This window comes from Streptomyces sp. NPDC007264 (assembly GCF_042869095.1).
Lineage (GTDB): Bacteria > Actinomycetota > Actinomycetes > Streptomycetales > Streptomycetaceae > Streptomyces.
Window position 1 is genome coordinate 115,344 of the sequence record NZ_JBIAFD010000017.1, and the last position, 56,563, is coordinate 171,906.

Annotated in this window: 50 protein-coding genes and 1 pseudogene (1 of these 51 running past the window's edge); 32 read left to right on the forward strand and 19 right to left on the reverse strand. The window is 72.0% G+C overall.

Annotated elements, in window-relative coordinates; genetic code table 11:
- The 7 genes from ACFYMU_RS26300 to ACFYMU_RS26330 all read left to right on the forward strand — a co-directional run.
- Positions 1 to 2,069, forward strand: partial view of a S41 family peptidase gene (locus tag ACFYMU_RS26300; RefSeq protein WP_388377847.1) — the 3' portion only. 1,138 nt of this gene lie to the left of the window's left edge; only the last 2,069 of its 3,207 coding nucleotides appear in the window; its start codon lies beyond the left edge, outside the window; the stop codon is at positions 2,067 to 2,069.
- Positions 2,070 to 2,247: 178 nt separating this feature from the next.
- Complete coding sequence (locus ACFYMU_RS26305) at positions 2,248 to 2,601, forward strand: histidine triad nucleotide-binding protein (RefSeq protein WP_388377850.1); 354 nt, start codon at positions 2,248 to 2,250, stop codon at positions 2,599 to 2,601.
- Between the two features lie 6 nt (positions 2,602 to 2,607).
- On the forward strand, positions 2,608 to 3,513 hold the full coding sequence (locus ACFYMU_RS26310) for a ribonuclease Z (RefSeq protein WP_388377853.1): 906 nt from the start codon (positions 2,608 to 2,610) through the stop codon (positions 3,511 to 3,513).
- A gap of 20 nt (positions 3,514 to 3,533) precedes the next feature.
- Positions 3,534 to 4,526 (forward strand): adenosine deaminase, encoded by a 993-nt coding sequence (locus tag ACFYMU_RS26315; RefSeq protein WP_388377856.1) that lies wholly within the window; start codon positions 3,534 to 3,536, stop codon positions 4,524 to 4,526.
- 95 nt (positions 4,527 to 4,621) lie between these two features.
- A complete protein-coding gene (locus ACFYMU_RS26320) occupies positions 4,622 to 5,974 on the forward strand; it encodes a glucarate dehydratase family protein (RefSeq protein ID WP_388377859.1) in 1,353 nt (450 codons plus the stop codon).
- Between the two features lie 85 nt (positions 5,975 to 6,059).
- Positions 6,060 to 7,172: a carbohydrate kinase family protein gene (locus ACFYMU_RS26325; RefSeq protein WP_388377862.1), complete on the forward strand. Its 1,113-nt coding sequence runs from the start codon at positions 6,060 to 6,062 to the stop codon at positions 7,170 to 7,172.
- A gap of 151 nt (positions 7,173 to 7,323) precedes the next feature.
- Entirely contained in the window at positions 7,324 to 9,435 is a 2,112-nt protein-coding gene (locus ACFYMU_RS26330; protein ID WP_388377864.1) for a glycoside hydrolase family 31 protein, read from the forward strand.
- A gap of 7 nt (positions 9,436 to 9,442) precedes the next feature.
- On the opposite strand, the gene era is transcribed toward ACFYMU_RS26330, so the two are convergent.
- The gene (gene era / locus ACFYMU_RS26335) at positions 9,443 to 10,402 is read right to left on the reverse strand and encodes a GTPase Era (RefSeq protein ID WP_388377867.1); all 960 of its coding nucleotides are present in this window, start codon (positions 10,400 to 10,402) and stop codon (positions 9,443 to 9,445) included.
- Positions 10,403 to 10,569: 167 nt separating this feature from the next.
- Between era and ACFYMU_RS26340 the strand changes: the two genes are divergently transcribed.
- Both ACFYMU_RS26340 and ACFYMU_RS26345 read left to right on the forward strand, forming a co-directional pair.
- A complete protein-coding gene (locus ACFYMU_RS26340) occupies positions 10,570 to 11,898 on the forward strand; it encodes an ammonium transporter (RefSeq protein ID WP_388377870.1) in 1,329 nt (442 codons plus the stop codon).
- Positions 11,895 to 12,233, forward strand: coding sequence for a P-II family nitrogen regulator (locus tag ACFYMU_RS26345; RefSeq protein WP_388377872.1), 339 nt, complete (start codon positions 11,895 to 11,897; stop codon positions 12,231 to 12,233). Before ACFYMU_RS26340 ends, ACFYMU_RS26345 begins: the two co-directional genes overlap by 4 nt.
- Here the strand turns inward: ACFYMU_RS26345 and ACFYMU_RS26350 are convergent.
- From ACFYMU_RS26350 to ACFYMU_RS26360, 3 genes and pseudogenes are all read right to left on the reverse strand, one after another.
- Positions 12,130 to 13,143: pseudogene (locus ACFYMU_RS26350) on the reverse strand (DUF916 domain-containing protein); the annotation flags it as partial. The gene ACFYMU_RS26345 and the pseudogene ACFYMU_RS26350 sit on opposite strands and share 104 nt — an antisense overlap.
- A gap of 91 nt (positions 13,144 to 13,234) precedes the next feature.
- Positions 13,235 to 14,554: a beta-xylosidase gene (locus ACFYMU_RS26355; protein ID WP_388377874.1), complete on the reverse strand. Its 1,320-nt coding sequence runs from the start codon at positions 14,552 to 14,554 to the stop codon at positions 13,235 to 13,237.
- 115 nt (positions 14,555 to 14,669) lie between these two features.
- Positions 14,670 to 15,041: a YybH family protein gene (locus tag ACFYMU_RS26360; protein WP_388377877.1), complete on the reverse strand. Its 372-nt coding sequence runs from the start codon at positions 15,039 to 15,041 to the stop codon at positions 14,670 to 14,672.
- A gap of 98 nt (positions 15,042 to 15,139) precedes the next feature.
- Between ACFYMU_RS26360 and ACFYMU_RS26365 the strand changes: the two genes are divergently transcribed.
- On the forward strand, positions 15,140 to 16,030 hold the full coding sequence (locus ACFYMU_RS26365; protein ID WP_388377880.1) for a LysR family transcriptional regulator: 891 nt from the start codon (positions 15,140 to 15,142) through the stop codon (positions 16,028 to 16,030).
- An 82-nt stretch (positions 16,031 to 16,112) separates the two neighbouring features.
- Here the strand turns inward: ACFYMU_RS26365 and ACFYMU_RS26370 are convergent, their stop codons facing one another.
- The 3 genes from ACFYMU_RS26370 to ACFYMU_RS26380 form a co-directional block, all read right to left on the reverse strand.
- Positions 16,113 to 16,583 (reverse strand): hypothetical protein, encoded by a 471-nt coding sequence (locus ACFYMU_RS26370; RefSeq protein WP_388377883.1) that lies wholly within the window; start codon positions 16,581 to 16,583, stop codon positions 16,113 to 16,115.
- Between the two features lie 279 nt (positions 16,584 to 16,862).
- Positions 16,863 to 17,216, reverse strand: a complete 354-nt coding sequence (locus ACFYMU_RS26375; RefSeq protein ID WP_388377885.1) for a cytidine deaminase — start codon at positions 17,214 to 17,216, stop codon at positions 16,863 to 16,865.
- Positions 17,217 to 17,254: 38 nt separating this feature from the next.
- On the reverse strand, positions 17,255 to 18,070 hold the full coding sequence (locus ACFYMU_RS26380; protein WP_388378014.1) for a helix-turn-helix transcriptional regulator: 816 nt from the start codon (positions 18,068 to 18,070) through the stop codon (positions 17,255 to 17,257).
- A gap of 145 nt (positions 18,071 to 18,215) precedes the next feature.
- Between ACFYMU_RS26380 and ACFYMU_RS26385 the strand changes: the two genes are divergently transcribed.
- Positions 18,216 to 19,667 carry an MFS transporter gene (locus ACFYMU_RS26385; protein ID WP_388377888.1) on the forward strand — a complete coding sequence of 484 codons (1,452 nt, stop codon included), beginning with the start codon at positions 18,216 to 18,218 and terminating at the stop codon, positions 19,665 to 19,667.
- Here the strand turns inward: ACFYMU_RS26385 and ACFYMU_RS26390 are convergent.
- The 8 genes from ACFYMU_RS26390 to ACFYMU_RS26425 all read right to left on the reverse strand — a co-directional run bounded on the left by ACFYMU_RS26390 (position 19,629) and on the right by ACFYMU_RS26425 (position 27,286).
- Positions 19,629 to 19,988 (reverse strand): MmcQ/YjbR family DNA-binding protein, encoded by a 360-nt coding sequence (locus ACFYMU_RS26390; RefSeq protein WP_388377891.1) that lies wholly within the window; start codon positions 19,986 to 19,988, stop codon positions 19,629 to 19,631. The genes ACFYMU_RS26385 and ACFYMU_RS26390 overlap by 39 nt on opposite strands.
- Entirely contained in the window at positions 19,985 to 21,289 is a 1,305-nt protein-coding gene (locus tag ACFYMU_RS26395; RefSeq protein ID WP_388377894.1) for a hemolysin family protein, read from the reverse strand. The genes ACFYMU_RS26390 and ACFYMU_RS26395 overlap by 4 nt, the downstream gene beginning before the upstream one ends.
- Positions 21,286 to 21,783, reverse strand: a complete 498-nt coding sequence (ybeY, locus tag ACFYMU_RS26400) for an rRNA maturation RNase YbeY (protein WP_388377897.1) — start codon at positions 21,781 to 21,783, stop codon at positions 21,286 to 21,288. Before ybeY ends, ACFYMU_RS26395 begins: the two co-directional genes overlap by 4 nt.
- Positions 21,784 to 21,795: 12 nt before the next feature.
- Positions 21,796 to 22,860 (reverse strand): PhoH family protein, encoded by a 1,065-nt coding sequence (locus ACFYMU_RS26405; RefSeq protein WP_388377900.1) that lies wholly within the window; start codon positions 22,858 to 22,860, stop codon positions 21,796 to 21,798.
- Positions 22,861 to 23,275: 415 nt separating this feature from the next.
- Positions 23,276 to 24,532 carry an MFS transporter gene (locus ACFYMU_RS26410; protein WP_388377903.1) on the reverse strand — a complete coding sequence of 419 codons (1,257 nt, stop codon included), beginning with the start codon at positions 24,530 to 24,532 and terminating at the stop codon, positions 23,276 to 23,278.
- A complete protein-coding gene (locus ACFYMU_RS26415; RefSeq protein ID WP_388377906.1) occupies positions 24,529 to 25,845 on the reverse strand; it encodes a GH1 family beta-glucosidase in 1,317 nt (438 codons plus the stop codon). The genes ACFYMU_RS26410 and ACFYMU_RS26415 overlap by 4 nt, the downstream gene beginning before the upstream one ends.
- A 74-nt stretch (positions 25,846 to 25,919) precedes the next feature.
- A complete protein-coding gene (locus ACFYMU_RS26420) occupies positions 25,920 to 26,186 on the reverse strand; it encodes a protealysin inhibitor emfourin (RefSeq protein ID WP_388377908.1) in 267 nt (88 codons plus the stop codon).
- 32 nt (positions 26,187 to 26,218) lie between these two features.
- The gene (locus tag ACFYMU_RS26425) at positions 26,219 to 27,286 is read right to left on the reverse strand and encodes a M4 family metallopeptidase (RefSeq protein ID WP_388377910.1); all 1,068 of its coding nucleotides are present in this window, start codon (positions 27,284 to 27,286) and stop codon (positions 26,219 to 26,221) included.
- A 348-nt stretch (positions 27,287 to 27,634) separates the two neighbouring features.
- Between ACFYMU_RS26425 and leuA the strand changes: the two genes are divergently transcribed.
- The 5 genes from leuA to ACFYMU_RS26450 all read left to right on the forward strand — a co-directional run bounded on the left by leuA (position 27,635) and on the right by ACFYMU_RS26450 (position 34,510).
- Positions 27,635 to 29,356 (forward strand): 2-isopropylmalate synthase, encoded by a 1,722-nt coding sequence (gene leuA, locus ACFYMU_RS26430; protein WP_388377912.1) that lies wholly within the window; start codon positions 27,635 to 27,637, stop codon positions 29,354 to 29,356.
- Positions 29,357 to 29,565: 209 nt separating this feature from the next.
- Complete coding sequence (locus ACFYMU_RS26435) at positions 29,566 to 30,270, forward strand: TerB family tellurite resistance protein (RefSeq protein WP_388377915.1); 705 nt, start codon at positions 29,566 to 29,568, stop codon at positions 30,268 to 30,270.
- Positions 30,271 to 30,447: 177 nt separating this feature from the next.
- Positions 30,448 to 32,529 (forward strand): MMPL family transporter, encoded by a 2,082-nt coding sequence (locus ACFYMU_RS26440; RefSeq protein ID WP_388377918.1) that lies wholly within the window; start codon positions 30,448 to 30,450, stop codon positions 32,527 to 32,529.
- Positions 32,530 to 32,576: 47 nt separating this feature from the next.
- The gene (locus ACFYMU_RS26445) at positions 32,577 to 33,839 is read left to right on the forward strand and encodes a sensor histidine kinase (protein WP_388377921.1); all 1,263 of its coding nucleotides are present in this window, start codon (positions 32,577 to 32,579) and stop codon (positions 33,837 to 33,839) included.
- Positions 33,839 to 34,510: a response regulator gene (locus ACFYMU_RS26450; protein WP_388377924.1), complete on the forward strand. Its 672-nt coding sequence runs from the start codon at positions 33,839 to 33,841 to the stop codon at positions 34,508 to 34,510. Before ACFYMU_RS26445 ends, ACFYMU_RS26450 begins: the two co-directional genes overlap by 1 nt.
- A gap of 363 nt (positions 34,511 to 34,873) precedes the next feature.
- Here ACFYMU_RS26450 and ACFYMU_RS26455 read toward each other — a convergent pair whose 3' ends face one another.
- Positions 34,874 to 35,809, reverse strand: a complete 936-nt coding sequence (locus tag ACFYMU_RS26455; protein ID WP_388377927.1) for a dihydrodipicolinate synthase family protein — start codon at positions 35,807 to 35,809, stop codon at positions 34,874 to 34,876.
- Positions 35,810 to 36,376: 567 nt separating this feature from the next.
- Here ACFYMU_RS26455 and ACFYMU_RS26460 point away from each other — a divergent pair.
- Positions 36,377 to 36,772 carry a protein phosphatase gene (locus ACFYMU_RS26460; RefSeq protein ID WP_388378017.1) on the forward strand — a complete coding sequence of 132 codons (396 nt, stop codon included), beginning with the start codon at positions 36,377 to 36,379 and terminating at the stop codon, positions 36,770 to 36,772.
- Between the two features lie 44 nt (positions 36,773 to 36,816).
- On the opposite strand, the gene ACFYMU_RS26465 is transcribed toward ACFYMU_RS26460, so the two are convergent.
- Positions 36,817 to 37,350: a GNAT family N-acetyltransferase gene (locus tag ACFYMU_RS26465; RefSeq protein WP_388377930.1), complete on the reverse strand. Its 534-nt coding sequence runs from the start codon at positions 37,348 to 37,350 to the stop codon at positions 36,817 to 36,819.
- Between the two features lie 264 nt (positions 37,351 to 37,614).
- Between ACFYMU_RS26465 and ACFYMU_RS26470 the strand changes: the two genes are divergently transcribed.
- The 11 genes from ACFYMU_RS26470 to ACFYMU_RS26520 all read left to right on the forward strand — a co-directional run bounded on the left by ACFYMU_RS26470 (position 37,615) and on the right by ACFYMU_RS26520 (position 49,175).
- Positions 37,615 to 38,403, forward strand: coding sequence for an SCO2525 family SAM-dependent methyltransferase (locus ACFYMU_RS26470; RefSeq protein WP_388377933.1), 789 nt, complete (start codon positions 37,615 to 37,617; stop codon positions 38,401 to 38,403).
- 73 nt (positions 38,404 to 38,476) lie between these two features.
- Complete coding sequence (locus ACFYMU_RS26475) at positions 38,477 to 40,318, forward strand: SCO2524 family protein (RefSeq protein ID WP_388377936.1); 1,842 nt, start codon at positions 38,477 to 38,479, stop codon at positions 40,316 to 40,318.
- 2 nt (positions 40,319 to 40,320) lie between these two features.
- Complete coding sequence (locus ACFYMU_RS26480) at positions 40,321 to 41,238, forward strand: SCO2523 family variant P-loop protein (RefSeq protein ID WP_388377938.1); 918 nt, start codon at positions 40,321 to 40,323, stop codon at positions 41,236 to 41,238.
- Positions 41,235 to 42,215 carry an SCO2522 family protein gene (locus ACFYMU_RS26485; protein ID WP_388377941.1) on the forward strand — a complete coding sequence of 327 codons (981 nt, stop codon included), beginning with the start codon at positions 41,235 to 41,237 and terminating at the stop codon, positions 42,213 to 42,215. Before ACFYMU_RS26480 ends, ACFYMU_RS26485 begins: the two co-directional genes overlap by 4 nt.
- Position 42,216: 1 nt before the next feature.
- Positions 42,217 to 43,185, forward strand: coding sequence for an SCO2521 family protein (locus ACFYMU_RS26490; RefSeq protein ID WP_388377944.1), 969 nt, complete (start codon positions 42,217 to 42,219; stop codon positions 43,183 to 43,185).
- 37 nt (positions 43,186 to 43,222) lie between these two features.
- Complete coding sequence (locus ACFYMU_RS26495; RefSeq protein WP_388377947.1) at positions 43,223 to 44,251, forward strand: DUF6879 family protein; 1,029 nt, start codon at positions 43,223 to 43,225, stop codon at positions 44,249 to 44,251.
- 109 nt (positions 44,252 to 44,360) lie between these two features.
- Positions 44,361 to 44,582, forward strand: a complete 222-nt coding sequence (locus tag ACFYMU_RS26500; protein ID WP_388377950.1) for a hypothetical protein — start codon at positions 44,361 to 44,363, stop codon at positions 44,580 to 44,582.
- 47 nt (positions 44,583 to 44,629) lie between these two features.
- Positions 44,630 to 45,166 (forward strand): GTP cyclohydrolase I, encoded by a 537-nt coding sequence (gene folE, locus ACFYMU_RS26505; RefSeq protein WP_388377952.1) that lies wholly within the window; start codon positions 44,630 to 44,632, stop codon positions 45,164 to 45,166.
- Between the two features lie 114 nt (positions 45,167 to 45,280).
- Positions 45,281 to 45,916 (forward strand): NUDIX hydrolase, encoded by a 636-nt coding sequence (locus tag ACFYMU_RS26510; RefSeq protein WP_388377955.1) that lies wholly within the window; start codon positions 45,281 to 45,283, stop codon positions 45,914 to 45,916.
- Positions 45,917 to 45,921: 5 nt separating this feature from the next.
- Positions 45,922 to 47,520: an MFS transporter gene (locus ACFYMU_RS26515; protein ID WP_388377958.1), complete on the forward strand. Its 1,599-nt coding sequence runs from the start codon at positions 45,922 to 45,924 to the stop codon at positions 47,518 to 47,520.
- Between the two features lie 227 nt (positions 47,521 to 47,747).
- The gene (locus tag ACFYMU_RS26520; protein ID WP_388377961.1) at positions 47,748 to 49,175 is read left to right on the forward strand and encodes a selenium-binding protein SBP56-related protein; all 1,428 of its coding nucleotides are present in this window, start codon (positions 47,748 to 47,750) and stop codon (positions 49,173 to 49,175) included.
- Positions 49,176 to 49,292: 117 nt separating this feature from the next.
- On the opposite strand, the gene ACFYMU_RS26525 is transcribed toward ACFYMU_RS26520, so the two are convergent.
- Positions 49,293 to 50,210, reverse strand: a complete 918-nt coding sequence (locus ACFYMU_RS26525; RefSeq protein WP_388377964.1) for a recombinase family protein — start codon at positions 50,208 to 50,210, stop codon at positions 49,293 to 49,295.
- 384 nt (positions 50,211 to 50,594) lie between these two features.
- Between ACFYMU_RS26525 and ACFYMU_RS26530 the strand changes: the two genes are divergently transcribed.
- The 3 genes from ACFYMU_RS26530 to ACFYMU_RS26540 are packed head-to-tail and all read left to right on the forward strand — an operon-like array spanning position 50,595 to position 51,602.
- Positions 50,595 to 50,921 carry a PadR family transcriptional regulator gene (locus ACFYMU_RS26530; protein ID WP_388377967.1) on the forward strand — a complete coding sequence of 109 codons (327 nt, stop codon included), beginning with the start codon at positions 50,595 to 50,597 and terminating at the stop codon, positions 50,919 to 50,921.
- Entirely contained in the window at positions 50,918 to 51,274 is a 357-nt protein-coding gene (locus ACFYMU_RS26535; protein ID WP_388377969.1) for a DUF1048 domain-containing protein, read from the forward strand. Before ACFYMU_RS26530 ends, ACFYMU_RS26535 begins: the two co-directional genes overlap by 4 nt.
- Before the next feature lies 1 nt (position 51,275).
- Positions 51,276 to 51,602 carry a DUF1048 domain-containing protein gene (locus ACFYMU_RS26540; protein WP_388377972.1) on the forward strand — a complete coding sequence of 109 codons (327 nt, stop codon included), beginning with the start codon at positions 51,276 to 51,278 and terminating at the stop codon, positions 51,600 to 51,602.
- A gap of 66 nt (positions 51,603 to 51,668) precedes the next feature.
- Here the strand turns inward: ACFYMU_RS26540 and ACFYMU_RS26545 are convergent, their stop codons facing one another.
- Positions 51,669 to 54,800 (reverse strand): Tn3 family transposase, encoded by a 3,132-nt coding sequence (locus ACFYMU_RS26545; RefSeq protein ID WP_388377974.1) that lies wholly within the window; start codon positions 54,798 to 54,800, stop codon positions 51,669 to 51,671.
- Positions 54,801 to 55,062: 262 nt separating this feature from the next.
- On the opposite strand from ACFYMU_RS26545, the gene ACFYMU_RS26550 reads away from it, so the two are divergent.
- A complete protein-coding gene (locus ACFYMU_RS26550) occupies positions 55,063 to 56,556 on the forward strand; it encodes an alpha/beta hydrolase (RefSeq protein WP_388377977.1) in 1,494 nt (497 codons plus the stop codon).
- The last annotated feature ends 7 nt before the right edge of the window (positions 56,557 to 56,563 follow it).

Here is a 56,563-nt window from a genome sequence, read left to right on the forward strand (position 1 = left end):
GCCGTGTGCTCGGACTCGCGGTGGCTCCCGACGGCAGCCGGGTCGCGGTCGCCGCGCACGACGGGCGGGTACTGCTCGTCGAGCGGGACAGCGGTGAGGTGCGCGAGGTCGACCGCAGCGAGGACGGCGAGGTCAGCGGGCTGGTGTTCGCGCCGGACTCGGCGTGGCTGGCCTGGTCGCACCCCGGCCCGCGCCCGCTGCGGCAGCTCAAGCTCGCCAACACGGCCGACCTGTCGGTGACGGAGGCGACACCGCTCCGCTTCCGCGACTACGCGCCCGCCTTCACGCTGGACGGCAAGCACCTGGCGTTCCTCTCGGCGCGCTCGTTCGACCCCGTCTACGACGAGCACGTCTTCGACCTGGCCTTCGTGGGCGGCTCGCGTCCGCACCTGATCACGCTCGCCGCGGCCACCCCCTCCCCCTTCGGCCCGCAGCGGCACGGCCGCCCCTTCGAGGCGCCCGACAAGGACGAGACGCCCGGCAGCGAGGGCGCGCCCGCCACCCGGATCGACCTGGAGGGCCTCGCCGACCGGATCGTGCCGTTCCCGGTCGAGGCCGCGCGCTACTCCGGGCTCCAGGCGGCCAAGGACGGGGTGCTGTGGCTGCGGCATCCGGTGCGCGGCGTGCTGGGCGCCTCGCGCGCCACGCCCGACGATCCCGATCCCCGGACCGAGCTGGAACGCTACGACCTCGTCCAGCAGCGCCTCGAGCACCTCAGCGCGGACGCCGAGCGCTTCTCGGTCACCGGCGACGGCAAACGGGTGCTGCTGTGGACCGACGGCAAGCTCAAGGTCGTACCGAGCGACCGGCGCGCCCCCAACGACGACGACAGCGACGCCAACATCACCGTGGACCTGTCGCGCGTACGGCAGACCGTCGACCCGGCGGCCGAGTGGCGGCAGATGTACGAGGAGACCGGCCGCCTCATGCGCGACAACTTCTGGCGGCCCGACCTGGGCGGGGTCGACTGGGACGGCGTACTGGACCGCTACCGGCCCGTGCTCGGGCGCGTCGCCACGCACGACGACCTCGTCGACCTCCTGTGGGAGGTGCAGGGCGAACTGGGCACCTCGCACGCCTATGTGACGCCCGCGGGCGGGAGCTGGGCCGGCGACCGGCAGCAGGGGCTGCTCGGGGCCGACCTGTCCCGGCACGCGGACGGGAGCTGGCGCATCGACCGCGTGCTGCCCTCGGAGACCTCCGACCCCGACGCGCAGGCACCGCTGGCGGCGCCCGGCGTGGCCGTACGGGCGGGAGACGCGATCGTCGCGGTCGGCGGCCGGCCGGTGGACCCGGTGACCGGGCCGGGGCCGCTGCTGGTCGGGACGGCCGGCAAGCCGGTGGAGCTGACGATCTCGCCGGCGGGCGGGGGCGAGCCGCGGCACGCCGTCGTCGTCCCGATCGCGGACGAGGAGCCGTTGCGGTACCACGCGTGGGTGGCCGACCGGCGCGCCTACGTGCGCGAGAGGTCCGGCGGCCGGCTCGGCTATCTGCACGTGCCGGACATGGTGGGCTCCGGGTGGGCCCAGCTCCACCGCGACCTGCGGATCGAGGTGGCCCGCGAGGGCCTGATCGTGGACGTGCGGGAGAACCGGGGCGGGCACACCTCCCAGCTGGTCGTGGAGAAGCTGGCCCGGCGGATCGTGGGCTGGGACCTGCCGCGCGGGATGCGGCCCTACAGCTATCCCGAGGACGCGCCCCGGGGGCCCGTCGTCGCGGTCGCCGACGAGTTCTCGGGGTCGGACGGGGACATCGTGAACGCGGCCGTCAAGGCGCTCGGGATCGGGCCGGTGGTGGGCACCCGGACGTGGGGCGGGGTCATCGGGATCGACAGCCGCTACCGGCTGGTCGACGGGACGCTGGTGACGCAGCCCAAGTACTCGTTCTGGCTGGAGGGTTACGGGTGGGGCGTGGAGAACCACGGGGTCGACCCGGACGTCGAGGTGGTCCAGGCGCCGCAGGACCACGCGGCGGGGCGTGACGTCCAGTTGGACGAGGCGGTGCGCATCGCGCTGGCCGCGCTGGAGGAGCGCCCGGCGAAGCAGCCCCCGGAGCTGCCGTCGCCGTGATCCCCCCGGCCCCGGGGCGGACAGCGCCTCCGTCCGGAGGCGGACGGTGCCCCCGCCCGGAGGCGGGTGGTGTCTCCCGCCCCGGGGGGACGGTGCCCGCCCGCCCTTCGAGACGGGCGGGCGGGGAAGGCCGATACGATGCCGTCGTCGTGATCAGTCTGTGTCAGGAGGCACGCACATGGCGGGAGAGCCGCAGGACGACTGCCTGTTCTGCAAGATCGCCGCAGGGCACATCCCGGCGACGGTCGTCCGGGAGACCGACACCACCGTCGCCTTCCGGGACATCAACCCCCAGGCGCCGACCCATGTGCTGGTCATCCCCCGGCTCCACTACCCGCACGCCGCCTCGCTCGCCGCCGCCGCGCCGGCCGTGGTCGCCGACGTGCTGCGGGAGGCCGGCGAGGTCGCCGCGGACGAGAAGCTCGACTCCTACCGCATCGTCTTCAACACCGGCACCGGGGCGGGCCAGACCGTCTTCCACGCGCACGCCCACCTCCTGGGCGGCCGCGGCCTGCAGTGGCCCCCCGGATAGGCCGCCGTGTCCGCACGCGAACTGGTGGTCCTGGGGACCGCCAGCCAGGTGCCCACCCGGCAGCGCAACCACAACGGCTACGTGCTGCGGTGGGACGGGGACGGCATCCTCTTCGACCCCGGTGAGGGCACCCAGCGGCAGATGCTCCGTGCCGGGGTCGCCGCGCACGACCTGCACCGGATCTGCGTCACGCACTTCCACGGCGACCACTCCCTCGGACTCGCCGGGGTGATCCAGCGCATCAACCTCGACCAGGTGCGCCACCGGATCACCGCCCACTACCCGGAGTCGGGGCAGCGGTTCTTCGAGCGGCTGCGGTACGCGACGGCGTACCGCGAGACGGTACGGGTGACCGAGGCACCCGTCGCCGCCGACGGTCCGCTCGCGGTCACCCCCGCCTACACGCTGGAGGCCCGCCGGCTGTCCCACCCCGTGGAGTCCTACGGCTACCGGCTGGTCGAGCCCGACGGGCGCCGCATGCTGCCCGAGCGGCTCGCCGCGCACGGCATCCAGGGGCCCGACGTCGGACGGATCCAGCGGGAGGGCTCCCTCGGCGGTGTCCCGCTCGACGAGGTCAGCGAGGTGCGGCGGGGGCAGCGGTTCGCCTTCGTGATGGACACACGGCTGTGCGCCGCCGTGCCCGCCCTCGCGGAGGGTTGCGACCTGCTGGTCATCGAGTCCACGTTCCTCGACGCGGACGCGCATCTGGCGGAGGACCACGGCCATCTGACCGCGGGTCAGGCCGGGCGGGTCGCCGCGGAGGCCGGGGTGCGCCACCTCGTCCTCACCCACTTCAGCCAGCGTTACACGGAACCCGAGGCCTTCGAGCGGGAGGCACGGGCCGCCGGGTTCGACGGCGAACTGACGGTGGCACACGATCTGATGACGGTGCCGGTTCCGAAACGTCGGTGAAACAGCCATAGGATGCTGCGATGCCCCTCCCGAAAGCGGAACTGCACCTGCACATCGAAGGCACCCTGGAGCCCGAGCTGGCGTTCGAGCTGGCCGCACGCAACGGAGTGAGTCTGCCCTACGCCGACGCGGACGATCTCCGCGCGGCCTACCGGTTCGAGGACCTCCAGTCCTTCCTGGACCTGTACTACGAACTGATGGCCGTCCTGCGGACGGAGCGGGACTTCGAGGACCTCGCGAACGCCTATCTCGCCCGGGCCGCCGCGCAGGGGGTGCGGCACGCCGAGATCTTCTTCGATCCGCAGGCCCACGCGGCCCGCGGCATCGGCATGGGCACGGTCGTCGAGGGGCTGTGGCGGGCGCTCGCCGGCAGCCAGGACAAGCACGGCGTCTCCACCCGGCTGATCATGTGCTTCCTGCGCGACGAGTCCGCCGAGTCGGCCATGGAGACCCTTCAGGCGGCGCGGCCGTACCTCGGCCGGATCGCCGGCATCGGCCTCGACTCGGCCGAGACCGGGAACCCTCCGGGGAGGTTCCGCGAGGTGTACGAGGCGGCCGCCGCCCTGGGCCTGCGGCGGGTGGCGCACGCCGGTGAGGAGGGGCCGCCGGAGTACATCACCGAGGCCCTCGACGTGCTCGGCGTGGAGCGCGTCGACCACGGGCTGCGCTGCATGGAGGATCCGGCGCTCGTCGAGCGGCTCGCGCGGGAGCGGATCCCGCTGACCCTGTGCCCCCTGTCGAACGTGCGCCTGCGCGCCGTCGACGCCCTGGCGGACCATCCGCTCCCGGCCATGCTGGACGCCGGGCTGCTGTGCACCGTCAACTCCGACGACCCCGCGTACTTCGGCGGGTACGTGGGGGACACCTTCGACGCCGTGCGCAGGGCCCTCGGGCTGAGCGAGGAGCGGCTGCGCGAACTGGCCCGCAATTCCTTCGTGGCCTCCTTCCTGGAGCACGACGAGGAGCGGCGGGCGCGTTGCCTCGCCGAGGTGGACGCGTACGAGTTCCCGTAGGGGCCGGGGACGGTCCGCCGGCGCCGGTTTGCGGGGCGGGCGGCCGGGTAGGCATGGGCTGCCCCATCTCGTTCGCATACGTGGATGACATCCATATGGGGAAACGAAAGGGGAGCCGCCCTGTGACCGCCGAGACCTCCCTCGACCTGTCCGTCGCCGAGGTGCGTCTGACCCCGGTGCTGGTCGCCGACCCACCGCTGCTGAACACGCAGGGCGTCCACCAGCCGTACACGCCCCGGCTGATCGTGGAGGTGGTGACGGCCGACGGGATCACGGGGCTCGGCGAGACGTACGGCGACACCGAGTACCTGGAGCTGGCCCGGCCCTTGGCGGACGGACTGACGGGCCGCCGGGTGACGGAGCTGAACGGCCTGTCGGCCCTCGCCGGAGAGGTCGCCGTCGACCGCTCCCGGGCCGGTGACGGGGTCGACGTCAGTGACCGGGTCGACGTCGGCGGGCTGCGCGGCGTCCGGACCGCCGACAAGCTGTGCCTGTCCGTGCTGTCCGCCTTCGAGGTCGCCTGCCTCGACGCCCTCGGCCAGGCGCTCGGCCTGCCCGTGCACGCACTGCTCGGCGGCAGGGTGCGGGACGCGGTGGAGTACAGCGGCTACCTCTTCTACCGGTGGGCCGGTCACCCCGAGGGCGTGGCGGGCGAGAAGGACGACTGGGGTGCCGCCCTCGATCCGGCCGGAGTCGTCGCGCAGGCCCGGATGTTCCAGGAGCGGTACGGCTTCCGGTCCTTCAAGCTCAAGGGCGGGGTCTTCCCGCCGGACGAGGAGATCGCCGCGGTCCGCGCCCTCGCCGAGGCGTTCCCCGGGCACCCCCTGCGCCTGGACCCGAACGGCGCCTGGTCCGTGGGGACGTCGCTGAGGGTGGCCCGGGAACTGGCCGGCGTCCTCGAGTACCTGGAGGACCCCGCCCTCGGCACGCCCGCCATGGCCGAGGTCGCGGCGGGCACCGAGGTGCCGCTGGCCACCAACATGTGCGTCACCACGTTCGCCGAGATCGAGGAGGCGTTCACACGCGGTGCCGTCCAGGTGCTGCTCTCCGACCACCACTACTGGGGCGGGCTGCGCGCCACCCGCGAACTCGCCGCCGTCTGCCGTGCGTTCGGAGTGGGGATGTCCATGCACTCCAACACGCACCTCGGCATCTCCCTCGCCGCGATGACCCATGTCGCCTCGACCGTGCCGGACCTCCGCCACGCCTGCGACACCCACTACCCGTGGCAGTCCGAGGACGTCCTCACCGAGCGCCTCGCCTTCCGGGACGGCACGATCGCCGTGCCGGACGCGCCCGGCCTCGGCGTCACGCTGGACCGCGACAGGCTGGCCGCCCTGCACCGGCGCTGGCTCACCGACGACGGCACCCTGCGCGACCGCGACGACGAGGCGGCGATGCGCGCCGCGGACCCCGACTGGCGTCCCCCGGCCACACCTCGCTGGTAGCGCCCGCCTCTCCCGGGTGACCCGCTCCCCCGGAGGGGGGCTTGGTGCACACTGGCTGGGTCCGCATCACGTCAGGGAGCGCACCGTGACCGCGTCCATCGGAGAGGGGCCGCAACGCCAGGCCCACGTCGACCCCCTTGCCGCCCTGCGCCTGCCCGACGACCCGCTGTGGGACGTCTACCTCACGGGCACGGTCTTCCTCGACATCATCTTCACCGGGCTGGACTCCGCCCCGGTCCGCGGCACCGAGAGCTGGGCGCGCGGCATGGGTTCGAGCCCCGGCGGCGTCGCCAACATGGCCACCGCGCTGGCCCGGCTGGGCCTGAGGACCTGTCTGGCGGCGGCCTTCGGCGACGACCACTACGGCGACTACTGCTGGGACGCCCTGGAGCGGGGCGAGGGCATCGACCTGTCGCCCTCCCGGACGGTTCCCGGCTGGCACTCGCCGGTCACCGTCTCCATGGCGTACGAGGGCGAACGGACCATGGTCTCCCACGGCCACGAGCCGCCGCCGCAGGAGCCAGCGCCCGACCGCCCGCCCCGTGCCCGCGCCGCCGTCGCCTCCCTGACCCCCGGCCGGCGCGCCCCCTGGATCGCCACGGCCGCACGGCAGGGCACCCGTGTCTTCGCCGACGTCGGCTGGGACGAGACCGGCGCCTGGAACCTGGGGGGTCTGGCCGACCTCGAACTGTGCGAGGCGTTCCTGCCGAACGCGGAGGAGGCCATGCGGTACACGGGCACGGACTGCCCGCGTGCCGCCGCGCACGCGCTCACCGAGTACGTGCCGCTGGCCGTCGTCACCCTCGGCGCGGAGGGCGCGTACGCCGTCGACCGGCGTACCGGGGAGACCGCCGCCGTGCCCGCGATCGCCGTCGAGGCGCTGGACCCCACGGGCGCGGGGGACGTCTTCGTGGCGGGCTTCGTGACCGGCACGCTCGCCGAGTGGCCGCTGGCCGACCGCCTGGCCTTCGCGGGGCTGACCGCCGCGCTGTCCGTGCAGGAGTTCGGCGGGTCGCTCTCCGCGCCCGGATGGTCCGAGATCGCGGCCTGGTGGCGGAAGGTGCAGTCGTACGAGAACCAGGAGCCCGCGGCGCTGCGCCGGTACGCCTTCCTCGACGGGCTGCTTCCCGAGGTGTGCGTGGAGCCGTGGCCGCGGCGGCGCGCGGTGCCGACGATCGGCTTCAGGCGGCCCGTCTGATCCGCCGGGCCGACCGGAAACGGTCGTTGACACATGATGGCTGCCGCTCGATCATCGGCTGAATCGAGCTGAATCGAGCACGATTCCGCACGGACCGACCTCTGACTCGCACATCCCGGCCCATCACCGTCTCCGTCGAAGGACATGTGTTGTGCGCGGACCATCACGCAGACTCAGGGCACTCCTCGCGGCCGTGTCACTGGCCCCCGCCCTTCCCGCCGGCGTCACCGCACCGGCGCAGGCCGCCCCCGCCGCCCCGTTCTCCGCCCCCGCCGCCCGGTTCTCCGCCTCCGCCGGCCGACTGGCCCTCACCGTCCCGCCCTCGGCGAACGCCCCCGGTTACACCCTCCAGGTGACGACCGCCGGGCTCGCCCTGGCGACCAGCCGGTCCGGCACCCGCGTCCTGGCCACCGCGGGCGGCGACACCGGAGCCCTGCGCTTCCGTGTCGGCGGGGTCTGGCAGCACGCCACCGAGGTCACCGGCTGGTCCTGGCAGGACGGGGTTCTCACCCTCACCGCGGACACCACCACCGCCGGCGCCACGGTCCGGGCCCGCATCACCCCGTCCGCCGACCGCTACCACCTCGACTGGACCGTCGGGGGAGCCGACCCCGACCGGCTCGGACTCGCCTACGACCTGGCGTCCGCCGGCCACTGGTACGGACACGGAGAGGCCAAGACCCCGCAGGGCGGCCCCGCCACCGACCAGCCCTGGCCGCTCGACAGCGGCGAGGTCGTCCACCCGGCCTTCGGCCCGGCCTCGTACTACATGATCGACCCCTTCTGGTACACGTCGAGCGCGGCCGGGCTGCGGGTCGACACCGGGCACGTCATGGACGTGGCGATCAACCAGGGCCGGGACGGTCTCGGCCGCTTCGACGTCGAGTCCGCCGAGCCCTACCGGGCGACCGTCTTCGTCGAGTCCACGCCGCTGGACGTCTACCGCGACTACATCGGCATCGTCGGCAGGCCCGCCAAGAGCGACGCCACCTACGAGCAGTACGCGAAGCCGGTGTGGAACTCCTGGGCGCAGTTCTACACCCACGTCGACCAGGCCAGGCTCCTCGACTACGCCCGTGACCTGCACGACAACGGACTCGTCGGGCACACCCTCCAGCTCGACGACAAATGGGAGTCGAACTACGGGAACATGACCTTCGACCCGAAGGCGTACCCCGACCCCAAGGCGATGTCGCGGGCCATCCACGACCTCGGCTTCCGCTTCGGCCTCTGGGTCACCCTGTGGATCAACCTCGACTCCGACAGCTACCGGTACGCCGCCGACCACGGGTACCTGCTGAAGGACGCGGCCGACCCCTCCCGGCCGTGCACCGTCACGTGGTGGAACGGGACCGCCGGGATCGTCGACCTGGCCGACCCGGCCGCCAGGGCCTGGTACACGGGCCGGCTCAGGACCCTGATGAGCGACTACGGCATCGACGGGCTGAAGTTCGACACCCGGTTCTTCGACGAACGATGCGCCCCCCACGACGGCTACCGGCCCACCGACTACCAGCGGCTCGGCGCCGAACTCGCCGACGAGTTCGACCTTCAGGGCGTCGGTATCCGCGTGCACTGGGACGCCAGCGCCCACCGGGCCGGGTTCGTCACCCGGCAGCTGGACAAGGGCACCGGCTGGGAGTCGCTGCGCGCCTCGGTGACCCAGAACCTGGCCATCTCCACCATCGGCTACCCCTTCGTCACCACCGACATGATCGGCGGCTCCAGCGGCCGGCCCGCGCCGACCAAACAGGTGCTGGTGCGCTGGGCGCAGTCCGCCTCCCTGCAGCCGCTGATGTACGCGTCCACGTCACCCGTCGACACCATCGACGTCACCACGGGCCGCACGGTCGACTACGACCAGGAGACCGTCGACCTCTACCGCAAGGCCGTCGCCCAGCACGAACGCCTCGCGCCGTACATCCAGGACCAGGTGCGCCGGACGCTGAGGACCGGCGACCCGATCATGCGGCCGCTGTTCTTCGACCACCCGGGGGACAGGGCGTCCTACACGATCACCGACGAGTGGATGCTCGGGCCGGCGGTCCTGGCCGCCCCGCAGCTCACCGACGGCGCGACCCGCACCGTCCACCTCCCGCCCGGGGTCTGGTACGACGTCGCCCGCGGCACCGTCGTCCGCGGCCCGCGGACCCTCGTGGGCTACGACGTGCCCCTCGGCGTCACCCCGGCCTTCGTGAACCTGAAGGCCGAAGGCGCCGGCAAGGCCCTGCGCGCGCTGATCCCTTCCCGCACGCCCGGCTGACCCGGACTCAGAAGCCCAGGCGCCGCAGTTGCTTGGGATCCCGCTGCCAGTCCTTCGCCACCTTCACATGGAGGTCGAGGAACACCGGGGTCCCGAGCAGCGCCTCGATCTGCCTGCGGGACTTGATGCCGACCTCCTTCAGCCGCTTGCCCTTCGGCCCGATCACGATCCCCTTCTGGCTCGGGCGCTCGATGTACAGGTTCGCGTGGATGTCGAGGAGCGGCTTGTCCGCCGGGCGGTCCTCGCGCGGCAGCATCTCCTCCACCACCACCGCGATCGAGTGCGGCAGCTCGTCGCGCACGCCCTCGAGCGCCGCCTCCCGGATCAGCTCCGCCACCATGACCTGCTCCGGCTCGTCCGTCAGGTCGCCCTCGGGGTAGAGCGCCGGCCCCTCGGGCAGCAGCGGGACCAGCAGGTCCGCCAGCAGGCCCACCTGCCTGTCCCCGACCGCCGACACCGGAACGATCTCCGCCCACTCGAAGCCCAGCTCCTTGCCGAGCCGGTCGATCGCGATCAGCTGCTCGGCCAGGGCCTTGGAGTCCACGAGGTCCGTCTTCGTGACGACCGCCACCTTCGGGGTCTTCCTGATCCCCGCGAGCTCCTTGGCGATGAAGCGGTCACCGGGGCCGATCTTCTGGTCGGCGGGCAGGCAGAAGCCGATCACGTCCACCTCGGCCCATGTGGTGCGTACCACATCGTTCAGCCGCTCGCCCAGCAGCGTCCGCGGCTTGTGCAGACCGGGGGTGTCGACCAGGATCAGCTGCGCGTCCGGCCGGTGCACGATGCCGCGCACCGTGTGCCGCGTCGTCTGCGGCCGGTTCGAGGTGATCGCCACCTTCTGCCCGACCAGAGCGTTCGTCAGGGTGGACTTGCCCGCGTTGGGGCGGCCCACGAAACAGGCGAAGCCCGCCCGGTGGACGGGCTGTGCGGGCTCGGATGACTGGCTGCGAACGCTCATGGCGCCCATTCTCCCTGATCCACGGGACCCCCTTGCACGGCGAGCGCGGCACGGCTCCCGGTGAGGTTCCGGAAACTCCCGGGCAACACGAAACGTCGACGAAACACGTCCGTATGCAACCGGAAACGCATACCCGTGACCCTCGGACGAGCCCCGCACCCCGAGGAGACCTGTCCGTGGAGACCGCCTTCCTGGCCGCCGGAAAGAGCCCCGCCCTCGACACCGGCGACACCGCCTGGCTGCTCGCCGCCACCGCACTGGTCCTGCTGATGACGCCGGGCCTGGCCCTCTTCTACGGCGGCATGGTCCGTACGAAGAGCGTCCTCAACATGCTGATGATGAGCTTCGTGTCGATCGCGCTGGTCACCGTGGTGTGGCTGGGTGCCGGATACGCGCTCGCCTTCGGCGGCGACAGCGCGGACGGGCTGATCGGCGATCTGCGGCACGCCGGCATGGCGGACCTGGGACCCGCGAGCCTCCACGGCACCGTGCCGACGCTCCTGTTCGCCACCTTCCAGCTGACCTTCGCGATCGTCACGGCCGCCCTCGTCAGCGGAGCGATCGCGGACCGCGCGAAGTTCGGGGCCTGGCTCGTCTTCGTCCCCGTGTGGACCCTGCTGGTATACGTTCCCGTCACCCATTGGGTGTGGGGCCCGGGCGGCTGGATCCTGGAGCGTCTGGGTGCCCTCGACTTCGCGGGCGGCCTGCCCGTCGAGATCACCTCCGGGGCCTCCGGCCTCGCCCTGTGCCTGGTCCTCGGCCCGCGCCTCGGCTTCAAGAAGGACGCCATGCGCCCGCACAACCTGCCGATGGTGGTGCTGGGGGCCGGTCTCCTCTGGTTCGGCTGGTTCGGCTTCAACGCGGGCTCGGCCCTGGGCGCGAACGGCCTCGCCGCGGCCGTCTTCCTCAACACCCTCGCCGCCGGCTGCACCGGCCTGCTCGGTTGGCTGTTCGTGGAGCAGAAGCGGGACGGCCACCCCACCACGCTGGGCGCGGCGTCCGGCGCGGTCGCGGGCCTGGTCGCCATCACCCCGTCCTGCGGCTCGGTGTCCCTGCTCGGTGCGCTGGCCGTGGGTCTCGCCGCCGGTGTCGTCTGCTCGTACGCCGTGAGCTGGAAGTTCAAGCTGAACTACGACGACTCGCTGGACGTGGTCGGCGTCCACCTCGTCGGCGGAGTCATCGGCACCCTGCTCATCGGACTGTTCGCGGTCCGCGAGATGACCCACGGGAGCGAGGGCCTGCTGTACGGCGGCGGGCTCGCCCCGCTCGGCAGGCAGCTGGTGGCGGTGGCCGCCGTCGCCGCGTACGCCTTCGCCGTCACGTACGGCATCGGCAAGCTGATCGACAAGGCGATGGGCTTCCGCGCGAGCGAGGAAGAGGAGCACACCGGCCTGGACCTTACGGTGCACGCCGAGACGGCCTACGATCACGGGGTCCTGGGCCATGGCGCCCCGGTCGCCCACTCCGTCTCCGCCGGCACCCAGAAGGTCACGTCCCAGGCATGAAGCTCATCACCGCGATCGTCAAGCCGTTCCGCCTCGACGAGGTCAAGGCGGCCCTGCAGGAACTCGGCGTGCACGGTCTCACCGTGACCGAGGCCAGTGGTTACGGCCGCCAGCGCGGCCACACCGAGGTGTATCGCGGCGCCGAGTACCAGGTCGACCTGGTGCCCAAGGTGCGGATCGACGTCGTCGTCGAGGACGCGGACACCGACGCCGTCATCGACGCGATCGTGAAGGCCGCGCAGACGGGGAAGATCGGCGACGGGAAGGTGTGGGCGGTGCCGGTGGATTCGGTGGTGCGGGTACGGACCGGAGAGCGCGGACCCGACGCGCTCTGAACGCGAGCGCCGCCGCCACGGCCGCCACCCCGGCCAGCAGCGCCGCCACCAGCCACGGCAGCGCGAGGAACGACGCGCCGGCCGTGTCCCGCGTCCCCCGCGCGCTCGCCGTCAGCGTGACGTCGGCCCGGTCGAACTGGGGCGCGTCGCGCCACGGTGCGGTGAGCCGGACACGCTGGCCGGGCAGCAGCTGCGAGGGGATCCCGGTCAGGCCGCGCGCCAGGAGCGTCCGGCCGAACAGGCCCCGCGCCCGCAGCTCCACCCTCGGATTCAGGGTGACGTTGCCCGTGTTGTGCAGTGTGTACGAGATCGCCGCCGTGCTGTCCCCCAGGCCCGGCACGAGCGGCTGGTGGTGGCTGACGCGGACGTCCTCGACGGAGACCGCGGGGAGGGTGGGCCCGCTCACCCGCAGATAGACGCGGGCGCCGACGGCCCGCTGCACCCCCAGCGCGAGTGACCCCCCACCCCTGTCGACACGATCGTCGAGGGCCACCAGCGCCCCCGGATGGTCTCCCGGCTCCGCGTCCGCGGGGACCCGCAGCGTGAACGGCACGCCGACCGACGCATGGCCGGGGACGGTGACGAGGGACCGCGCGGGCCTCGCCCAGGCGCCGACGCCCCGCATCCGCTCCCGCACCGTGCGCACCGCGAACCCGCCGTCGCGCGCGGTGTTGTAGGCGTCGGCGGCATAGAGGCGGAAGGTGAGGGGGCGGCCGGTCCTGTTGGCGACGACGACCGTGTCCTCGATCGTCTGCCCGGGATCGGCGGAGAGGTAGAAGTAGGGACGCGCGCCGAGCTTCGAGGAGGTGGGGTAGACGGACCAGCTGCCGTTGTCGGCGGCGTGGGAGGGCACGGCCGCCGAGGCGAGCAGCACGCACACGAACACCAGCAGGACGTACGGCTTGCGCATGGGTGCGGACCCCCGCGGACGTGGTCGGGGTGGACGGGCGGGTGCGGACCCGCGGGGCGGGCGCCCGGCCACCGGAGGGTGAGGCGTGCGGTCAGGTCAGGGTCAGCGTCAGCACGGCTGAGTACGACCCCGGCGGGGTGAACGCCGGCACGTCCAGCGAGAGTCCGGCGTCGACGGTGAACTCGCCGCCGGTGAGCGTGCCGTCGGGGGTGGAGGCCAGGGTCGCGCCCGATGCGCCCACCGTGCCCGCCGAGCCGGCCCGGCAGGTGCTCGGGCTTCCCGCCTCGGTGGCGCAGGCCGGGGTCCAGCTCAGCCGGCCGGCGTCGATCGTCGCGCCGGGTCCCGTGAATGCGGTGACCTTGCCGGTCAGGGACCACCCGGCGGGTCCGCCGCGGAAGTCCTTGACGGTCACCGTCCGCAGGGTGCCCTGCGAGGCGCCGCCCGTGCCGAAGTCGACGGCCGACAGCTGGACGGCGTCTCCGGCCTGCGACATCGACAGGGTGCCCGCCTTCACGGTGGTGGTGAGCTTCTGGCTGTTCGCGGGGACGGGGGTGTCGTCCACGACGACGTACGCGGCCGGACCGGCCCCCTTGTCCGCGCTCCAGGCGCCGCCCTCGTAGGCCACGACACCGGTCGTCGTCCTGTCGTCGACGGTGAGCGCGCCGCTGAAGGCTCCCTGCGCGTCCGCGGTCACGGTCGCCGTGTCCGCGGTCTGGGCGGCCCCGGAACGTCCGGCGAGGGTGACGGTCGCGCCCGGGGTGAAGTTGCTGCCGGTGACGGTCACGCTGTCACCGGGCTTCCCGGAGGCCGAGCCGAGCGTGATCGCACGGTTGTTGACCGGGGTGGTGTCGGTCGCCGTCACGGTCTCGGAGACCGGGGCGGGCGGGTTGATCACCGTGCAGGGGGTGTCCAGTTCGAGGATGTAGCTGGTGTGGATGTTGTAGTCGCCCGGCGCGAGCGTGATGGCACCGGGCGAGGTGACCGTGAACGTGCCGGTCATGCTGAACGACGGGAAGGCGCCCTTGCCCGGCACGGGGTCGTTCTTCTTGGGCCCGGTGACCGTGACGTCCCCTGTCTGTGCGCCGCCGAGGGCGACCTTGCCGGTGGGTGTCATGATGTCGGCCGGCAGGGCCAGGTCGGTGGGGTTGCTCGCGGCGGGGTTGACCACCGTGTAGGTGACGGTGACCGTGTCGCCGACCTTGGGACTGGCGTTGTCCACCGTGATCTTCGCGGTGGTGGTGCCGTCGATCGGCGGGATTCCCGCGATCGCGGGCGGGATGCAGTGGGTGGCGAAGTCCACCTCCTGCGGGGTGGCGCCGGCCGGACAGGCCAGTGCGCCGCCGCCGGTGACCGCGCAGGCGGCCAGCGCGAGCACCGTGGCCCAGCGGCGTCTTCGAGTTCCGGAAGCCATCCTTGCCCCCTCGTGTGGTCACGGGCGCAGCGGCTCTTCTGCGCCGACACGGGGTCATTGATGTGCGGACCGTGTGAGAAGTCAATGGAGATGACGCAAGTGGGCTGATGGTCCGTCAGTTGTGGCCGGATGGCGGCCTGAACTCGGGCTGGTCGAGCAGACGCAGCCAGCTTCCGTCGGGCTGGCGCCGGACGACCTGAGCCCGGGCGCCGGCCCCGTCCTTCGGCGGGGTCGCGGTCAGGGCGATGTCACCGCTGACCAGCGTCGGCAGCGGTGGTTCCGGTTCGAAGCGGGGGCGGTCGGCCAGCACCTTCTCCCACAGGGCGCGGATCGCCTCCCGGCCCACCGTCCGCTCGCCGGGCGGGTAGGCCATCACCGCGTCCTCCTCGTACAGCGCGGCGACGCCGGCCGCGTCACCGGCGTCGGACCGTTCGACGAACAGGCGGGTGAGGTCTTCCGGGCGCATGGCCTTCTCGTACTCCGTCATCGGACTCTCCTGGCGTCGGGCTTCGGTGCCTCCCAGCCTGGTCGCCCGTCGATCAGAAGTCCAACAGATGATTTTGCTGGCAACTAGAATCCACAGTCATGGAGCTGAGGCAGCTGGAATACTTCGTCGCGGTCGCCGAGGAGCGGAACTTCACCCGGGCGGCCGAGCGGGTGCACATCAGCCAGTCCGGTGTCAGCGCCCAGATCCGCCGACTGGAACGGGAACTCGGCGCCGAGCTGTTCGACCGGTCGGCGCGCACCGTCGTCCTCACGGCCGCGGGAAAGGCCGCGCTCGAACACGCCCGCGCCGCGCTCGCCGCCGCCGGGGCGGTCGGCCAGGCGGTGGGCGAGGTGACCGACGTGATCCGGGGGCGGCTCACCGTCGGAATGGTCATCGGCTGCACCCTCACGCCGCTGTTCGACGCCCTCGCCGCGTTCCACCGGGCGCATCCCGGTGTGGAGATCTCGCTGCTGGAGGACGGCTCCGACCGGCTCGTCGAGGGGGTGCGCGCCGGCGCCGTCGACGTGGCGCTGATCGGGGCGGCGGCCACCACTCCCGAGGGGCTGGACGCGCTGACCGTCATCAGCGAGCGCCTCGTCGCGGCGGTTCCGGCCGGGCATCCGCTGGCGAAACGGCGGCGGGTCACCCTGCGCGACCTGGCCGCCCACCCGCTCGTGTGCATGCCGCCCGGAACCGGCCTGCGCACGGTGTTCGACCGGGCCTGCGCCGCACAGGGCCTGCACCCCGCGATCGCGCTGCAGGCCGGCGCCGCGGACGCGATCGCCGATCTCGCCGCCCGCGGGCTCGCCGTCGCCGTCCTCAGCGAGTCCATGGCCGCGCGCCACCGTGACCGGCTCACCGCCCGCACCCTCGACGACGTCGACACACCCGCCGTGCTCGCCCTGGTCTGGAAGGGCACGCACAGCCCCGGGGTGCGTGCCCTGCTCGCGCACAGCCGGCAGGCGTTCACCCGACCCGACCCCGCCTAGTCAGGCCGCCCTGTCCGTACCGGTGCCGCCCGCGTCCGGACGGCACCGGCTCACTCTGCCGTGGGCCCCGTCGGGCCGACCGTCAGTCGAACACGAACGGGCCCGGAGACTGCGGCCCGGTCGCCGTGCAGGTGATGGTGATGCCGAAGACGGTCATCTTCAGGGAGCCGCCGAACGCCTCCAGGCTGTCGCCGGAGGCCACGGTGCCGCTGAGCGGGCCGACGGTGACCGAGCTGCCGGCGGACATGGCGGGGTTCTTCTTGCCGGAGAAGACGGTGGTGCCACCGCCCGTCTTCACCAGGGTGAGCGTGGACGTGATCGAGTCCTTGGACAGACTGATCGGCACGGTCACCGCGGACTGCACCGTGATGGTGGCCGCGGTGCCGCTCTGGGTGGCCGTGAGCGTGGCCGCGCCGCCGCCGAAGCTGCCGCAGTCGGCGGTGATGCTCGCCGTCTGGGGAGTGACGGCGGCCGCGGTCTGGGTGAAGGCCAGGCCGGTCGCGGCGACCGCCGCGAGTAACGCCGTGCCCGTGCCGAGTCGCTTGCGTCTCATCGAAATCCCTTCCCTTACACGGGAATTGCCATGTGGGGACGCCCACGGACCGCCGCGGGCCGCGCGCACGAAGACGTCATGGGACGACGGTGACGGGTGCGGAGAGACACGCGGCTGAACGCGGACCGGCCACGGGCGGGGTGCGGCACGCCACGTGACGGCACATCTGACGGTCCGTCGGAACTAGCGGTTCCATTGATACGCCGGGGCCGTGGGATTGCAAGAGACGCCGAGCTGTTTCTTCAAGGGTCAGGAAAAGTGGCCGAAGTCCACCCCCCCTCAGCCCGCGGTCGTCCTCACACGGACCGTTCCGTCCGGCCCCGCCACCAGCACCGGTGCGGCGGGCCCACCGAGGTCCCGGACGGCCGCCAGGTCCTCCGCGGCCGCGGACTCCGCCTCGGTCACCACGGCCGCCGCCTCCAGCGACTTCGCCCCCGAGGCCACCGCCATGGCGACCGCCGTCTGCAGGGCGCTCAGCCTGAGCGAGTCGAGGGCGACGGTGCCGGCGGCGTACGTCCGCCCGGTCTCGTCCCGCACGGCGGCGCCCTCGGGCACGCCGTTGCGGGCCCGCACCGAACGGGCCAGGGTGACGATCTTGCGGTCCTCGGGGTCGAGCGCGTTGCTGTCGGTCATGCCCCGAGCATACGGAGCGGGGCGGGCGGCCCGGCCGCTCACCCCGCCACCGGACACATCGCGCCGCGCCTGCCCTCCGCCGACGCCAGCCATTCCAGCTTCGCCGCGGTGTTCGCCTCGTCCAGCGGGGTGTGCAGCACGATCGTCAGATCCGGCCGTGCCGGCACCTTCAGCGCCGTCGACTCGACGCACAGCAGCCCGACCAGCGGATGGTCCAACTCCTTGCGGATCACACCGGCGTCCTGGATGTCCCGCTGCTCCCACAGCCGGGTGAACTCCGGGCTCGCGGCCTTCACCTGCGCCAGCACCTCCTGGAAACCCTCGTCGTCCGGGCAGGCCGAGCACGCCGCCCGGAACTGCGCGACGACCGTGCGTGCGTTCTGCTCCCAGCTCTTGGAGCGGGAGCGGTACATCGGGTCCGTGAAGAAGTCGAGGATGCAGTTCTGCGTGATCTCCGGGCGCATGCCGAGCACCCAGCCGGCCGCCTCGTTGTAGATCACGCAGTTGTAGTACATGTCCATGATGTGGGCCGGGAAGGGCATCCACGCGTCGATCAGCCGCCGCAGGCCCTCGCAGTCGTGGTCGGCCACCGGCTCGGGCGCGGGCGGGTTCAGCCCGGCCAGGACGTAGAGATGACGACGCTCCGCGTTGGTCAGCCGCAGCACGCGCGCCACGGAGTCGAGGACCTGCGGGGAGACGGAGATGTCCCGCCCCTGTTCCAGCCACTGGTACCAGGAGGCGCCCACCCCGGCGAGCACGGCGACCTCCTCGCGGCGCAGACCGGGCGTGCGACGACGGGCCCCGCCGGCCGGAAGTCCCGCCTCGGCCGGGGTGATCCGGGCCCGCCTGCTCATCAGGAACTCACGCAACTCCCGCAGCCGACGGCTCTTGAGCGCGTCCTCCGACACCCGCGGATCCCCCTCGTCCTGTCTGGTGGTGGCAGCACCACCATAAGTTCCGGCTCCCCACGGTTATTCCGCCCGCCCGAGGCTCTTGCCCATGGCGATCGACACCACCCATCCGACCACGCCCGCGGACCGGCCGCTCGGCAGGCCACGGCTGTCACGGCGCGACAGGTTCGTCCTCTTCGTGCTGTGCGCCGCCCAGTTCATGGTCGCGCTCGACTTCTCCGTCCTGAACGTGGCGCTCCCGGTCCTCGGCGCCGACCTGGGCATGAACCGGTCCGCCCTCCAGTGGGCCGTCACGGCGTTCGCGCTGCCGTCCGGCGGCTTCCTGCTGCTGTTCGGCCGCATCGGCGACCTCCACGGACGCCGCCGCCTGTTCCTGACCGGCCTGGCCCTGTTCGGCGCGGCCTCGCTGCTGGCGACGCTGGCCTGGGACCCGGCCTCCTTCCTGGCGGGCCGGGCGTTGCAGGGACTGGGCGCGGCCGCCATCGTCCCCACCGGGATGTCGCTGCTCACCACCACCTTCCCGGAGGGGCCGGCCCGCGACCGTGCCCTCGGCATCTCCGGCACGCTGATGTCCCTCGGCTTCACGGTCGGCATGGTCGCCGGCGGCGTCCTCACCGACACCCTGGGCTGGCGCTCCACGATGGGCCTGCTCGCCCTGTTCGCGCTGCTGGTGCTGCCCTTGGCACCCGGCCTGCTGCGCGAGTCCCGCACCGTGGAGCGTCCGCGGCTGGACGTGCCCGGAGCGGTCACCGTCACCGGCGGTCTGCTCTGCCTGATCTACGCCCTGTCGACGGCGGCGGGCCACGGCTTCGGGCGTGCCGACGTCGTCGTGGCGCTCACCGCGGGCGCGCTGCTGCTGACGGCGTTCGCACTCGTGGAGTCCCGCACCGCGGCGCCCCTGGTCTCCCTGCCGATGCTGCGCCGCCGCACGGTGGCGTGGGGGAACCTGGGTGGTCTGGTCACCTTCTCGATGATGTCGACGGTGGTCTTCGTGCTCACCCTCTACCTCCAGGACGTCCTGCGCCTGTCCGCCTTCGAGACCGGTCTGGTCTTCGGTGTCCAGGGCGTCCTGTCGGTGGTGGCGGGCTCGTACACCCCGAAGGTGATCGGCCGCTTCGGCGCCCGCCGCACCCTGATCGGCTCGCTCGCCGGTCAGGGCGCGCTGGTGACCGCTCTGCTGGGCCTGAACACCCACGGCTGGTCGGTGGGGCTGGCCACGGCCGCGGTCTCCCTGGCGAGCATGTGCCACCTGGGCGCGATCATCTCCTACGGCCTCACGGTCACCTCGGGAGTCCCCGACGAGCAACAGGGCCTGGCCACCGGCCTGGTCACCTCGACCCAGCAGATCGGCATCACCGTCGGCATCCCGCTGCTGGGCGTCCTGGCCACCACGTCCACGGACCTGCTGTCGGGCGTCCGCACCGTCCTGGGTCTGGACGCGGCGATCGTGCTGGCGGCGGCGGTGCTGGTGGCGCTGGGGCTGCGGTCCGGGCGGGAGGGCTCAGGGGCGGTCGAGGCGGAGCCGGTCGGCTCTCGGTAGTCCGGCGACGACCAGGTCGTACGAGTCCTCGATGAGCTCCCGGACCAGGCGGTCCGGGAGCTCGGCGTCCACCGTGACGGTGTTCCAGTGCCGCTTGTTCATGTGATAGCCGGGCACGATCAGGCCCTCGTGCTCGGTCCGCAGCCGCACCGCGTCCTCCGGGTCGCACTTGAGATTGACCGTCAGCGGCCGGGCGTCCAGGCTCGACAGGGCGAAGAGCCTGCCCCGGACCTTGAAGACCGAGGTCTGCGGGTTGAACGGGAAGTCCTCCACGGCGGCGTTGAAGGACAGGCAGAAGGCGCGCAGTTCCTGCGGGGTCATTCCGCCTCCGGCTCCATCGGGGGCCCGGCGGGGCCCGCCGGCTCCACCAGCACGGTCACGATCTTGTTCCGGCGGCCGGCCGCGGCCTCCGCGGTCAGCCGCAGCTCGCGCCCGTCGGGCAGCTCGACGACCGACGAGGCACCGGCGATGGGCACCCGGCCCAGCGCCTTCGCGAGCAGCCCGCCGACGGTCTCCACGTCCTCGTCGTCGTACGCCTCGAGGCCGTACAGCTCGCCAAGGTCGCCGATGTCCAGGCGGGCCGTGACCCGGTAGCGGTCCCCGCCCAGTGCTTCCACCGGCGGCAGCTCGCGGTCGTACTCGTCGGTGATCTCGCCGACGATCTCCTCCAGGATGTCCTCGATGGTGACGATCCCGGCCGTGCCGCCGTACTCGTCGACGACGACGGCCACGTGGTTGCGCTCCTTCTGCATCTCCCGCAGCAGATCGCCCGCGTTCTTGGTGTCGGGCACGAAGGTGGCGGGCCGCATCGCGGTGGACACCAGTTCGGACTCGGCGTCGCGGCTGATGTGCGTCTTGCGGGTCAGGTCCTTCAGGTACACGATCCCCACGATGTCGTCCTCGCTCTCCCCGGTCACGGGGATCCGCGAGAAGCCGGACCTGAGGGCCAGGGTCAGCGCCTGCCGGATGGTCTTGTAGCGCTCGATGACCACGAGGTCCGTCCTCGGCACCATCACCTCCCGGACCAGGGTGTCGCCGAGCTCGAAGACCGAGTGCACCATGCGGCGCTCCTCGGCCTCGATGAGGGACTCCTTCTCGGCGAGGTCGACGAGGGCCCGCAGTTCCGCCTCGGAGGCGAACGGGCCGTGGCGGAAGCCCTTGCCGGGAGTGAGGGCGTTGCCGATGAGGATGAGCAGGGAGGGGATCGGCCCCATCACCCGGGCCAGCGGCACCAGGACGTACGCCGCCGCCGTCGCCGTGTTCAGCGGGTGCTGGCGGCCGATGGTGCGGGGGGAGACGCCGACGGCGACGTACGAGACGAGGACCATGACCGCGATCGCGACCAGGAGGGCCTCGGCGGTACCGGCGAACTCCTTCAGACAGGCGTAGGTGACGAGCGCGGCGGCCGCCATCTCGCAGGCGACCCGGACCAGCAGCGCCACGTTCAGATAGCGGGTGGGGTCCGCGGCGACCTGGGCGAGCTTGGCGCTGCCGCGGCGGCCGCCGCGGACCGCCTCCTCGGCGCGGAAGCTGGACACACGCGCCAGGCCCGCCTCCGCGCAGGCGGCGAGCCAGGCGACCACCACCAGCGCGATCGCGCCGGTGACGAGCTGGGGACTCATGACACGGTGGGCGCCGGCGAGGGGCCGGTCAGGCCCTTCTCCGCGCGCCAGCCGTCCACGATGGCGGCCTGGAGACCGAACATCTCGGCCTTCTCGTCGGGCTCCTCGTGGTCGTAGCCGAGCAGGTGCAGCACACCATGGACGGTCAGCAGGTGCAGCTCCTCGTCCATGCTGTGCTGCGTCGGTGCCTCGGCGCCCTGCTTGGCGGCGACCTCCGGGCACAGCACGATGTCGCCGAGCAGCCCCTGCGGCGGCTCGTCGTCGTCCTTGGACGGCGGCCGCAGCTCGTCCATGGGGAAGGACATGACATCGGTGGGTCCGGGCAGGTCCATCCACTGGACGTGCAACTGCTCCATGGCGTCGGCGTCCACGACGATCACCGAGAGCTCGGAGAGCGGGTGGATGCGCATCCGCGCGAGCGCGTAGCGGGCGATGTCCAGGATCGCCTGCTCGTCGACCTCGGTGCCGGACTCGTTGTTGACGTCGATCGACATGGTCGTGCTGGTCTACTTCCCCTTGTGCCCGGCCTTGCCCCGGCCCTTGTGCGTGCCGTTCTGGGTGCCGTGCTTGCTGTCGTACTCCTCGTAGGCGTCGACGATACGGCCGACCAGCTTGTGCCGTACGACATCGTGGGACGACAGCCGCGAGAAGTGGACGTCCTCGACGCCCTCCAGGATCTCCTGGACCTGCCGCAGGCCGCTCCTGGTCCCCTCGGGGAGGTCGACCTGGGTCACGTCACCCGTGATCACGATCTTCGAGTCGAAGCCGAGGCGGGTGAGGAACATCTTCATCTGCTCGGGGCTCGTGTTCTGGGCCTCGTCGAGGATGATGAAGGCGTCGTTGAGCGTGCGTCCCCGCATATAGGCCAGCGGTGCCACCTCGATGGTCCCGGCGGCCATCAGCCGCGGGATCGAGTCGGGGTCGAGCATGTCGTGCAGCGCGTCGTACAGCGGGCGCAGGTACGGGTCGATCTTCTCGTACAGCGTGCCGGGCAGGAAGCCGAGGCGCTCGCCCGCCTCGACGGCCGGGCGGGTCAGGATGATGCGGTTGACCTGCTTGGACTGCAGGGCCTGCACGGCCTTGGCCATGGCCAGGTAGGTCTTTCCGGTGCCCGCGGGACCGATGCCGAAGACGACCGTGTGCTTGTCGATCGCGTCGACGTACCGCTTCTGGTTGAGCGTCTTGGGGCGGATCGTGCGACCACGGGACGACAGGATGTTCTGCGTGAGCACCTGGGCCGGGGTCTCCTCCGGGCCCTCCCCGGTCTCGCTCGCCCGGAGCATGGCGATCGAGCGTTCCACTGCGTCCTCCGTCATCGGCTGTCCGGTGCGGAGCACCAGCATCATCTCGTCGAACAGGCGCTGGATCAGGGCGACCTCACCGGCGTCGCCGACCGCGCTGATCTCGTTGCCCCGGACATGGATGTCGGCCGCCGGGAAAGCCTTCTCGATCACGCGCAGGAGGGAATCTCCGGAACCCAGCACGGTCACCATGGGGTGCTGGGCGGGGACGGTGAAATGCGCTCGGGCCTGTCCCTCCGCGGGGCTGTGCGCTGTGGGTGTCTGAGTCATGGGCCGGCTCTGAAGGCCGCGATTCCTCCTCCGTACGGCCGCGCTGCTGAGGGCGGCCTCGCGTTCTCAAGAGTACGACGCGGAGGCCGCAGAGCCGTAGGACTTTTCCCCCGGTCGGTGGACACCGTCCCTCGAACACCGTGCCGGGCGGGCGGGGGCGGGGGGCGGCCCCCCCCCCCCCCCCCCCCCCCCCCCCCCGGGCCCCCCCCACCCCCCCCCCCCGGCCCCCCCCCCCCACAACCCCCCCCCCCCCCCCCAAACCCGTACNNNGGGGGGGGGGGGGGGGCGGGGGGGGGGGGGGGGGGGGCGGGGGGGGCCCCCCGCCCCGGCCCCCCCCCCCCGCCCGGGGGGGGGGGGGGGGGGGGGGGCCCCCCCCCCCCCCCCCCCCCCCCCCCCCCACGCCCCGGGTCCCGCCTCACTCCACGCCCCGGATCCGCCCGACCAACAGCGCCCCGCCCAGCCCGATCACCGCCGCCACCAGGTACAGCACGCGGTAGCCGCCCAGGTGGGTGACGATCGGGGCGGCCAGGGCAGGGGCGGCGACCTGGGGGAGCGCGTTGGCGACATTGATGACCCCGAGGTCCTTCCCGCGGTCCAGTGCCGTCGGCAGGACGTCCGTCATCAGCGCGAAGTCGACCGAGGTGAAGACCCCGAAGCCGACGCCCAGCACGGCCGCCGCGACGATCGCGCCCGGCCAGGTCTGCCAGGTGGCCAGGGCCGCCGTCGCCGCCGCCATCAGGACGCCCGACCAGATCACGAACGGCTTGCGCCGGCCCACCCGGTCCGACCAGACGCCTCCGGCCACGACGGTGGCCAGCAGCGTGAGGCCGTTGACGGCCGTGAGGACCAGCACGCCCTGCTCGGGATCGTCGCGGTGCAGGCGGTCCCTGAGGTAGTAGAGCAGGTACAGCAGGACCAACGCGTTGCTGAGGTTGATCAGGAAGCGGGTCAGCCAGGCCCAGCCCAGGTCCGGGTGGCGTCGCGGGCTGAGCCAGAAGCCGGCCAGGAAGGCCCGCCGGGACCGGGCGGGGCGCTCCGACTCCGGCAGCCGCAGGTCCTCGTAGGCCATGACGTACGGCAGCACGCCCGCCAGCGTGAACAGCGCGCACGCCGAGTAGCCCGCGCCCACCCCGCCCGCCGCCGCGGCGAGACCGGTGCCGCCGACCACGCCGAGGACCTGCGCCGCGCCCAGCCAGCCGCCCACGGCACCCCGCTGGAGCCGCGGCACCCGGTCCGGCACCGCGGCCGTCACGGCCGCGAAGGCCGCGTTCAGGGTCAGCTGGACCAGGCACCAGCCGAGCGCCATGGTCCACGGCCCGCCGGCGCCCGCCAGCAGCAGGAGGGATGCCGCGCCGCCCGCCGCACCGGCCACGATCCACGGTGTGCGCCGGCCCCGGCGCGCGGTCGTGCGGTCCGACAGCGCGCCGAAGAACGGGTTCGCGACCAGCGACACCACCGCGCCCGCGCCCGTGACCCAGGCCAGCATCGTCTCCTTGGACATGCCGGAGCCGGGGGCGAAGTCCTTCGCCTGCGAGGCGAGCAGGATCTGCAGCGGGCCGTACCAGCCCACCCAGATCGCCCCGTTGGCGAGCGACAGGGCGGACGTCCAGCCCCGGCCGACGGGTTCGACGGGCTCGGCGAGCGCGTCCACGGCCCGCCCGGCCGTCGTCACCCCCGCGCCCGCAGCAGGTCGCGCAGCCAGGCGTACGACGCCTTGGGCGTGCGCTCCAGCGTCTCGTAGTCGACGTGGACGAGCCCGAAGCGGCGCGCATACCCCTCGGCCCACTCGAAGTTGTCCATCAGGGACCACACGAAGTAGCCGCGCACGTCCACGCCCGCCTCGATCGCCCGGTGCAGCGCCCGCACATGGCCGTCCAGGTAGGCGATGCGCTCCTGGTCGTCGATCCCCTCGTAGGAGCAGCCGTTCTCGGTGATGACGATCGGCGGGAGCCGGTCGCCGTAGCGCTCGCGGAAGCCGGTCAGCAGCTCGGTCAGCGCCTCCGGCACCACCGGCCAGCCGAAGTCCGTGACCGGGTGTCCCTCGATCTCCCGCACCGAGAAGGGGAGTTCGGCGGGCAGCGTGATGCCGGCGAAATCGATCTCCGCGCCCTGCGGCGCACCCACCTTCGTCGGCGCGTAGTAGTTGATCCCGTACCAGTCGACCGGCTCCGCGATCAGCTTCAGGTCGGACTCCACGTCGCCGGGCATCAGTTCACCGATGCCCTCCGGGTAACGGCCGAGCAGCAGCGGGTCGGCGAACAGCCGGTTGAGCAGGACGTCGTAGAACTCCGCGGCCTCCGTGTCCTGCTGTGACGCGGACGCGGGCCAGGTCGGCCCGTGCGAGTTGGCGATGCCGATGTCGAAGGTGCCGGCCGCGCGCAGGGCCCGTACGGCCAGACCGTGGGCCAGGAGCTGGTGGTGGGCCACCGGCAGCGCGTCGAACATCAGCCGCCTGCCCGGTGCGTGGACGCCGAGCGCATGGCCGAGCAGGGTGTGCTCGGCGGGCTCGTTGAGGGTGATCCACTTGGTCACGCGGTCGCCGAGGCGTTCGGCGACGACCGACACGTGGTCGGCGAACCGGGACGCGGTGTCCCGCTCCAGCCAGTCCAGCTCGGCCGGCAGGTCCCAGTGGAAGAGGGTCGGGACCGGCCGCACCTCCGCCGCGCACAGCTCGTCGACCAGGCGGTCGTAGAAGTCGAGGCCGCCGGGGGAGGAGACCCGGGGCCAGGAGATCGAGAAGCGGTACGCGTCCACGCCGAGGTCGGCCAGGAGCGCCACGTCCTCGCGGTAGCGGTGGTAGTGGTCGCAGGCCACCGCCGCGGTCGAGCCGTCCTTCACCCGCCCCGGCTCGGCGGTGAACGCGTCCCACACGGAGGGCCCGCGCTCGTCCACCGCGCCCTCGATCTGGTGGGCCGAGGTCGACACGCCCCACAGGAAACCGGCCGGGAACCGGGGTATCGGATTCGTCGCCATGCGCCGGATCATCCTTACCGCGGGTAAGGGAAGTCAACGGGCAGGCGGCGGAAGGCCGTTGTTCCGTGGGACGGCCGACCGGGCCGTCAGGCGCCTTCCTTCAGCACTTTCGAGATCAGTGCCCGCTGTTCGTCGGTTAGCCGGGGATCCGCGCAGTACACGGTCCTGCCGTCCACGGTGATCTCATAGCTGAAACCGTCCGGCACACCCGCCGGCGGCGCGCCCCGGCCGCCGGCGAGCGCCCGTTCCGCCAGGGCGTGCCACTCGGGGGCGTCGGCCCGTCCCGAGGTCTCCACCTCGGCCCGGCGCTCGATGCCCGCGAACCCGCCCGTGCGCCTCACCCGAATACGCATGGGACCTGTCTAGTACGCGAGAGGCGCCGCCGCTACGAGGTGGGCACCCCGACCTGCTCCCACGCCTTGAGGACGGCCTCCAGCTCCTCGCCCTCGTGGTAGCGGGCCTTGGCCGCCGCCACGGTCAGCTTCGCGAAGTCCGCGAAGGTCGCCTGCGCCCGCAGCTCCTCGCCGGTCAGCACGTCGTACCAGATCTGTCCGGCCCGCTCCCAGGCGTGCCCGCCGAGCTCGGTGGCGACCAGGTAGAAGGCGTGGTTGGGGATGCCGGAGTTGATGTGCACACCGCCGTTGTCCTGGCTGGTGTGCACATAGCCGTCCATCGTCCCCGGCTGCGGGTCCTTGCCGAGCACGTCGTCGTCGTACGCGGTGCCCGGCTCCTTCATCGAGCGCAGCGCCTTGCCGGTGACGCGGGGGGCCAGCAGTCCGGCGCCGATCAGCCAGTCGGCGTCGGCGGCGGTCTGCCCGAGGGCGTGCTGCTTGATGAGCGAGCCGAACACGTCGGACATCGACTCGTTGAGGGCACCCGGCTGGCCGTAGTAGGCCAGGTTCGCCGTGTACTGGGTGACGCCGTGGGTTAGCTCGTGGCCGATGACGTCCACCGGGATGGTGAAGTCGAGGAAGATCTCGTTGTCCCCGTCGCCGAACACCATCTGCTCGCCGTTCCAGAAGGCGTTGTCGTAGTTCTCGCCGAAGTGCACGCTCGCGTCCATCGGCAGTCCCTTGCCGTCGATGGAGTCGCGGCCGTACGCCGCCCGGTACAGCTCGTAGGTGGCGCCGAGGCCCGCGTAGGCCCGGTTGACCGTGGCGTCCCTGCCGGGCTCCTCGCCCTCGGCGCGGACCTTCCTGCCGGGCAGCTCCTGGCGGTGCCCGGCGTCGTAGACGGTGCGGTGGGGCTGGTCGGCGGCGTGTGCCGGCGGGGCCGCCGCGGGGGCCCCGATGACCGTGGTCAGCCGACGGCGGGTGCGCTCCAGGGCGTCGCGCTCCAGGGTGCGGCGCGCGGGCGTGGCGAGCGCGGAGTCCTCGTGCTGGGCGAGCTTGTCGAGGACATGCGGTGGCACGATGGTGCAGAAGACGGGCTCGTGGCCCCCGTTGGTGGTCATGCCCGGCACCCTTGCACTGTGTCACCGCCCTGTCACCAGCTGCAACCATGATTGGTGAAAAGTCGAGGAAGGGGCTCGTGTGGTGCGCGGGAAAGTGGTAGGAGGTCAAAGACTGAGGTGTTGGTGAATTACCACACCTTATGTCCGAAATGCGACTCCGGTCCCGCATACTGATACAGGCCCACGCGTCCGGCGCGGCTCGGCTAGCATGCGGAGCATCATGCGTTTCGGGCTGCTCCTCCTTAGCTGCCGCGGCGAGGGCCTGTAGTCGAGGCCGACCCCCTCCCCGCGGAGTTTGGCGTTGCGCCGTCGGCCGTCCTTCCGGACCTCACGAGGAGCCCAGGCACCATGGCGAACCGCCAGCAGCCCACGTCCATGCCGATCCGCAAGTACCGCCCCTACGAGCAGGTCGACATCCCCGACCGCACCTGGCCCGACCAGCGGATCACCCAGGCCCCGCGCTGGCTGTCCACGGACCTGCGCGACGGCAACCAGGCCCTGATCGACCCCATGTCGCCGGCACGCAAGCGCGCCATGTTCGACCTGCTGGTGTCGATGGGCTACAAGGAGATCGAGATCGGTTTCCCGGCCTCCGGCCAGACCGACTTCGACTTCGTGCGCTCCATCATCGAGGAGGAGGGCGCGATCCCCGAGGACGTGACCGTCTCCGTCCTCACCCAGGCCCGCGAGGACCTGATCGAGCGGACCGTCGAGTCCCTGAAGGGCGCCCGGCGCGCGAACGTCCACCTCTACAACGCGACGGCCCCGGTCTTCCGCCGGGTGGTCTTCCGCGGCTCCAAGGACGACATCAAGCAGATCGCCGTCGACGGCACCCGGCTGGTCATGGAGTACGCCGAGAAGCTGCTGGGCCCCGAGACCGAGTTCGGCTACCAGTACAGCCCGGAGATCTTCACCGACACCGAGCTGGACTTCGCCCTGGAGGTCTGCGAGGCGGTCATGGACGTCTGGCAGCCCGGCCCGGGCCGCGAGATCATCCTGAACCTGCCCGCCACCGTGGAGCGCTCGACCCCGTCCACGCACGCGGACCGCTTCGAGTGGATGCACCGCAACCTCTCCCGCCGCGCGTACGTCTGCCTGTCCGCCCACCCCCACAACGACCGCGGCACCGCCGTGGCGGCCGCCGAACTGGCCGTGATGGCCGGCGCCGACCGCGTCGAGGGCTGCCTGTTCGGCCAGGGCGAGCGCACCGGCAACGTCGACCTGGTCACCCTGGGGATGAACCTCTTCTCGCAGGGCGTCGACCCGCAGATCGACTTCTCCCACATCGACGAGATCCGCCGCACCTGGGAGTACTGCAACCAGATGGAGGTCCACCCGCGCCACCCCTACATCGGCGACCTCGTCTACACCTCCTTCTCCGGCTCCCACCAGGACGCCATCAAGAAGGGTTTCGACGCCATGGAGGCCGAGGCCCGGGCCCAGGGCAGGACGGTCGACGAGATCGAGTGGGCGGTGCCCTACCTGCCGATCGACCCCAAGGACGTCGGCCGCTCCTACGAGGCGGTCATCCGCGTCAACTCGCAGTCCGGCAAGGGCGGTGTGGCCTACGTCCTCAAGAACGACCACAAGCTGGACCTGCCGCGCCGGATGCAGATCGAGTTCTCCCGGATCATCCAGGCGAAGACGGACGCCGAGGGCGGCGAGGTCACGCCGAAGGAGATCTGGGCGGTCTTCCAGGACGAGTACCTGCCGAACCCGGACAACCCGTGGGGCCGCATCCAGGTCAGGACGGGCCAGACGACCACCGACAAGGACGGTGTCGACACCCTCACCGTCGAGGCCACGGTCGACGGCGAGGACACGGTCCTGACCGGCACCGGCAACGGCCCGATCTCGGCCTTCTTCGACGCGCTGGAGAACATCGGCGTCGACGTACGCCTCCTGGACTACCAGGAGCACACGATGAGCGAGGGTGCCTCCGCGCAGGCCGCCTCCTACATCGAGTGCGCCATCGACGGAAAGGTCCTGTGGGGCATCGGCATCGACGCGAATACGACACGTGCCTCGCTGAAGGCCGTCGTCTCCGCGGTCAACCGCGCCGCCCGCTGACCGTCTGACCAGTGGCTTCACGGCCCTGCCCGCCCCCGAGGGCGGGCAGGGCCGCGTCATGGACCGGCCATTTCGACCGAAGATCACAGACAGGTCTCGTCCGGGGTACTGACTTCGCATCAAGGATGTGGCTAACATCACGCCAGCGCGGCGATGTTGCCCGGCAGCACTTCCCGCGCTCTTGGGCGGGGGAGTTTGGGAGGTGCGACGTGCTGTCAGGACGGGGACGCAAGGGCCGTGGAGCCCGCAAGGGCCGTGCTGCGCGTCTCCTGGGTGTCCGGACCACGTGGACCGCCGTCGGTGACGGCGAGTTCTTCTGCCCGGGCTGCGGGGGCGACCGCAACTACCAGCGCCTCACCGGACGCCGCCGCCTCGCCCTCGTGGGCCTGCCCGTGCTGCCGCGCGGCGAGACGGCCCCGGTCGTGGAGTGCGCGGCCTGCGGCCACCACTACGGCACGGACGTCCTGGACCACCCGACCACGATCCGCTTCTCGGCGATGCTCCGCGACGCCGTCCACACGGTGGCACTCGCCGTCCTCGCCGCGGGCGGCGCCGGCTCCCGCACGTCCCTGGACACGGCCGCGTCCGCGGTCCGCGCCGCCGGCTTCGAGGACTGCACGGCGGACAGCCTCAGCGCCCTGGTCGACGCCCTGGCCGCCGACACCGGCCGCGTCTGCGGCGGACCGGGCGGAGCCGGCCTGGCCATAGAGCTCCATGAGGCCCTGGACCCGCTGGCCCCCCACCTCGCCCCCACCGGCCGTGAGTCCGTCCTGCTCCAGGGCGCCCGCATCGCCCTCGCGGACGGCCCCTACACCGTCGCCGAGCGCGAGGTCCTCGCCACCGTCGGCGCGGCGCTCACCATCTGCTCGGACGACGTGACCCGACTGCTGGCGGCCGCGCGCACCCCGTCGTAGGACTCGCCGCTCCCCACTGCTCCCCACTGCTCCCCGCTACTCCCCAGGGAGTAGTCCCGCCGTCCGAACACCCGGCGCAGTACCCGCGAACTCGCCCTCGCGCGCGACGAATCCCTCCCCCCGCGACGGGAGTCTGGTGCGTGTCCAGACGTCCGTCCAGGAGGGGAGGACCCCGAGATGGGGCCCGCACAGACACGCACGCGCGCACGGCGACGAGCCGTGCCCTGGCTGGTGATCGGGCTGTGGGTCGCGGTGCTCGCGGCCGTCGGCCCGTTCGCGTCCCGGCTCGCCGATGTGCGGCACGACCGGGTCACGGACTACCTGCCCGCGAGCGCCGACTCCACCCGGGTGGCCAGGATCCAGGACCGGCTGCCCGGCGGGCAGACCACCGAACTGGTCCTGGTCTACCACCGGGACGGCGGCCTGACCGCCGCCGACCGGGCCACGGCGGGGCGGCAGATCGCGGAGGTCGCCGGGCGGCACGCGCTGACCGCGACGCCCCGTGGGACCCCGTCCAGGGACGGTACGACCCTGCTGTACCCGGTCACCAGCAACGAGCCCGGCAGCGACGAGAAGAAGCGCGACGCCCTCGTCGAGGACGTCCGCGGCGTCGCCCACAGCGGCAACGGGCTGACCGTCCAGGTCGGCGGGCCGGCCGCGCTGGCCACCGACGCGGGCGCCGTCTACCAGTCGCTCGGCGGGCCACTGCTCTACACCACGGTCGCCGTCGTCGCCGTGCTGCTCGTCCTGATCTACCGCAGCCCGCTGCTGTGGCTCGTGCCGCTCGTCGTGGCCGGGGTCGCCGACTACCTGTCCATGGGCGTGGCGTACGGGCTCCACCAGGCGTTCGGCACCACGGTGACAGGAATGACCTCGGGCGTGATGACCATCCTCGTCTTCGGCGCCGGCACGGACTACGCCCTGCTGCTCGTCTCCCGCTACCGGGAGGAACTGCGACGGACCGAGCGGCCCTACGACGCGATGCGCGCCGCCCTGCACGGCTGCGGTCCCGCCGTGCTCGCCTCGTCCGGCACGGTCGCCGCCGGTCTGCTGTGCCTGCTCGCCGCCGACCTCAACTCCAGCCGCGGCATGGGCCCGCTGGGCACCGTCGGCGTGCTGTGCGCGCTGGCCGCGATGCTGACACTGCTGCCGGCGGTGCTCGTGGTCCTGGGGCGGCGGGTGTTCTGGCCGCTGGTGCCCGCCCACGGCAGCCCGCCCACGGCGCGCCGGTCGCTGTTCGCCGCGATGGGCGGCTCGGCCGGGCGGCGTCCGCTGACCGTGCTCGCCGGCGGTGCCGTCCTGCTCGGCGCGCTCGCCCTGGGCGCCCTGAACCTGCCCGGCTCCCTCAAGCAGCAGGACTCCTTCGTGGACCGGCCCGAGGCGGTCGCCGCCATGGAGACCCTGGCCAGGGCGTATCCCGAGCGGTCCGCCCAGCCCATCGACGTGATCACCCCGGCCGGACGCGCCGACGCGACCCTGACCGCCGCCCGCGGCGTCCCGGGCGTCGCCGAGGCGCACCGGGGGCGCACGGGGGACGGCTGGACCGAGATCTCCGTGACCGCCGCCGACCCGCCCCAGTCGGCGGGCGAGACCGCGACCGTGGGGGAACTGCGCCGCCGCCTCCCCGACTCCTACGTCGGCGGGCCCAGCGCCCAGCAGATCGACCTGCGGGACACCAGCGGCCGGGACCGGCTGGTCGTCGTACCGATCGTGCTGCTCTCCGTGCTGCTCATCCTGATCGTCCTGCTGCGGTCGCTCGTCGCGCCGCTGATCCTGACCGCAGCGGTGGTCGCGGTGTGGGGCGCGGCGCTCGGCCTCGGCGGACTGGTCTTCACACCGCTGCTCGGCTTCGAGGGCACGGATCCGGGCCTGGGACTGCTGTCCTTCGTGTTCCTGGTCGCCCTCGGCGTCGACTACGGGATCTTCCTCGTGCACCGGATGCGGGAGGAGTCGCAGGGCGGCGCGGAACCGGCCGCCGCCGCACTGACCGCGCTGCGCACCACGGGCGGTGTCATCGCCTCCGCCGGGCTGGTCCTCGCGGCCACGTTCGCGGTGCTGACCGCCATGGGGCTCGTCCCACTCGTCGAGCTGGGCTTCGTCATCGCGGTGGGCGTGCTGCTCGACACGTTCCTCGTCCGCACCTACCTGGTGACCAGCGCGAGCGTGGCGCTGGGGCGGACGGTGTGGTGGCCGGGCCGGCTCTCCCGCGCGCCCGAGCCCCCGGGGCCGCGCCGCGAAGAGGCCGTGACGGCAGGCTGAGAACCCGGGCGCCCCCGTCTGCCACGGGGGCGCCCCCGTACCGGAGGATGAACCCCGTGCAGGCACTCACCGTCGCGGCCACCCACCGCATCGCCGGCCGGCTGCGCGCCGGCGTCGCCCGTATGTCCGGCGCTCCCTCCCCGCACGCCGTGCGCAACGACGCGTACCGCGCGGCCGCCCTCCTCGCGCTGTCCGCCGCCACGGCCCTGACGTTCGGCGACGGGCGGCGCCCCGACACGCTCGGCTGGGCGCTGCTGACGTGCGGCCATGTGCCCCTCGCGTGGCGGCGGGCGCGGCCGCTGGCCGTGCTGCTCGCGGTCGTCGCCTTCCTGGGCCCGTACCACGCGCTCGCCTTCCGCCACAGCGCGGGCACCGGCCCCGCCATGGTCGCCCTCTACACCGTCGCCGTGACCGGCACCGCCCGCCGCACGCTCATCACGGGCGCGTGCGTCGTCGGCCTCGCGGTCACCGTGAACGCCCTGGTCGCCCCGCGCCAGGTCGTCGAGATCCTGCGGATCTCCGGGTGGATCATCTCCGTGCTCCTGCTCGGCGGATACGTCCGCGTCCACCGCCAGTACGTCGCCTCCGTCGTCGAACGCGCCGAACGGGCCGAGCGCACCCGCGAGGAGGAGGCACGGCGCCGGGTCGCCGAGGAACGGCTGCGGATCGCCCGTGACCTGCACGACCTGCTCGCGCACAGCATCACCCTCATCGGTGTGCAGACCTCGGTGGCCGCGCACGTCCTGGCCGCGGACCCCGAGCGCCTCGACCGGAAGGCGGTGGCCCGGGCGCTCGACGACATCGCCGAGACCTGCCGCGCCGCGCGCGGCGAACTGCGCGGCACGCTGGAGGTGCTGCGGGAGCCGGACGCCGGCCACGACGGGCACGGGCCGCTCCCCACCCTGGCCGGGGTGGCCGACCTGGTGTCCGCGGCGCGCGGCGCCGGCGCGAGGGTGGAGCTGACCGTCGAGGCGGGCGCCGTCCCGTCCGCGGTGGGCGCCGCCGCGTTCCGGATCGCCCAGGAGGCGCTCACCAACGCGGTACGGCACGGGGGAGCGGACGCACGGATACGGGTGGCGCTGCGGGCCGTGAGCGGGACCGGCGCCGGGGCCGGGACGCTGAGGGTCGCGGTGACGGACGACGGGGCCGGCGCGGGCGCCGCCCCCGCGGCCGCCCCCGGTTTCGGTCTCGTGGGCATGCGCGAGCGCGCCCGCAGCGTCGGCGGCACCCTCCACGCCGGTCCGCGCGCCGAGGGCGGCTTCGAGGTGACCGCCGTCCTTCCCCTGGCCCCCGTCGAAGGGCCGGCGTGATGACCATCCGCGTGCTCCTCGCCGACGACCAGACCCTCGTGCGCGCCGCGTTCGCCATGCTCGTCGAGTCCGCGGGCGACATGGAGGTGGTGGGACAGGCCGCCACCGGGCGCGAGGCCGTCGAGCTGGCCCGCTCCGCGCGGGCCGACCTCGTCGTGATGGACCTGCGCATGCCCGATCTGGACGGTATCGAGGCGACCCGGCGCATCGCCGCCGACGAGGACCTCGCCGGGGTCAGGGTCCTCGTGCTGACCACGTACGACACCGACGAGCACATCGTCGAGGCGCTGCGCGCCGGCGCCTCCGGCTTCCTCGTGAAGGACACCCGGCCGGCCGAACTCCTCGCCGCCATCCGCACGGTGGCCGCCGGCGACGCTCTGCTGTCGCCCGGTCCCACCGCCCGCCTCATCGCCCGGCTCCTGCGCAGCCCCGCCCTGCCCGAGCCGGCGGGCGGGCCCGAGTGCCTCACCGAACGCGAGCGCCAGGTGCTGACGCTGGTGGCGCGCGGGCTCACCAACTCCGAGATCGGCGAGGCACTGGGGCTCAGCCCGCTCACCGCCAAGACCCATGTCAGCCGCATCATGGGCAAGCTCGGCGCCCGCGACCGGGCACAACTGGTCGTCGTCGCCTACGAGTCGGGGCTCGTCACTCCCGGTGTCCTTCCGGGGTGACCGACGGCCCGTCGGACACGTGTGCCCCCTGCCTCCACGACCTGGGACGACGGCTGGGCCCCGTCGCCGGGGCCAGGCCGGTCGCAGGTCGCGACGCCGGGAGGATCCGAACGGCGCGGCCGTCGGGGCGCTGGTGCTGTGGCGGGGAAGGTTTGCCGGAAGCTCGCGGCGTCCGGTGCCGGGGGCACCTCCCGCGCCCCTCGGGCTGCGGGGGAGCATCGCAAGGCGGAGTGTCGCCCGCGTACTGGATGTACGCGGGTGATGCGACAACGCGGCGGTGGGGGCCCCTCCCGCGCGAGCGCAGCCGAGCGTGGGGGAGCCGTGCCGGGCGTCGCGAGCCGGTGAACCTTCCCGGTCACAGCACTAGAGCAGACCGGCCGCCGCCAGGTGCTTCCCCACGCGTTCCATCTCCCTCTCCGACAGGGGCACCTGCGGCTGGGCCGTCAGCGGGCAGGCGATCACGCCCCGCAGGTACAGCGCCGCCTTGAACGCCCCCAGCCCCGACGAGTTCGCGCCCATGCGGGCCGGGTCGCCGACGCCCGTCATCCCGTACAGCGCGCACAGCCGCTCCTGCTCCGCCCTCGCCGCGTCCCAGTCGCCCGCACGGCACAGGCGGTCCAGACGGACGTAGCCCTCCGGGTCCACGTTCGCCAGGCCCGGCACGGCCCCGTCCGCGCCCAGCGCCAGGGCCGAGTCGACCACCAGCTCGGATCCCGTCAGCGCGCTGAAGCCCGTGATGCCCTCCCGCGAACGGGCACCCGTGACGACCGCGCGGAAGCCGGCCAGGTCGCCGCTGGAGTCCTTCAGCCCGGCCAGCGTCCCGTCCGCGGCGAGCTCCAGGACCAGCTCGGCGCTCAGCTTCGTGTGGACGGACACGGGGATGTCGTACGCGATCACCGGCACGGGGGAGCGGTCGGCGACCAGCCGGTAGTGGCGGGCGACCTCGGCGGGGTGCGTCCGGGCGTAGAACGGCGCCGTGACGACGACCGCGTCCGCGCCCGCCTCCACCGCGTACGCCACGTGGTCCAGCACGCGCGCCGTCGTCATGTCGATCGCCCCGGCCAGGACCGGGAGCCGGCCGGCCACGTGTGCGACCACCGTCCGTAGCACCAGGCGCCGTTGACGGTCGGTCAGGTAGGCCGCCTCCGAGGACGACCCCAGGACGAACAGGGCGTCCACCCCGCCCGTCACCAGATGGTCCACGAGCCCCAGCAGCGAGGGGACGTCCACCTCGCCTTCCGGTGTCAGAGGGGTGCAGACGGGCGGGACGACACCGGTCAGCGGGGCGGGCAGGGTCATCAGGGCTCCCGGGCGTTCTTCTGGGCGGGTACGTCGGCCGTGGTGGTGGCCGGGGAGGGGTGCGCCGCCTGCCGCACGAGCTCGTGCGTCGGCTCGCCCCCCCCGGACAGGATGGTGGCAGCGGAAGCGGTGCCCGGCGGCCGACGCGCCCGAGAAACCCGGCATCGCGTCGGCACACACCGCGCCCGCCTTCCAGCAGCGGGTACGGAACGGGCACCGCTCGGCGGGCGCGTCAGCCGACGGCACGGTCCCGGGCGGGGGGATCGGGCCGGTCGGATCCAGCGGACCGGGGGTGCCCGTCGATCCGCCGGCGGGGCCGCGGGCTGCGGAGCGCCGGCCCGTTGCCCGCCGCATGCCCTGCCCCGCGCCCGGCCGCGGGGCGACACTGGGACGATGACCGACCACGACCCGCAGACCGGCAGCCGTGCGGCGCACACCGGTGACGCCCGCGCCCGCGAGGCCGCCACCGGCGCCCGCAGCGCCCCCGAAGGACCCGGCGGCCCCACGGGCGGGTCCGCCGACCGGCCCCGGCCGCGGGCGGACTGGGACCCCGACGGCCCCGGTGTCCTGCGGCTGCCGTCCGGGCGGCTCGTGCGCGGGCGGGCGCTGCGCCGGCCGCTGCCGGACGGGCTCGCCCCGTCGTACGCCCTGTACCTCCTCGGCGGCCCGCCGCCCGAGGTGCCCTGGGAGGCCGACTGGCTGCGCTGGCCGGACTTCCGCCTGCCCAGCAGCCGTGCCCGGGCGCGCCGGCTGCTCGCCGGGGCGTGGGCCCGCGCCGCGACCGAGCGCGTCGAGGTCGCCTGCGGCGGCGGTCGCGGCCGCACCGGCACGGCACTGGCCTGCCTCGCCGTGCTGGACGGCGTACCGCCGCGGGACGCCGTGGCGTACGTCCGCGCGCACTACGACCGGCACGCCGTGGAGACGCCCTGGCAGCGGCGGTACGTACGGCGCTTCACTGTCTGAGCGTCCCGGGTCCCACGAGCCCCACGGCCCCCGCACCGTGAGCCTCACAGCCCGAGCGTCATGATGAGCCGGTCCTCCCCTGCTCCGAAGTAGTCCTCGCGGACGCCCTCCTCGGACGAGAAGCCCAGCGAGCGGTACAGCGTGATCGCCGCGTCGTTGGCCGGCTCGACCGTCAGCCGCACCTCGCGGACGCTCTCGGCGCGCAGCCGGCGCAGCACCTCGAGCATCAGCCGCCGGCCCAGCCCCCGCCCCCGCTGGTCGCGGGTGACACCGAGGCTGACGATCCAACCCCGGTACCTGTCCGGTGAGATGACGAACAGGACGTAGCCGTGCAGGCGCTGCCCGTCGTCGAGGACGAGCAACTGGTCGGCGTGCAGGTCGAAGAGCTGGCGGAGCACGAAGTAGGGATAGGGGTCGTCGGGGAACGCCTCCCTGTCGACGCGGACGAGTTCGGGCAGATCCTCCTCCGTGACCCCCCTCATCGTCAGTGTCCGGTCGACGAGCCCCGGATCGTGGAACACCGCCGGCCCCGTCCGGCCCCCGTGCGAAGAGAAACGTTCCTGTGGAAACGCAGCCATACCGCCCCCCAGCGGGAAGGAGTCAAGGACACGTTGACACCCGTACGGGTGGTACGGGTGGGACGCGTGATCTCTGCCTTTCGAGTGCGTTCGGCAGAGTTCCGACCATCTTCAGCGGGGTGATCTGGCCGTTCAAGGCGGGATCAGGTCCAAAAAGCGATTCGCCCCGATGCGCCCCCGGTGCGCCCCATGTGCCGTAGTCGCGTCTCATGACATTCTGCCGGAGGGGATCCGTGCGGTCCCGGGCGTTGGTACCGTAAGCCAATGACCTTGAGATCGTCGGGGGATACTCAACTGAATGCGGACGTATCGTGGGCCGCATTCGACCCCATCGCCTACGTAGATCACAATTACCGCGACCTGCAGGCAGAGGACGCGGAGATCCTCCACATCGTACGCGATCATTTCGGCGGTCATTTTCGAACGCCGCCCGCCGGACCGGTTTCCGGTATCGACGTGGGCGCCGGCGCGAACCTCTATCCCGCACTCGCCATGCTGCCGTGGTGCGACGAGATCACCCTCCTGGAGCGGTCAACCGCCAATGTGCGCTACCTGGAGAGCCAGGTCGACTCCTACGACACCAACTGGGACCAGTTCTGGCGCGTCCTGTGCAAGAACGACGTGTACGGCACCCTGGACATGGACCCCAGGGCGAAGTTCCGCGACGTCGTCCGGGTCCGGCCGGGCAACCTCTTCGACCTGGTGCGCCACGAGGGGCAGTGGTCCATGGGGACCATGTTCTTCGTCGCGGAGTCGATGACCACCTCCCACAAGGAGTTCGCCCGGGGCGTCGAGTGCTTCCTGCGCGCCCTGGCCCCCGGCGCGCCCTTCGCCGCCGCGTTCATGGAGCATTCCATGGGGTATCACGCGGGTGAGCATTTCTTCCCCGCGTGCGACGTGGGAGAGTCGGACGTGCACGAGAGTCTGGCGCCTTTCGCCGGAGAGTTCGAGACCACGCGGCTGAAGGCGTCGGCCGCTCTCCGCGAGGGGTATTCGGGAATGATCGTCGCCTGGGGCCGCAGGAATTCGGAGTCCGACATTCCGGCCGGCTGAGGGAGCGATGCTTCGACAAGAGAACAGGGAATTCACCGAGCTGATGGCAGCGCGGCCTGTGTGAGGGGCATGGATGCAGATCAAGCCACGCCAGCATCTACTGGACATCTGGCAGGCGATCGCCCGCCACTCCTTCGACGGCGGGGAGTGGGCATGGGGCAAATGGGGCGGAGAGAGCAGCGTCGCCGACGCGGAGCGACTGCTCTGCCTCCTGTACCCGGCCACCGAGATCCCGGCCTTCCGGCTGGACGACCCGGACACCACGCAGGACGACGTCCAGCAGACGATGCGGAAGGCCGGCGGCCGGCTGGAGATCCCCGCGAACCTCGTCGCCGCGGCCGCCGAGTTCATGGGCATGCACACCGGAGAGGACAAGAGGCCGACGTTCGCCGGCGGCTACTACTTCTCCTCCAGGGACAAGGACCGGGACCTCACCAAGGAGCAGCGTGAACTCGGGGTCGTCGACTCGTTCTCGATGTCCGTCACCCTCTGCCTGGCCACGCTCGGCTTCCTCAAGGTCTACGAGTCCAAGACCCGCCGCAGCGACGTCCTGGAGACGATCCAGGAACTGAGGATCGCCACCAGCACCCGGCTCACCGCCGCCATGGTCAGCCTGCTGCGCTCCTTCACCGTCAACGTCTTCGACACCGACTCCTCCCAGGGCCGCACGCTGAGCGAACTCCTCGGTCAGGGACGGTTGTCGCAGCGGCACGTGGTGCAGAAGTTCCAGCGCCGCTTCCGCGCGCTGCGCGCCGCCATCGGGGAGAGCCTCGTCCTCGGCCTCGAGGTCGAGGAGGGACTCAAGGACGAGAGCCGGTTCTTCGAGTGCGGCTGGGGCTGGAGCATCATCAACAGCGCCCCCGAGGTGGAGACCGACGAACCGATCGGGACGCAGCCCGAGGGCGTCGCCAACGCGGTGCCGTACCTGTACTTCACCGTCGTCGCCCTCGACGGCATCCAGGACCTGTTCTCCGACCGCACCCTCACCCTGGGCCTGCTCAACCCCGAACAGCAGAAGCTCGCCGAGGCGTTACGCCTTCGATGGGAGATCACCCAGCAGTTCTGGTCGGGCATCGCGCGCTTCGACACCGACCGCTGGCCCCTGGAGGACATCCCCTGGCGCACCACGGGCCAGAAGCTGGAATCGGAGTACTTCTCCCTCTCCGTCGCCGCCATCCTCATCCACGACCTGATGCGCCGCCGGGCCACCGACGACGACCTGACCCGCACCGTCAGGGTCATGGAACGCCTCGCCGAACGCGGCCGCATCACCAGCCGCATGACCCGCGACGACCCCATGGTCCGGCTGCACAACCCCGGCGTCACCCTCCCGTTGCAGGGCAGCGAACGCATCGGCCCGCCCATGCAGTGGACCATGACCGACTTCTCGGCACAGATGCTCAAGCGGACCATCCAGCTGTGCACGCTCTCCCGCAACCTCGAGTCGCACGACCGGCTGCTGAGGCTCGCCGAGGACATTTTCGGTCACGTGTGGCGCCGCCGCCTGCGCGACGGCGAGGCCGTCGGCCTGTGGGACAACGTCCACGCCGCCTACCCGGACTCCCCGTCCCTCGACGTACCGGTGTCCTGGAGCATCACCGAACGCGTCACCGAGGCGATGGTCCAGGTCCAGGAGATGTACAAGCAGCCGCCGATCCGCAGCACGAAACTGACCGACATCGCCCAGGCGCTGCTGAGCGAGTCCACGCACCTCCTCGGCAACGAGCAGATGGAGCCCGCGCCCGCCGCCCAGGGCAACCGCGGCCTCGAACTCAGGGGCATCGAGGTCAAGTTGCGCCGGGCCCGCACACTCGTGGACGACCAGCCCGGTACCGCCTGCGCGTTGGCCCTCGACGTCCTCGGACAGCTGGACGCCCTGGCCCGGGCCCGCGAAGCCGCGGGTCAGGGGGTGTAGCCGTGCTCCTGTTCGCGGCCTCCGACAAGGGAGGCACGGGCCGCTCCGTCACCAGCGCCAACCTCGCGTACCACCGGGCGCTGGCCGGCGACGACGTCTGCTACCTGGACTTCGACTTCGGCTCCCCGACCGCGTCGGCCGTCTTCGACGTGCCCGACGCACGCCAGGCCGCCGAGGACCGGGGACTGCACTCCTATCTGGTGGGCGACGTCGGCGAACCGGCCCGCATCGACGTCTGGTCCGACACCGAGCACCGGGTGCTGCGCAACCGGCCTCCGGGATCCGGCCGCCTGGTGCTGATGCCCGGCGACCTCAGCGGCGGGGAGTTCGCCACCGGCGACGACAACCTGCGCCGGTGCGTGGACCTCCTGCTGCGGCTCAACAGCGAGTTCGACCTGATCGTCATCGACCTCAGCGCCGGCCGCAGCTACGCCGTCGACATGGTCCTGGAGGCCACCGCGCAGCGCGAGATGAGCGGCGTGCAGTTCCGCTGGCTCGTCTTCCACCGCTGGACCCGCCAGCACGTGGCCGCCGCCGCGAGCCTGGTCTTCGGCAGGCGCGGCATCGTCGCCGGAGGCGTGGCCCGCGGCCACGACGAGGACGCGCTGCGCGCCGTGATCCGCTTCGTACGGGCCGCCGTCCCCGACCCCGAGTCACCGCTGTGGTCCCAGGTGTCGGCCACCCAGTCGGCGTGGATGCGCGAGTGCGACCGGGACCTCAAGCAGCTCGCCTCCACCCAGGGCATCGGCTACAGCCTGGTCCTCGGCTCCGTGCCCCTGGAGCCCGTCCTGCAGTGGCGCGAACAGCTCATCACGGACGAGGACGTGCTCGACAGCCAGATCGCCAACAGGGAGACCTGGGAGGCGCTGAGCGAGCTGGCCGGACGGCTCACCGACGACAAGTACTGGGAGCAGCCGTGACGGACGCCGTGTTCCGCGAGACCACCGCAGAGCCCCGCACCCAGTTCGTCCCGCTGTCCCACCTCTCCCTGGAGCTCGGCCACCTCTACATGGAGGACTTCGAGGCCGGCCCCGAGCGGCTGCGCGAGCACTTCGCCGAGGTACGGATCTGGGTGGACGCCGCCCGGGCCGCCGCCGCCCGCCGCGCCGGCGGCAAGCGGCCCCGCATCAGCACCTGCTTCCTCGTCGACGACTACTTCACCCGCTTCTCCACACCCGCCGAACTCGTCCCCGTGATCCTCGAAGAGGCCCGGCGCGCCGGACTCGTCGTCGACTACCTCGCCCGTGAGTCGGGCTGCGCCGTCGCCGACAAGGTCGAGCTGGCCGAGGCCGTGATGCACCGCCTGGTCGAGTCGCCGCCGCCGGGCAGCCACGGCTCCCGCCCGCCCGTCAGCCAGACCGGCTGGCTCGCCAACGGGCAGCGCAGCCCGACCTCCCGCCGCGCCATGGAGGTCACCGTCTGGCAGCCGCCCCAGGAGACCGCGGCCCGCAACCACTCCGTGTTCATGGACGTCGAGCTGTGGTCGGAGAAGGACGGACAGCGCCTGTGGTCCTGCCCGTTCCTCGCCGCCGTCTGGCAGCTGGCCCGCCTCGGCCTGCTGCGCCACCTCGGTGAGCCCGTGTTCACCCCGCGCCCCTGGAACGGCGCCGACTTCCCGTACGACTGGGACCGGCTGCCGCCGCTGATCCAGCTCAACGCCGACGCGGCTCCCTTCAGCGCCTACCGCACCTGCACCCTGATGCCGAACCGCTTCCTGGCCGTCGAGGACGCCGTCCGGCTCATCCTCGACCAGACGGACGTCGACGCGGGCGCGCTGCGGCAGGTGGCCGAGCGCTCGGCGCGCGAGGGCGCCGAGGTGCCGGCGGCCGTCGCGCAGCGCGCCACCTACGTGTTCTACGAGGAGCCCGTGCCCGCCCTCTCCGCCGGGGAGACCTGAGATGCCGGCCCCCGGACCCTCGGCCCGCCCGGTCCTCGCCTGCGGTGAGGTGCGCACCGGTCTGCTGCCGTCCTTCCAGGCGCTGGACGGCCGGGCCGCCGCCCAACTGCTGCGGCTGCGCGCCGACGAACAGGTCCGCGTCTCCGAGCGGCCCAACCTGTACGCGCTCTCCCCGGAGATCCTCACCGGAGTGGACTGCCGGCTGCCCACCTCGAACGGCGCCAAGGTGCGCGGCGTCGGCACGGTGGCCGCCCGCGCCGCGCTCACCGAGGGCCGTGTCCTGCAGGCCACCGCCTACTTCAGCGCCCCGGCCGCCGGGCCCGACATGCGCCGGCCCTGGGGTCACTACCTCGTCAGGCCCGGCCTGGTCGAACCCTTCGGAAAGCTTCCGGAGCAGGCCACCGCCGAGGGCGTGCTCCAGGGCGGCGGACGCGGCGAACTGGACCTCGGGGCGATCGCCGAGGGCCTGTTCGCCCAGGTGGTGCGCCATCCGCTGCTGGACCACAAGGCACCCTTCAAGTCCCGGCGCACCCATCTGCGCTGGGCCGCACGGCGTGCCCCGCAGGGCGAGGGGCCGTCACTGGAGCGCTTCACGCTCGCCGAGGACGGGCTGCGGACCGTGGAGCTGCGACTGCCGCAGGACACCCCGGCCGCCGCGGCGGCGGGCCTGTGCGAGGACCTCGCCCTGCACGACTGGCTGCTGACGACCGTCGTGCACATGCTCGACAGCAGCAGGCTCGGCGCGGCGGACGGCCCCTCGGCCGTCCTGGCCCTGCGCCCGGCCGTCGATCACCTGCTGCATCTGTGGATGCCGCGCGCCCACGTGGACCGCACGCTGGGTCACCTGTGGGACGTGCTGGAACGGGAACCGGGGTTCACCCGCCAGTGGCGGACCCTGGTCCAGCGCATCCGCGACCAACTGGCCGTCCAGGCCGTTCCGTTGCTGCACGAGGCGCTGAGCACGCGCTGAAGGGCGGCACCACGACACACCGACGGGGGAGGCTCACATGAACGGAGCATCGACAGGGGAAGTCAGGGCCGTGCCGAGGAACCAGGAGCAGACGCAGATACCGAAGCTCCTCAGGAAGACACTGTTCACGGTCCTGGTCGCCGGCGGCACCTGGGTCCTGACCAGTGTGCTGAACCAGGACAAGAACCAGGTGTGGCAGCTGACCGTGTCCGTCGTCCTCGGCGGCGCCGCGCTGATCATCCAGTACCTCGTGGAGTTCGAGCAGCGGCTGGAGACCATGGAGGCGGGCCACAAGAAGCGCATCCGCGAGATGAAGGACAGCCTGGCCGAGCACCACGCGCAGATGCGCGCGGCCGTCGACGAGAGCTTCGCCAAGATCAACGACGCCACGGAGCTGTTCAGCCAGGTGGACCGGTCGGTGCTCCGCTCCGACGGGGTGACCCGGCTGGCCCGCAAGTACACCCAGGTGGGCGAGCACGGTTCGGAGATCGTCAAGACCTTCGCGCAGGAGGAGATAGGCCGGCTCGCCTCGCTGATGGAGAGCCTCAGCAACGGCAGCGCCGACTGCCCCGGTGAGAACCACGACTGGCTGATCGACCTGACCACCTGCGCCAAGAGGACGGTGTACGCGACCAGCACCTCGGTGGACCGCGACTTCTGGTTCAGCGAGCCCGCGAACCGCTATCTGAAGGCGCAGGAGGAGGCGATCAAGCAGCGCGGTGTCGAGGTGCGGCGGCTGTTCCTCGTCAGCAGGCCCGAGGAGCGCACGGAAAGCCTTGAACGTCTGTGCGACCGGCACCGGGAGTTCGGCATCGACGCCCGCATCGCGGTCCGGTCGCTGCTGCCGCCGCGCGCCCAGGTGACCCCGCTCAACGACTTCATCATCTTCGACGGGGAACTGTCCTACGAGACCGAGCCGGACGTGGAGATCGTGCCCGCCAAGACCACGCTGAAGATGACGCGGCAGCACGTCGAGGAGCGGATCAACCGGTTCAACGTGTTGTGGGAGGCCACGGCGCCCACCGATCCGGACCCCGAGCCCGAACCGAGCACGGCGACCGGCTGAACCGTACGAGGCGGCTCCGTCGCGGCGGCCCACGCCCCGCGACGGCGGCCGCCGCTGCCGTTCGGCGACCCGCCACGCCGCGGGCAGCGGCTCGGCAGCCGCCGGGAGAGTGACAGATCACTCCGACATCTCCGACAAGTTGCGTGCCCCGGAAAAAGGCGGGCAGCATGGCACAGTCAGCACGAAGCTGCTGTTCACAGCACGTGCGTACGCGCTTCTGACTCTGGTCGACAACAGCGACCGATCCCATCGGAACGTCGTGATCGAGTTCCCCGGCGTGATCGAGTTCCTCGGCAACCGCTTTCGCGGAGCCGGCCGCGGGCCGACCTGAAACAGCAGCACTCAAGGCGCCCACGGGCGTCCATCAGGAGGTGTTTCATGAGCAGCATCGCCGAGTGGCTCGAACAGAACGTCACCACCGACAAGCGCGCGCTCGACTGGTATCAGGAACCGGAATGCGAACCCCGTATCGTACGGGCCTACCGCGAACTGCTGAGCGGCTACGAGATCGACACCTCGACCATCCTCAAGACGACGGTCGAGATCAAGGGCGAGCACGCCGGCGTGGTCCGCGTGCACGACATCAACTACTACTCGATCTGCGCGCACCACTTCCTGCCCTTCTACGGCAAGGTGGCGATCTCGTACGTGCCCGGCGACCGGATCCTGGGCCTCGGCAAGTTCCCCCGGCTGGTACAGGCGTTCAGCCGCAGGTTCCAGATCCAGGAGCACCTCGTGAAGGACATCGCCGAGGAGATCATGACCTCCGGCGGCGCGCGGGCGGCACGGGTCGTCTCCACCGGCCGGCACATGTGCATGTGCAGCCGCGGCCCGTCCGACCAGACGGTGATCACCGACACCTCCTACGTCGCGGGCGACAAGGAGCTCTTCCTCCGCTACGGCCTGGACGACTGACGGCCCGTCGGTCCGACGCACCCGGCTTCGCGCACAGGACACCGAACCGTCCACCGCGCGAAGCCGCGCCGTCCGGCACGCCCGTGACGGAGGGCCGGAGATCGGTGATGAGGCATGAAACTGGACTTCCTTCCGCCGCACGCGCTCAACGACGGCGCCGAGCACCACTACTGCCTGCGCTGCCACGGCGAGCCGGTGGAATGGCGCACGACGGACGGCCGGCGGCACTGCGTGTGCCCCGCCTGCGGCCACACCGCCGACCGGGCGCTGGTGCTCGATCCCGCGGTCCGGTGGTGGACGGACGCCGAGGGCGAGTACTGGCACGAGACGGCGGGCGTGTTCGTCCGTGACGTCCGCGGCCGCCTTCTGTTCTTCGACCGCACGGCATTCCCCTTCGGCCTGACGATTCCCGCCGGGCACGTCGAGTGCGGCGAGCACCCCGGCGAGGCGGCGGCGCGCGAGCTCCGCGAGGAGACCGGCATCGCCGGCACACGGCTGGAGCACCTGGCCCGCGTCCCGGTACCCGGTGACGGCTGCCGCCGCGGCGCCGACGCGCATCTGTGGCACGTCTACCGGACCGCCGACGCGGTGGACCCGGGCCTCACGGTGCACCTCGGCCCGGAGGGCACCTCGGCCGTCTGGCTCACCCCCGAGGAGGCACTGAACCATCCGGTTCCGGTCATCCACGCCGTACGCCGTGTGCTGGACGCGTACCGGGGCACGCCGCTCCCTTCCCGAGCGGCCGGTTGACGCCGGTGGCCCAGCGCACGTCAGGGGCCCGCGCCGGGGCTCCGGCGCGGGCCGGACGACGGGAATGGACCGGACTGGCCGTCCTCGCGCTGCCGACGATGCTCATCGGTCTCGACATGACCGTGCTGCACCTGGCCGCGCCCTACCTCAGCGAACGACTGCATCCGAGCACCGCGGAACTGCTGTGGATCATCGACATCTACGGCTTCATGGTCGCCGGCTTCCTCGCCACCATGGGCACGCTCGGAGACCGGATCGGGCGCCGCAGGCTCCTGCTCTCGGGTGCCGCCGCCTTCGCCGCGGCCTCGCTGCTCGCCGCCTGCTCGTCCGGGGTGGCGATGCTCATCGTCTCGCGCGCGCTGCTCGGGGTCGCGGGGGCCACGTTGATGCCCTCGACCCTCTCCCTGATCAGCAACATGTTCCGCGACCCGAGGCAGCGGCGGCTCGCGGTCGCGGTCTGGATGACCAACTTCAGCATCGGCGGCATGATCGGTCCGCTGATCGGCGGGCTGTTCCTGGAGCACTTCTGGTACGGCTCGGTGTTCCTGCTCGGGGTGCCGGTCGGCATCGTCCTGCTGATCGCAGGGCCGCTGCTGCTGCCCGAGTTCCGCGACCCGCGGGCCGGACGGCTCGATCCGCTCAGCGCCGCCCTGTCCATCGCGACGGTGCTGCCGGTGGTCTACGGCTTCAAACAGATCGCCCAGCACGGCCTCCGCGCACTGCCGCTGCTGAGCATGGTCGCGGGACTCTGCCTCGGCGCGGTCTTCGTGCGCAGACAGTTGCGGCTCGCCGACCCCATGCTCGACCTGCGGCTGTTCTCCCGCCCGGCGTTCGGGGTGTCCCTGGCCGGGCTGACCCTGGGGCTCTTCGCGGTGACCGGCACGCAGTTCCTGCTCCTGCAGTACTTCCAGCTGGTGCTGGGCCTTTCCCCCCTGGCGACCGGGCTGTGGACACTGCCCGCGGTGGCGGCGGGGGTGGTGGGCGCGCTGCTGGCCCCGCTCGCCGCGAACCGGACGAACCCGCTCTGGATCATGTCGGGCGGGTTCCTGCTGTCCGTGCCGGGCCTGGTGCTGCTCACCCGGACCGGCACGGCATCCGGACCGGTCCCCGCCGTCGTCGCCTTCGCCATCGCCTCCTTCGGCATCCAGGCGGCGCTCGCCCTCACCAACGACGTGATCATCGGCAGTGCCCCGCCCGAACGCGCCGGCAACGCCTCGGGCGTCGGGGAGACCGGCGCGAACCTCGGCGAGGCGCTGGGGGTGGCCGTCGCCGGGTCCGTCGCCGCGGCCGTGTACCGGGCGACGATGGACGGGGGCGGTCTTCCGGGCCGTATCGGACCCGACCTCACCGAGGCCGCCCGCGCCACCCTGGGAGGCGCCGCCGAGGTCGCCGGCCGGCTGCCGGAGCGACTGGGCGACGAACTCCTCACGCTCGCCCGCAGGGCCTTCACGGACGGCCTGCACGCGGCGGCCCTGCTCAACATCGGCGTCCTGCTGGCCCTGACCGCGGCCCACCTGACCCTGCTGCGCCACGAGACGGCACACCGGGACGCCAGCGAACTCGACCCGGAACCCCGGGAGGCGGCGGTGCCGGACGGGCGCTGACGGCCGATGGGCGGGCCCGCACGGGTGAGGGCGCGGAGATCTCGGCGGCCTCCGCACATGGTGGCGAGCGTTTCGCCGTCGCCTGCCTTTGCAGTGCTTCCGGGGCCGTGAAACGCTGGTTCTGCGGCACACATGTCCGGCATCCGCACATCGATCCCGAACGGGTGAGCCCGCCTGCCTCTCGCGGGTCTCCGGTTCCAGGCTCCCGTTCGGGAGAAGGAACAGCCATGGCGACCGACCACGCTCACGACCGCGACGACGACAGGGACCCCACCTTGTACCGCACTCCGGCGGACGCCGTCGCCGCGCCCCCGGAGAAGCTCGCCTATGTGGTCGGTTTCGACCCGGCCGCACAGCACGCGGACGCGCTGTTCACCGTCGGCACCGACCCCGGATCCGCCGGGTACGGCCGCGTCATCTCCCACGCGGAGCTGCCCGACCTGGGCAACGAACTGCACCACTTCGGCTGGAACGCCTGCTCGAGCGCGCTGGCGCACGCCGGTCACCATCATGCTGCGCGGCGCTATCTCATCGTCCCGGGACTGCGCTCCTCCCGACTGCACGTCTTCGACACCGGCCCCGATCCCGCCCACCCCCGGCTGGTCAAGGTGATCGGGCCCGAGGAACTGGCCGCCAAGGCCGGATACTCGCGTCCCCACACACTCCACTGCGGCCCCGACGGAGTGTTCCTGTCCTGCCTGGGCGGCGCGGACGGCGCGGACGGGCCCGGCGGCGTCGCCCTGCTGGACCACGAGAGCTTCGACGTGCTGCGCGCCTGGGAGAGCGACCGCGGACCGCAGCGGTTCGCCTACGACGTCTGGTGGCATCTGCGCCAGAACACCGCCGTGACCAGCGAGTGGGGGACCCCGTCGATGATCGAGGACGGCCTCGTCCCGGACCTGCTGCTGCATCGCCGCTACGGACACTCACTGCACTTCTGGGAGCTGGACTCGGGCCGGCACCTGCAGCGCGTCGATCTGGGGGACGAGAACCAGATGGTGCTGGAGCTGCGCCCCGCGCACGACCCCGAGGCATCGTGGGGTTTCACCAACACCGTGGTCGATGTCGAGGACCTGTCGGCGTCGGTGTGGCTGTGGAACCGGGAGGGCGAGGACTTCGTGGTCCGCAAGGTGATCACCGTCCCGGCCGAGCCCGCGCGGGCCGAGGACCTGCCCCCGGCGCTGCAGCCGTTCGGCGCCGTACCCCCGCTGATCACCGATATCGACCTGTCGGTGGACGACCGGTGGCTGTACGTGTCCGCATGGGGAACCGGCGAGCTGCTCCAGTACGACGTGAGCGACCCGTTCCGTCCCCGGCGGACGGCGTCCGTGCGTCTCGGTGGCATCGTCGGGCGGCAGCCGCACCCCGCCGAGCCGGACGTTCCGCTGACCGGCGGAGCGCAGATGGTCGAGCTCAGCCGCGACGGGCGGCGCGTGTACCTGACGAACTCCTTGTACGCCGCCTGGGACGCGCAGTTCTATCCCGAGGGCATCGACCCGTGGATGGTGAGACTCGACGCCGACACCACGCACGGCGGGCTCTCGGCCGACAGCCGTTTCTTCCCGCACGGCCCGGACTTCCTCGGCCTGCGCGTGCACCAGACACACCTGCAAGGCGGCGACGCCTCCTCGGATTCCTACTGCTACAGCCGCTGACCCCAGTGGCGTATCGACGGCCGATGTCCTGGAAGCGAGACGGAAAGCCCCCACTCTTGCTGGCCCGTGGTCCGGCCTCGGGGAACATCGGTACAGCGGTTAACGCTAAGCCGGTGATCATGGTCCGGGCGGTGTGAGCGCGCTGACGCGGTTCTCGTACTCGCGGCGGGCCTTGCGCTGGGCCGGGACAGCTGGAATGCCGTCGAGCGGCTGGCAGCGGGCGAGGAGTCCGAGGTGCACTGCGGGGACCGCAGTCACGCGCAGGGTGTAGCCCTGGCCGCGTCGTACGGTCACCCCCTGGTCGAGCGCTGCCCGCTCGGCGGGCTCCGTCTCGGCAGTGCGGAGGAAGTCGGCGACCTTGCCCGGCATGTCGAGGGTGACCGGCAGCTCCGGGGCGGCGGCGTCCGGCTCGGCGGCCGTGTGCTCGGGCAGGAGGTCGGCGACGGCGGTACGGATCGCGCCGCGGCTGACGCCGTGGTCGCGGGCGAGGGCCGCGATCGAGCGGCCCTCCAGGTACGCGACGCGCACGCTAGCGGTCTTGTCGGCCGGCACGGCGGGGCGGCGGCCCCCTTTGCTGCCCTTGGCCTCGGCGGCCCGCAGCCCGTCGTAGGTCAGCTCGCGCTGGAGGTCGCGCTGAAGTTCGCCGGCGGCGGCGAGGGTCTGCACCATGAACTTCGCCGTGAACAGCAGCTCGCCGGTGCGCGGGTGGCGGGCGGTGAGGTCCATCGCGGAGAACGCGCCGTCGTGGATACGCAGTGCCACCTGGTCGCGGTGCAGGACATCGAGCACGTCGAGGATGTGGCCGGTGCCGCGTACGAGGCGGAACATTTCGGAGATGTGCACGGTGTCGCCCGGCCGCGCGTAGGTGAGCAGCTCGCGGAACTTCGGCCGCTGGAGCGGGTGGAGGCGGCTGGAGGTGCAGCCGTCCTCTTCGAAGACGACCGGGTCCTCGATCCCGGCCTCGTTCAGGACGAGGTTCTGCCGGGCGGTGGACTGCTGGTCGGTCGAGACCCGCTTGTAGACCAGGTTCGCCACTCGGGGCCCCTTCCGTACGGAGGATCGGACCCTATCTGTCGTCAAACCCTGTCAGCAATCACCATCGGATCTGATTGGATTCGCGCCGCCTCGAACCGCCGGATTGCACGGGTTCATTGGACGCGTCGGCGGCCTGTCGTCAAACGTTCGTTTGCCGACAGGTGCAAGCTGACTGGCAAGCAGCATGGGGAGATCGGGGATCGGGGTGTGAGCCCTCACTGACTGTGGAGCCGGGCCGATGAGTGGCGCCGCCATGGAGCACTGGGCCTCGCCGACGGCTCGGGTTTACGCCTACCGGAGATACTGCCGCCCTCCACTACTCGGTGGTACCGTATAGCGGTACTCGGTAGCACGTAGTACCGACAGGGCTGAGGAGCATCCGCGATGGAGGACCTGACGGAGATGTTGAAAGGCACGCTCGAAGGGTGCGTGCTCGAAATCATCGGCAGCGAGGAAACCTACGGGTACGCCATCACCCGCCAACTGAACGAGCTCGGCTTCGCCGAGGTCATCGAGGGGACGGTGTACACCATCTTGCTGCGGCTGGAGAGGAACGGGCTCGTTCAGGTGACGAAACGACCCTCCGGGGTTGGTCCGCCGCGCAAGTTCTACGCGCTCAACGACGCCGGACGCGAGGAACTCGCGAAGTTCTGGGCGAAATGGCAGTACCTCTCATCACGCATCGACAGGCTCAAGGAGGGCGGGAGATGAACTTCTGGGAGAAGGTCACAGGCAGCGATCTCACCAGGGAATGGAAGGCGTTCGAGGCCCGGGCCGAGGTCCTGCCGGACGGCTACCGGGCGGCGTGGGGGCAGATCATCGCCCACCTTTTCCCCTACGGGGACTTCACCGGTCGCAACCTGATGCCGATCCTCGACTCCGCCCTGGGGCTGCTCGAAGTAGCAGCAGCGGACGGCCAGAGCGTCCACGAGGTGCTCGGCGAGGACATCCAAGGCTTCTGCACCGCGTTGGCTGGCGGAGCAGGGGCTCGGACTTATCGCGACCGGTGGCGCGAGCAGTTGAACAGGAACGTCGCGAGGAAATTGAGCCGGCTGGGAGGCTGACGTGAGCATCCAGGACATCATCGAAGGCAAGAAACAGTGGCGGGCGCACGTGGCTCGGGTCAAGGCACTCCCGCCGGACTACCAGATCGTCTACAAGGAGATGCAGAAGTACCTGTTCAAGGTCGGACCGGTCAGCCTGCCTGACGGGCCCCTGCTCCCTGGGATCGTCGACTTCTTCGAGGAGGGCGTCGCCGCAGGCAAGGGGGTTGTGGAACTCATCGGTACCGACGTCGCCGCGTTCTGCGACGACCTGGTCAAGGACTCCCCTACCTACGCGGATGTCTACCAGGCGTCCATCAGCGCGGAACCCGACGCGGACGAGAAGTGACGCCCGCCGCCCGGGTGCGGGCGGAAATCGAGGGCACTGCGTAACCGTCGAGCAGCACTCTCGCGCTCACTCCTCGCCCTCTTCGTCCTCATCCAGCTCGGGCGCATCCGGGTCGCGCAGCGGACGCAAGGCACCGGCGGCAGGAACGCTGGCAGTGAAGCTGTAGCGGCCGAGCAGGTTCAGGTTGCGGTGCTTGAGCGGGGAGAGCCGGGCGCTGTCCTCGTCCCGGATCTCGTGGCCCTCGGCTTGGAGCTGGGCGACGGCGGCGTCGATGTAGCGGGTGGTCCAGAGCACGATGGCGTTGAGGACCAGGCCGAGCGCGCCGAGCTGGTTCTCCATGCCGTCGCGGTACGCCTGGTGGATGGTGCCGCGCTTGCCGTGGCACACGTCCCGGGCCAGCTTGTGGCGGGATTCCTGCACGGTGAGCTGCCGGTTCATCTGCCGCCGGTAGGTGTCGTCGACCGGATCGACCACGCGCAGCAGGTGCTCGGTCTTGGCGATGCGCCCGTACTCGGCGAAGGCCGCGCCCAGCGGGGTGGGGCGTCCCTCGCGGCCGAACATGCGCAGCAGGTCGTAGGCGCGGACCTGGTTGGTGACCAGGGAACCAGCGACCTTCAGCATGTCCGGCCAGTGCGTGATCACCTTGTTCAGATTGACCCGGTTGCGGGCCAGGTCCTCCACCGCGCCGTAGGTGCCCGTCTCGACGCCAGGCATCGTGGCCCGCCAGAACCGCTGGTCTTCCAGGTCGCGGAACCGCGGACTGAAGTTGTAGCCGAGGATCTTGAACAGGCCGAACACCATGTCGGAGTACGAGGCGTTGTCGGTCGCCACCATCTCTGGCTTCACTCCGCCGTCGAGGTTCAGCAGCGCGTCCAGGATGTGCAGGGAATCGCGAGGGGTCCCGGGGACGACCATCTGCCCAATGCCCGCGACTTGGTCGTTGACGGCGTTGAGCCAGGTGATGCCCCGCTTGAACCCGAAGTACTTCGGCGACGGCGCCGCGTTCACGGTGCGGACGGGGACGACGAACCGCAGCCCGTCCACTGAGGCGAGCAGGCCCTCGCCCCAGAACTTCACGATGGGCACGGCGGCCTGGGCCTCGATGAGCCGTGCGTTCGCCGCAGCGATGGTGTCGGCGCGCAGGTAGTACTGGTCGACGTGCACGAGCCGGGCCCGGGTCAGGGCCTCGTGGCCGGGGTTGACCACCGGGGCCAGGCCGATGTTGCACGCTTCCGAGACGAGCAGCGCGACCACCGAGGTGGGCAGGTCCTTCATCCGGGTGGTGCCGTCGCCGAGGTGGACGAAGGCGTCGAGGAAGCCGGTCCAGGCGTTCACCTCGAACAGCAGGTCCGGCAGGTCGATCTTCGGGAGCATCTTCTCGACCCGCTTGCGCAGCCAGGTCAGGGACTTCGGCTCGCCGAGCGCGCCGAGCTTGTCGACGTTCAGCTTCACCCGCCCGTCGTCTTGCACCTCGATAGATACCTTCGCCGCCGGCCCCGCCTCTTCCAGGCGTTCGGCGAGCTGCTTCCACCCGGCGTCCAGGCCGCGCACCAGCTCTGCCAGGTGCTCGGTCACGGGCATGTCCAGGCTCAGCCCGGCCAGCACGTCCTCCTCGACCGCGTCCCAGTCGGGCCCGTCCAGCAGCCGGGCGCGAGGGTTGGACCAGCGGTGCGAGGGCGAGGCGAACACGTCGCGGCTGTTCAGGGCCCTGTGCAGTTGCTCCAGCACGCACACCACGTACGCGTCCCGGTCCACCGCGCCCTGCGGCAGCTCGGGGTTGGCGTACACCGCCTTGCGCCACGCGGGCGGCACCAGCTTGTCATCCACCTCACGCGGCAGCAGCGGCTTCACCCCCACCTTCCGCCGCGCCAGCGCCGGAAGACCTCGCACCCCGGCCAGGACCCGCTTCCCGGCACTCGCCGCGTCCAGAGCCTTCGACTCGCCCAGCAACGCGAGGAACGGGCGCACCGTGGCGTACCGGGTCGCCAGCACGGCCCGCATCGCGACCTCTGCCGAGTCATCGTCCTCGGGCACCAGGGAGACCACCGTGGCCGCGGCGGTCATCACGGCGGCGCGCGGGGCGACTTCCTCCAGCGCCGCCCACAGCGCGGCCACGTCCAGGTCCGCGCCGTGCTCCTCGACCAGCTCCAGCTCCTCGAACAGCACCTTCGCCGCCCGCGCGAGCGTGCGCGACGCCTTCTCCAGCTGCGGCAGCGTCGACAGCCGTTCCTTCTCCGTCTTCCGCTTCGCCGTGCTCAGCAGCCGGGTGGCCATGAGGACCTGGAACAGGTCCAGGGCCTCGTCAATCGCCTTCGCCTCCAGATGCCGCATCACCGCGGTGAGCATCGCCGTGCGCTTGGGCTCCGCCGCCCGCTCCAGCAGCGGCGCCTTCGACCCCAGCGCGTACCGGGCCAGCGCCGCCATCCGGTTCGGCGGGATCTGTGACAGCTTCAGCCGACCGAGCCGGTACGCACTGATCTCGTCCACTCGCTCCAGGGCGCGGGCGAACGCCGTTCCCGTGGTCCGCGTCGGCGGCCGGCGCAGCCGCTCCAGCTCCGAGAACCGGGAGCCCTCCGGCGCCTTCAGCGTCGCCACCAGGTCACCGGGCAGCGCCGGGTCCGCCCGCCGCGCGACCCCCGCGACCGTGGCGTGCAGCCGCTTCTCCGCGACCGTGCGGGCTTCCGACACCTGCCGGGCCAGCACCGACACCCCAGGCAGCAGCACCCGGTGACGGCGCAGCCAGCCCACCGCCTGGTTGAACAGCGCCACCGGCCCCTCGGAGTGCGTCCACGCCCGCCCGTGCAGGAAGGTACGGAACCGACGCGACCATTCCGCGTCCTCGTACTCGTGGTATTCGTAGGCGTCCCGGATCTCCCACGCGTGCTCGTATGCCGTCGGCTTGCGCTCGGTGTACCGCTTCACGCACGAGACGTCTTCGATGTCGAGCTGCGCGGCCAGGTGCTCGACCACGACCCACGGCACGTCCAGCGGGTCGTCCGGGAGGAACCGGCCGATGTAGCGCACAGTGCACATCTGGAGAGCGAACCCGAGCCGACTGTGGTCTCCGCGCCGCTTCGCGATCAGCTTGCGGTCCTCGTCGTCCAGGAAGAAGAACCGCTCCAGCTCCGGCCGGGTCGGCTCCTCGTTGAACTTGCCGTACGACGCCGCCTGTTCGTCGGTCAGGAACTCCACTGGCATGAGCGTGAAGCTATCGGCGCCCGGAGCCGCTCAGGGATCTTCCGCCGAACATCGCCGCCGAGCCTGCCACCTGTGCTAGACGCCATGATCACCGGCTTAGCGTTAACCGCTGTACCGATGTTCCCCGAGGCCGTGGTCGTCCGGCTCCGCTCGCGATCAGAGCGACAGTGCTGACGGCCTCTCGGCAAACGGGTAAGCCCCCTTATCGACGCGGGGGTTCACCGGATGTGAACGGCTCGCCGGATCCGCGAGGCTCGTCCGCATGAAGCAGAGCAGAAGGTTACGAGCCGCCTGGCTCACCGTCTCCGCGGCGCTCCTCGGCCTCGCCACCCCGCTGAGCGCCTCCCCTCCCGCGACGGCGGCACCCTCGTCGCCCGCCCTCCACTGGACCCGGTGCGCGGGCGACGGGCTCGATGCGCGTCAGCAGTGCGCCTCGCTGAAGGTGCCGATGTCCTACGCCGACCCCGGCGGCCGCACGATCGACATCGCCGTTTCCCGGATTCCCGCCGAGAAACCGGCCACCCGGCGCGGGGCACTGCTGCTGATCCCGGGCGGGCCGGGCAACACAAGCCTCGCCGACCCCTCCAAGAAGGGGCAGAAGCTGCCGCAGGCCGTGCGGGACCAGTACGACCTGATCGGCTTCGCGCCGCGTGGGCTCGCTCCGTCCACCACCGTCAGCTGCGGCCTCCGGCACGCCGACCTCGCCCCGTCGACGTTTCGTCCCTGGCCGGCCCCGGACGGTTCGATCACCGGGAACCTGGCCACCGCCCGCCGGCTGTCGCAGGCCTGTACGCGCAACGGGGGCGAACTGATCCGGCACATCAGCACCCTTGACGAGGTCCACGACATCGACCGCGTCCGCGCCGCGCTCGGCGAGCACCGGCTCGCGGCCTGGGGCGTCTCGTACGGCACGTACGTGGGCGCTGTCTACAGCCAGCTGTTCCCGCAGCACACCGACCGCATCGTGCTGGACAGCAACGACGATCCGGATCCCGCCCTGGTCGAGCGCGGCTGGCTGCACGCGTACGAGCGCGGGGTGGAGGACACCTTCCCGGAGTTCGCCCGGTGGGCCGCGACCGCCGGCAATCCGGACCGGGTGGCGGCGACCGCCGACGAGGTACGGCCGCTGTTCCTACGCCTCGCCGCCCGCCTCGACCGGGCACCGCTCCCCTGGCCGGGCGCCAACCCCCCGGAGCTGAACGGCAACGTGCTGCGCCAGACCATGCTGGACAGCCTCTACGCACCCAGCCGCTTCCCCGCCCTGGCCGAGCTGATGCTGGCCGCCCTGCACGGCACGGTGCCCCCCGCGCCGACACAGCCGCTGGAGCAGGCGCTGCAGAACCTCGCCGCGGTCAGCATCGGCACGATCTGCAACGACGTGGCCTGGCCGACGTCGACGGCCGGCTACCGCAAGGCCGTCGCCGACAGCCGCCGTCTGCATCCGCTCACCGCGGGCATGCCCCGCAACGCGACGGTCTGCGCCGCCTGGCCGTACCCGCCGCGGCGGTCCCCGGTACGTATCACCGGCCGAGGCCCGTCCGACATCCTGCTCGTGCAGAACGCCCGCGATGTGGCCACTCCGCTCAGCGGTGCCCTGAGACTCCGCCGGGCCCTCGGCACACGCGCCGTCATGGTCACCGTCGACTCCACCGGGCACAACGCCTACCTCGCCAACGGCAACGCCTGCGGCGACCGCACCGTCTCCCGCTTCCTGTCCACCGGTCGACGACCCGTCGGGGACGTGTACTGCCCCTAGAGCGAGT

What these genes read in the sequence shown, in the direction of transcription:
- ACFYMU_RS26380 (WP_388378014.1), bottom strand. Translation starts at nt 18,070, where the DNA reads ATGAGCAGGCGGGCCCGGATCACCCCGGCCGAGGCGGGACTTCCGGCC.
- ACFYMU_RS26440 (WP_388377918.1), top strand. Translation starts at nt 30,448, where the DNA reads ATGGGGCCCGCACAGACACGCACGCGCGCACGGCGACGAGCCGTGCCC.
- ACFYMU_RS26465 (WP_388377930.1), bottom strand. Translation starts at nt 37,350, where the DNA reads ATGGCTGCGTTTCCACAGGAACGTTTCTCTTCGCACGGGGGCCGGACG.
- ACFYMU_RS26375 (WP_388377885.1), bottom strand. Translation starts at nt 17,216, where the DNA reads ATGACCGACAGCAACGCGCTCGACCCCGAGGACCGCAAGATCGTCACC.
- ACFYMU_RS26385 (WP_388377888.1), top strand. Translation starts at nt 18,216, where the DNA reads ATGGCGATCGACACCACCCATCCGACCACGCCCGCGGACCGGCCGCTC.
- ACFYMU_RS26530 (WP_388377967.1), top strand. Translation starts at nt 50,595, where the DNA reads ATGGAGGACCTGACGGAGATGTTGAAAGGCACGCTCGAAGGGTGCGTG.
- ACFYMU_RS26315 (WP_388377856.1), top strand. Translation starts at nt 3,534, where the DNA reads ATGCCCCTCCCGAAAGCGGAACTGCACCTGCACATCGAAGGCACCCTG.
- leuA (WP_388377912.1), top strand. Translation starts at nt 27,635, where the DNA reads ATGGCGAACCGCCAGCAGCCCACGTCCATGCCGATCCGCAAGTACCGC.
- ACFYMU_RS26370 (WP_388377883.1), bottom strand. Translation starts at nt 16,583, where the DNA reads ATGAGACGCAAGCGACTCGGCACGGGCACGGCGTTACTCGCGGCGGTC.
- ACFYMU_RS26520 (WP_388377961.1), top strand. Translation starts at nt 47,748, where the DNA reads ATGGCGACCGACCACGCTCACGACCGCGACGACGACAGGGACCCCACC.
- ACFYMU_RS26445 (WP_388377921.1), top strand. Translation starts at nt 32,577, where the DNA reads ATGAACCCCGTGCAGGCACTCACCGTCGCGGCCACCCACCGCATCGCC.
- ACFYMU_RS26305 (WP_388377850.1), top strand. Translation starts at nt 2,248, where the DNA reads ATGGCGGGAGAGCCGCAGGACGACTGCCTGTTCTGCAAGATCGCCGCA.
- ACFYMU_RS26365 (WP_388377880.1), top strand. Translation starts at nt 15,140, where the DNA reads ATGGAGCTGAGGCAGCTGGAATACTTCGTCGCGGTCGCCGAGGAGCGG.
- ACFYMU_RS26550 (WP_388377977.1), top strand. Translation starts at nt 55,063, where the DNA reads ATGAAGCAGAGCAGAAGGTTACGAGCCGCCTGGCTCACCGTCTCCGCG.
- ACFYMU_RS26390 (WP_388377891.1), bottom strand. Translation starts at nt 19,988, where the DNA reads ATGACCCCGCAGGAACTGCGCGCCTTCTGCCTGTCCTTCAACGCCGCC.
- ACFYMU_RS26475 (WP_388377936.1), top strand. Translation starts at nt 38,477, where the DNA reads ATGCAGATCAAGCCACGCCAGCATCTACTGGACATCTGGCAGGCGATC.
- ACFYMU_RS26490 (WP_388377944.1), top strand. Translation starts at nt 42,217, where the DNA reads ATGCCGGCCCCCGGACCCTCGGCCCGCCCGGTCCTCGCCTGCGGTGAG.
- ACFYMU_RS26535 (WP_388377969.1), top strand. Translation starts at nt 50,918, where the DNA reads ATGAACTTCTGGGAGAAGGTCACAGGCAGCGATCTCACCAGGGAATGG.
- ACFYMU_RS26470 (WP_388377933.1), top strand. Translation starts at nt 37,615, where the DNA reads ATGACCTTGAGATCGTCGGGGGATACTCAACTGAATGCGGACGTATCG.
- ybeY (WP_388377897.1), bottom strand. Translation starts at nt 21,783, where the DNA reads ATGTCGATCGACGTCAACAACGAGTCCGGCACCGAGGTCGACGAGCAG.
- ACFYMU_RS26420 (WP_388377908.1), bottom strand. Translation starts at nt 26,186, where the DNA reads ATGCGTATTCGGGTGAGGCGCACGGGCGGGTTCGCGGGCATCGAGCGC.
- ACFYMU_RS26345 (WP_388377872.1), top strand. Translation starts at nt 11,895, where the DNA reads ATGAAGCTCATCACCGCGATCGTCAAGCCGTTCCGCCTCGACGAGGTC.
- ACFYMU_RS26355 (WP_388377874.1), bottom strand. Translation starts at nt 14,554, where the DNA reads ATGGCTTCCGGAACTCGAAGACGCCGCTGGGCCACGGTGCTCGCGCTG.
- ACFYMU_RS26320 (WP_388377859.1), top strand. Translation starts at nt 4,622, where the DNA reads ATGGGGAAACGAAAGGGGAGCCGCCCTGTGACCGCCGAGACCTCCCTC.
- ACFYMU_RS26360 (WP_388377877.1), bottom strand. Translation starts at nt 15,041, where the DNA reads ATGACGGAGTACGAGAAGGCCATGCGCCCGGAAGACCTCACCCGCCTG.
- ACFYMU_RS26510 (WP_388377955.1), top strand. Translation starts at nt 45,281, where the DNA reads ATGAAACTGGACTTCCTTCCGCCGCACGCGCTCAACGACGGCGCCGAG.
- era (WP_388377867.1), bottom strand. Translation starts at nt 10,402, where the DNA reads ATGGGCGCCATGAGCGTTCGCAGCCAGTCATCCGAGCCCGCACAGCCC.
- ACFYMU_RS26405 (WP_388377900.1), bottom strand. Translation starts at nt 22,860, where the DNA reads ATGACTCAGACACCCACAGCGCACAGCCCCGCGGAGGGACAGGCCCGA.
- ACFYMU_RS26495 (WP_388377947.1), top strand. Translation starts at nt 43,223, where the DNA reads ATGAACGGAGCATCGACAGGGGAAGTCAGGGCCGTGCCGAGGAACCAG.
- folE (WP_388377952.1), top strand. Translation starts at nt 44,630, where the DNA reads ATGAGCAGCATCGCCGAGTGGCTCGAACAGAACGTCACCACCGACAAG.
- ACFYMU_RS26450 (WP_388377924.1), top strand. Translation starts at nt 33,839, where the DNA reads ATGACCATCCGCGTGCTCCTCGCCGACGACCAGACCCTCGTGCGCGCC.
- ACFYMU_RS26395 (WP_388377894.1), bottom strand. Translation starts at nt 21,289, where the DNA reads ATGAGTCCCCAGCTCGTCACCGGCGCGATCGCGCTGGTGGTGGTCGCC.
- ACFYMU_RS26415 (WP_388377906.1), bottom strand. Translation starts at nt 25,845, where the DNA reads ATGATCCGGCGCATGGCGACGAATCCGATACCCCGGTTCCCGGCCGGT.
- ACFYMU_RS26545 (WP_388377974.1), bottom strand. Translation starts at nt 54,800, where the DNA reads ATGCCAGTGGAGTTCCTGACCGACGAACAGGCGGCGTCGTACGGCAAG.
- ACFYMU_RS26425 (WP_388377910.1), bottom strand. Translation starts at nt 27,286, where the DNA reads ATGACCACCAACGGGGGCCACGAGCCCGTCTTCTGCACCATCGTGCCA.
- ACFYMU_RS26455 (WP_388377927.1), bottom strand. Translation starts at nt 35,809, where the DNA reads ATGACCCTGCCCGCCCCGCTGACCGGTGTCGTCCCGCCCGTCTGCACC.